Origin of the sequence: Sphingomonas sanguinis (assembly GCF_001476905.1) — a bacterium.
GTDB classification, from domain to species: domain Bacteria; phylum Pseudomonadota; class Alphaproteobacteria; order Sphingomonadales; family Sphingomonadaceae; genus Sphingomonas; species Sphingomonas sanguinis_B.
In genome coordinates this window covers 1-42,112 of record NZ_LDTE01000012.1, presented here as the reverse complement: position 1 = coordinate 42,112, position 42,112 = coordinate 1, and the positions used below count along the sequence as shown (strand labels likewise).

Annotated in this window: 35 protein-coding genes; 8 read left to right on the top strand and 27 right to left on the bottom strand. The window is 65.9% G+C overall.

Annotated elements, in window-relative coordinates:
• Both SB4_RS03480 and SB4_RS03475 read left to right on the top strand, forming a co-directional pair.
• A partial coding sequence (locus tag SB4_RS03480) for an MFS transporter (protein ID WP_478212451.1) occupies positions 1–756 on the top strand: 756 nt, incomplete at its 5' end.
• A gap of 32 nt (positions 757–788) precedes the next feature.
• Positions 789–1,904 (top strand): glycoside hydrolase family 68 protein, encoded by a 1,116-nt coding sequence (locus tag SB4_RS03475; protein ID WP_058751429.1) that lies wholly within the window; start codon positions 789–791, stop codon positions 1,902–1,904.
• An 87-nt stretch (positions 1,905–1,991) separates the two neighbouring features.
• On the opposite strand, the gene SB4_RS03470 is transcribed toward SB4_RS03475, so the two are convergent.
• The 10 genes from SB4_RS03470 to SB4_RS03425 form a co-directional block, all read right to left on the bottom strand.
• The gene (locus SB4_RS03470; RefSeq protein WP_275044975.1) at positions 1,992–2,690 is read right to left on the bottom strand and encodes an OmpW/AlkL family protein; all 699 of its coding nucleotides are present in this window, start codon (positions 2,688–2,690) and stop codon (positions 1,992–1,994) included.
• Between the two features lie 129 nt (positions 2,691–2,819).
• Positions 2,820–3,884, bottom strand: coding sequence for a LacI family DNA-binding transcriptional regulator (locus SB4_RS03465; protein ID WP_058751427.1), 1,065 nt, complete (start codon positions 3,882–3,884; stop codon positions 2,820–2,822).
• 73 nt (positions 3,885–3,957) lie between these two features.
• Entirely contained in the window at positions 3,958–4,413 is a 456-nt protein-coding gene (locus tag SB4_RS03460) for a hypothetical protein (RefSeq protein ID WP_058751435.1), read from the bottom strand.
• A gap of 111 nt (positions 4,414–4,524) precedes the next feature.
• A complete protein-coding gene (locus tag SB4_RS03455; RefSeq protein WP_058751426.1) occupies positions 4,525–5,454 on the bottom strand; it encodes an electron transfer flavoprotein subunit alpha/FixB family protein in 930 nt (309 codons plus the stop codon).
• Complete coding sequence (locus tag SB4_RS03450; protein ID WP_058751425.1) at positions 5,451–6,200, bottom strand: electron transfer flavoprotein subunit beta/FixA family protein; 750 nt, start codon at positions 6,198–6,200, stop codon at positions 5,451–5,453. The genes SB4_RS03455 and SB4_RS03450 overlap by 4 nt, the downstream gene beginning before the upstream one ends.
• A 14-nt stretch (positions 6,201–6,214) precedes the next feature.
• Positions 6,215–7,519 (bottom strand): OmpP1/FadL family transporter, encoded by a 1,305-nt coding sequence (locus tag SB4_RS03445; RefSeq protein ID WP_058751434.1) that lies wholly within the window; start codon positions 7,517–7,519, stop codon positions 6,215–6,217.
• A gap of 40 nt (positions 7,520–7,559) precedes the next feature.
• A complete protein-coding gene (locus SB4_RS03440) occupies positions 7,560–7,967 on the bottom strand; it encodes a DUF2147 domain-containing protein (RefSeq protein WP_058716495.1) in 408 nt (135 codons plus the stop codon).
• Positions 7,968–8,142: 175 nt separating this feature from the next.
• Complete coding sequence (locus tag SB4_RS03435; protein ID WP_058751424.1) at positions 8,143–9,939, bottom strand: acyl-CoA dehydrogenase C-terminal domain-containing protein; 1,797 nt, start codon at positions 9,937–9,939, stop codon at positions 8,143–8,145.
• Positions 9,940–9,957: 18 nt separating this feature from the next.
• Entirely contained in the window at positions 9,958–12,285 is a 2,328-nt protein-coding gene (locus SB4_RS03430) for a 3-hydroxyacyl-CoA dehydrogenase/enoyl-CoA hydratase family protein (protein WP_058751433.1), read from the bottom strand.
• Positions 12,285–13,421 carry a thiolase family protein gene (locus SB4_RS03425; RefSeq protein ID WP_058751423.1) on the bottom strand — a complete coding sequence of 379 codons (1,137 nt, stop codon included), beginning with the start codon at positions 13,419–13,421 and terminating at the stop codon, positions 12,285–12,287. Before SB4_RS03425 ends, SB4_RS03430 begins: the two co-directional genes overlap by 1 nt.
• Before the next feature lie 131 nt (positions 13,422–13,552).
• Here SB4_RS03425 and SB4_RS03420 point away from each other — a divergent pair, with 131 nt between their 5' ends.
• Positions 13,553–15,268 carry a long-chain-fatty-acid--CoA ligase gene (locus SB4_RS03420; protein WP_058751422.1) on the top strand — a complete coding sequence of 572 codons (1,716 nt, stop codon included), beginning with the start codon at positions 13,553–13,555 and terminating at the stop codon, positions 15,266–15,268.
• A gap of 3 nt (positions 15,269–15,271) precedes the next feature.
• Complete coding sequence (locus SB4_RS03415) at positions 15,272–15,661, top strand: MerR family transcriptional regulator (RefSeq protein WP_058716491.1); 390 nt, start codon at positions 15,272–15,274, stop codon at positions 15,659–15,661.
• 137 nt (positions 15,662–15,798) lie between these two features.
• Here SB4_RS03415 and SB4_RS03410 read toward each other — a convergent pair whose 3' ends face one another.
• The 3 genes from SB4_RS03410 to SB4_RS03400 are packed head-to-tail and all read right to left on the bottom strand — an operon-like array spanning position 15,799 to position 20,065.
• Positions 15,799–17,277: an efflux transporter outer membrane subunit gene (locus SB4_RS03410; RefSeq protein WP_058751432.1), complete on the bottom strand. Its 1,479-nt coding sequence runs from the start codon at positions 17,275–17,277 to the stop codon at positions 15,799–15,801.
• A gap of 8 nt (positions 17,278–17,285) precedes the next feature.
• Entirely contained in the window at positions 17,286–18,872 is a 1,587-nt protein-coding gene (locus tag SB4_RS03405) for an MDR family MFS transporter (RefSeq protein WP_420893873.1), read from the bottom strand.
• Positions 18,869–20,065 (bottom strand): HlyD family secretion protein, encoded by a 1,197-nt coding sequence (locus tag SB4_RS03400; RefSeq protein WP_058751421.1) that lies wholly within the window; start codon positions 20,063–20,065, stop codon positions 18,869–18,871. The genes SB4_RS03405 and SB4_RS03400 overlap by 4 nt, the downstream gene beginning before the upstream one ends.
• 96 nt (positions 20,066–20,161) lie before the next feature.
• On the opposite strand from SB4_RS03400, the gene SB4_RS03395 reads away from it, so the two are divergent.
• Positions 20,162–20,602, top strand: coding sequence for a MarR family winged helix-turn-helix transcriptional regulator (locus SB4_RS03395; protein ID WP_058751420.1), 441 nt, complete (start codon positions 20,162–20,164; stop codon positions 20,600–20,602).
• Between the two features lie 82 nt (positions 20,603–20,684).
• Here the strand turns inward: SB4_RS03395 and SB4_RS03390 are convergent, their stop codons facing one another.
• From SB4_RS03390 to SB4_RS03380, 3 genes are all read right to left on the bottom strand, one after another.
• Positions 20,685–21,152 (bottom strand): response regulator, encoded by a 468-nt coding sequence (locus SB4_RS03390; protein ID WP_082669930.1) that lies wholly within the window; start codon positions 21,150–21,152, stop codon positions 20,685–20,687.
• A complete protein-coding gene (locus SB4_RS03385) occupies positions 21,127–22,242 on the bottom strand; it encodes a GAF domain-containing protein (protein WP_153006042.1) in 1,116 nt (371 codons plus the stop codon). The genes SB4_RS03390 and SB4_RS03385 overlap by 26 nt, the downstream gene beginning before the upstream one ends.
• A 152-nt stretch (positions 22,243–22,394) precedes the next feature.
• The gene (locus SB4_RS03380) at positions 22,395–24,359 is read right to left on the bottom strand and encodes a CocE/NonD family hydrolase (protein ID WP_058751417.1); all 1,965 of its coding nucleotides are present in this window, start codon (positions 24,357–24,359) and stop codon (positions 22,395–22,397) included.
• A 214-nt stretch (positions 24,360–24,573) separates the two neighbouring features.
• Here SB4_RS03380 and SB4_RS03375 point away from each other — a divergent pair, with 214 nt between their 5' ends.
• Entirely contained in the window at positions 24,574–25,281 is a 708-nt protein-coding gene (locus SB4_RS03375) for a FadR/GntR family transcriptional regulator (protein WP_058716484.1), read from the top strand.
• Between the two features lie 19 nt (positions 25,282–25,300).
• Here SB4_RS03375 and SB4_RS03370 read toward each other — a convergent pair whose 3' ends face one another.
• The 6 genes from SB4_RS03370 to SB4_RS03345 all read right to left on the bottom strand — a co-directional run bounded on the left by SB4_RS03370 (position 25,301) and on the right by SB4_RS03345 (position 34,550).
• Positions 25,301–27,148, bottom strand: coding sequence for an FUSC family protein (locus SB4_RS03370; protein WP_058751416.1), 1,848 nt, complete (start codon positions 27,146–27,148; stop codon positions 25,301–25,303).
• 397 nt (positions 27,149–27,545) lie between these two features.
• The gene (locus SB4_RS03365; protein ID WP_193753725.1) at positions 27,546–28,412 is read right to left on the bottom strand and encodes a DUF4349 domain-containing protein; all 867 of its coding nucleotides are present in this window, start codon (positions 28,410–28,412) and stop codon (positions 27,546–27,548) included.
• A 66-nt stretch (positions 28,413–28,478) separates the two neighbouring features.
• Entirely contained in the window at positions 28,479–28,796 is a 318-nt protein-coding gene (locus SB4_RS03360; protein ID WP_058751414.1) for a hypothetical protein, read from the bottom strand.
• An 18-nt stretch (positions 28,797–28,814) separates the two neighbouring features.
• Positions 28,815–31,055, bottom strand: coding sequence for an alpha-galactosidase (locus SB4_RS03355; RefSeq protein ID WP_082669931.1), 2,241 nt, complete (start codon positions 31,053–31,055; stop codon positions 28,815–28,817).
• A 66-nt stretch (positions 31,056–31,121) separates the two neighbouring features.
• Positions 31,122–33,236: a TonB-dependent siderophore receptor gene (locus SB4_RS03350; RefSeq protein ID WP_058751413.1), complete on the bottom strand. Its 2,115-nt coding sequence runs from the start codon at positions 33,234–33,236 to the stop codon at positions 31,122–31,124.
• Between the two features lie 69 nt (positions 33,237–33,305).
• Positions 33,306–34,550: an NAD(P)/FAD-dependent oxidoreductase gene (locus tag SB4_RS03345; RefSeq protein ID WP_058751412.1), complete on the bottom strand. Its 1,245-nt coding sequence runs from the start codon at positions 34,548–34,550 to the stop codon at positions 33,306–33,308.
• 142 nt (positions 34,551–34,692) lie between these two features.
• On the opposite strand from SB4_RS03345, the gene SB4_RS03340 reads away from it, so the two are divergent.
• A complete protein-coding gene (locus SB4_RS03340; protein ID WP_058716478.1) occupies positions 34,693–34,908 on the top strand; it encodes a DUF4170 domain-containing protein in 216 nt (71 codons plus the stop codon).
• A gap of 76 nt (positions 34,909–34,984) precedes the next feature.
• On the opposite strand, the gene SB4_RS03335 is transcribed toward SB4_RS03340, so the two are convergent.
• The 5 genes from SB4_RS03335 to carA form a co-directional block, all read right to left on the bottom strand.
• Positions 34,985–35,623, bottom strand: a complete 639-nt coding sequence (locus tag SB4_RS03335; protein WP_058733520.1) for a rhomboid family intramembrane serine protease — start codon at positions 35,621–35,623, stop codon at positions 34,985–34,987.
• A gap of 4 nt (positions 35,624–35,627) precedes the next feature.
• Complete coding sequence (greA, locus tag SB4_RS03330) at positions 35,628–36,104, bottom strand: transcription elongation factor GreA (RefSeq protein WP_042483476.1); 477 nt, start codon at positions 36,102–36,104, stop codon at positions 35,628–35,630.
• Positions 36,105–36,198: 94 nt separating this feature from the next.
• Positions 36,199–39,531, bottom strand: coding sequence for a carbamoyl-phosphate synthase large subunit (gene carB / locus SB4_RS03325; protein WP_058751411.1), 3,333 nt, complete (start codon positions 39,529–39,531; stop codon positions 36,199–36,201).
• Positions 39,531–40,262, bottom strand: coding sequence for a hypothetical protein (locus SB4_RS19430; protein WP_153006041.1), 732 nt, complete (start codon positions 40,260–40,262; stop codon positions 39,531–39,533). Before SB4_RS19430 ends, carB begins: the two co-directional genes overlap by 1 nt.
• A gap of 5 nt (positions 40,263–40,267) precedes the next feature.
• Positions 40,268–41,449, bottom strand: coding sequence for a glutamine-hydrolyzing carbamoyl-phosphate synthase small subunit (gene carA / locus SB4_RS03310; protein ID WP_058751408.1), 1,182 nt, complete (start codon positions 41,447–41,449; stop codon positions 40,268–40,270).
• A 140-nt stretch (positions 41,450–41,589) separates the two neighbouring features.
• On the opposite strand from carA, the gene SB4_RS03305 reads away from it, so the two are divergent.
• Positions 41,590–42,042: a GatB/YqeY domain-containing protein gene (locus SB4_RS03305; protein WP_058751407.1), complete on the top strand. Its 453-nt coding sequence runs from the start codon at positions 41,590–41,592 to the stop codon at positions 42,040–42,042.
• Positions 42,043–42,112: the final 70 nt, after the last annotated feature.

The following is a 42,112-nucleotide window of genomic DNA, read 5'->3' as shown; positions in this document are numbered from 1 at the left end:
TCGTCGGCAGCGTCAAATGTGTATAAGGGGCAGCATGGGAACAGGCTCATCAGTGCCAGCTTGCGCATCGCCGCGGCACCCAAGGGCATCGGCGCGACGCTGAAGGAGATCGGCGGCGCGATCCGTGACATGCCGCTGCCGATGCGCAAGCTGGCACTGATGAGCCTGTTCCAATGGTATGCCATGATGGCCTATTGGAATTACGTCATCTACGCGATCGGGCGGTCGGTATACGGCACGGCGGACGCGACGTCTTCGGGCTTCCATGCCGCGGTGCTGACCAATGGCGAGGTCGCCGCCTTTTATAACGGCGTCGCCTTTGTCGCGGCCTTTGCGATGGTGCCCCTCGCCAAGCGGATTGGGGCCGCGCCGCTCCATGCGCTATGCCTGATCATCACCGGCATCGGCATGATGGTGATGCCGCACATGACCAGCAAGGCGATGCTGTTCCTGCCCGCGATCGGCATCGGCCTGGGCTGGGCCAGCATGATGGGCAATCCCTATGTCATCCTGGCAGGATCGATCCCGCCCGAGCGAACCGGCGTCTATATGGGCATCTTCAACATGATGATCGTCATCCCGATGCTAATCTTCGGCGTGACGCTGCCGCTCTTCTATCAAAGCTGGCTGGGCGGCGATCCGCGCAACGTGCTGACGCTATGCGGCGTGCTGATGATGCTGGCCGCCGTCTCCGTCTATTCGGTGCGTGCCCGCAATGCCCGAGGGCTGCCGCTCGGCGCGGCCCCGCAAGCCTGATCCCCTTTCCCCTCCTGTTTTCCCGAGGTTTCATGACGATCACTCCCGCCCATTGGTCGGCCGACGCGCTGGCCGGGATCGCCGCGCAGGACGACGCGCGCATGCCCATCTTCGGCCCCGCCGACGTGGTGCCGATCCTGCCGACCCACGACCTATGGGACATGTGGCAGATCGCCTATGCCGATGGCCGAACCGCCTTTTTCGGCGGACGGAGCTGGTGGTTCTTCCTGGCGACGCCGCGCTTCGACGATCCCGAGTTGCGGCATGACGCCGCGCGCATCCGCCTGACCAGCCACGGCGCGGACGGCTGGCGCGATCATGGGGAGACCTTTGCCGACGGCTTCACGCCGGGTAGCCGCGAATGGTCGGGCTCGGCGGTGTTGGGGGAGGACAACACGACCCTGACCATGTACTTCACCGCCTCCGGGCGGCGCGGACAGCCCCGCACCTTCGAGCAGCGCTTGTTCGAGACGGTCGGCCGCTTCCTGCCCGATGAAGCGCGCACCGAAGGGTGGAGCGAACCGGTCGAAAGCGTCGCGGCGGACGGGCACCACTATATCGTCGCCAACCAGGCCGAGCCGGAAAATGGCGGCATCAAGGGCTTTCGCGATCCCGGCTATTTCCGCGATCCGGCGGACGGGGCGGAATATCTGCTGTTCGTCGGCTCGGCGGGCTGGGTCGCCCAAGATATCGACGGCGTCGTCGGCGTGGCCAAGCGCGAAGGCTATGGCTGGGCCATCCAGCCGCCGCTGATCGAGGCGCTGGGCGTCAACAGCGAGCTGGAGCGCCCGCATATCGTCATGCAGGACGGCCGCTATTATTGCTTCTGGTCGACGCAAGGGAAGCGCTTCGCCCCCGGCCTGGGCGCGCCGACCGGGCTTTACGCCATGGTCGCCGACCGCTTTGCCGGGCCGTGGCGACCGGTCAATGGCACCGGCCTGGTCGCGGGCAACCCGGTCGCCGAGCCCACCCAGGCCTATTGCTGGTGGGTGACGGGCGAAGGCGATGTGATCAGCTTCGTCGACTATTGGGGCATGAGCGGCCGCGACGCGAGCGACGATGTGCCGCTGCGCCGCGAACGCTTCGGCGGCACCGCCGCGCCCTGGTTCCGCCTGAACTTCGACGGCGACCGGGTGACGATCGCGTAAACTCCGCGCGGTCAGGCTGGGCGGGACATTTCCAATAGGCCGGGAGCGGTAGGGCATGGCGGCGCATCACGCCCTACCGTCGCGCTTTCAGAGCCGCAGGCCCATACCGACCCCGAAGACCAGGGGATTGAGGTTCAGCTTCACCTGCTGCGTACCCGCCGCCGCCGTATCCAGGCGGACCATGGTGCCCATATCGATATATTTGACGTCCAGGTTCAGGAACAGCGGGGGCGTGATGTCGACATCCACCCCGGCCTGCGCCGCCCATCCGACGCTGTCCTTCATCCCGACATGGGTCCGCCCGACGGCCGCCTGCAGCCCGTCCGAGGCTTTTTCGTTCCAGAAGACCGTGTAGTTGATCCCCGCGCCGAGATAGGGGCGGACATGGGCGGTCGGGGTGAAATGATATTGGGCGGTCAGCGTCGGCGGCAGCACCCAGGTCGTCGCCAGCGTGCCGATGCCGCCGGTGGTCCCGCTGGTGCCCTTGGCGCTATGTTTGGTCGTGGAGGCGATCAGCTCGAAGCCGAAATGGTCCGTCGCCATATAGGTGGCATCGACTTCCGGCATTACGGCATTGCCGACCGCCAGACGCTCGTTCGGAAAGGCGGGCGTGATGCCCCCCGAATCCTCATTGGGCACGACGGTGATGGCCCGGACGCGCAGCAACACGTCGCCCGCTCGAATGCCGACGCGGGTCGTATCAGCGCTCTGCGCCAAGGCGGGCGTGGCCATCACAGACCCCGCCAGCACGGCCAGCACCATCGCGACCTTCATGGGGGTGTTCATCGCTCAGTCTCCTTGTCCGAATGGGATGGAGACAGGCTAGGTCGATGGCGGGAAGCGACCTTTGACGAAGGACAAGCGCCGATTTGACCGTGGTCAAAACCGGTCGGATATGGCCTCCGCCGGTACTGCTCAGGCGGTTTCGCGCGGGATCAGTTCCGGGTCGAGCACCACGGACCCCGCCTCGCGCCCGGCGATGCGCGCGAACAGCGCCTCGACCATCGCCTGGGCACCTGCGGCGATATCCTGGCGGATGGTGGTGATGCGCGGCACCGCCTGCGCGGCGAGGGGAAGGTCGTCATAGCCGATGACAGGGAGCATGTCGGGCACCGGGATGGACCGGTCGGCCAGCACCCGCACCGCTGTCATCGCGATCATGTCGGACGCCGCGACGATGCCGTCGATCGAAAGGCGGCGGCTTCCCTCATCCGGCGCTCCCTCTTCCAACAAGGTGTCGATATGCGCCCCGATCTCCTGCTCCATCACATCGGAGGCCAGATGGGTGGGAAGCTGGACCGGGCCGCCCTCCAACCCGGCCTCCGCCATAGCCCGCGCCACGCCGTCATGCCGTTGGCGGATTTCGGGCGCGCCGATATCGCCGAGAAAGGCAATGCGGCGGCAACCACGCTCGATCAGCCGCCGACCCGCCAGATAGCCGCCCAGCGCATTGTCGGTGCCGACCGCCGCATGAACCTGATCGGGCAGCGTCACGCCCCAGGCGACCAGCGGGCGATAGCGGCGCGCGACACGCTCGATCGCGTCATATTGGTCGGACTGGCCGATCAGCAGCACGCCGTCGACCATGCCGCTGTCCACTACTCGATCCAGCCAGTCGGCCGCCTCCGGGATCACGCGCGACAGCATCACGTCGTACCCATTTTCGGTCAACGCATCGGCGAGATGGCCGAGCATGGTCATGAAGAATGGGTCGGACAAATGCTGACGCCGGTCATGGCCCAGGGGCACGACGATGCCGATCACCCCGGTACGGCGGGTGCGCAGCCGGCTGGCCATCTGGTTGGGGCGAAAGCCATGTTCGTCCGCCAGCGCTTGAATCCGCGCCCGCGTTTCGGGATTGACCAGCGCCTTGCCCGCCAACGCGCGCGACACCGTGCCGGGCGACACGCCCGCCATCTGCGCCAGATCCGCGATCGTTCGCACGCGACGATCGCCGCCGCCCGTGATATTGTCTGTCATGAGCGAGTGCTAACCGGACCTTTTGCCGCCGGACAAGCAGCCAACGGCAAATCCGGCCCTTTCCTTACATGGATCAACGATATTCGGCGGTGACGTCGATCTTCCAACCCTGCAACGCGACCACCCGCTTGTTCTCGCAGACGGGCACGCCGATCACGCGCATCCAGCGCTGGTTACCCGCCATGCGCAGACCCGCATCGATCGTAAACCCGCGCCGGTGGCGGATCGCATAGGACCTCAGCCGCTCGACGGCGGAAAGCGACTCGCTTTGATAGAGAGGCAGGACGGCCAAACGCTCGGGCATCTGATCCCGGTGCCAGTCGAAGATATTAAACACGCCGGTCGACCAGCTCAGTCGCAGCGTCGACAGATCGCAATGCCAGCGCCCGATCCCCCGCGCGGCCAGCCATTCGTCATCCGCCGCGGCATAGTTGACATCCGGCGCATCGAGTCGGCCCAAATCGAAACGCTGCCCACGCTCGAATAAAGGCCAGCTATGATTCAGCGCGAGTGGTTCGGCGGGTTTCATCGGACACTCCTCGAAGCCTGTGATCATAGGCTCGCAGAAGTTAATCCTGATTTAAATCAATTTCTGAATCGAAAGCCGCCCCCGGGTCTCCGTCCCCGGGGGCAACGCCGATCAGACCTTGTCGGTCAGTTCCGGCACGACGGTGAAGAGGTCGCCGACCAGGCCGATATCGGCGACCTGGAAGATGGGGGCGTCCTCGTCCTTGTTGATCGCGACGATGACCTTGGAGTCCTTCATCCCCGCCAGATGCTGGATCGCGCCCGAGATACCGACCGCGACATAGACTTCCGGGGCCACGATCTTGCCGGTCTGGCCGACCTGATAGTCGTTGGGGGCATAGCCCGCATCGACCGCCGCGCGGGATGCGCCAACGGCGGCGCCCAGCTTGTCGGCGAGCGGGTCGATCAGCGCGTGGAACTGCTCCTCCGAGCCCAGCGCGCGACCGCCCGAGACGATGATCTTGGCGCTGGTCAGCTCGGGGCGCGCGTTCTCGGCCTTCTCCGCACCGACGAAGCGCGATTTGGCCGCGTCGCCGGTGGAGGCGACCGCCTCGATCGTGCCCGAACCGCCCTCGGCCGCCGCCTTCTCGAAGGCGGTGGTGCGGACGGTCAGGACCAGCTTCTTGTCGCTGGTCTTCACCGTCGCGATGGCGTTGCCCGCATAGATCGGCCGGGTGAAGCTGTCCGGCCCCTCGACCGACAGGATGTCGCTGATCTGCATCACGTCGATCAGCGCGGCGACACGCGGCGCGATGTTCTTGCCGGTCGTCGTCGACGGCGCCAGGAACGCGTCGTGATGGCCCATCAGCTCGGCGATCAGCGGCGCGACATTCTCGGCCAGCGCGTTGGCATAGGCTGCGTCGTCGGCGACATGGACCTTGCCCACGCCCGCGATCTTGGCGGCCGCCTGTGCGACACCGTCCACGCCTTGGCCCGCGACGATCAGGTGCACCTCGCCCAGCTTCGACGCCGCCGTGACGGTCGCCAGCGTGGCATCCTTGACGGTCCCGCCGTCATGCTCGACCCATACCAGCGTCTTCACTTGGCCACTCCCAGTGCTTTCAGTTTCTCGACCAGTTCATCGACCGAGCCGACCTTGACGCCCGCCTGCCGCTTGCCGGGCTCGGCAACGTGCGTGATCGTCAGGCGCGGCGCGACATCGACGCCATAGTCGGCGGCGGTCTTGGTCGCCATCGGCTTGGACTTGGCCTTCATGATGTTAGGCAGCGACGCATAGCGCGGCTCGTTGAGGCGCAGGTCGGTGGTGACGATCGCGGGCAGCGTGAGGGCCACCGTCTCCAGCCCGCCATCGACCTCACGGGTCACGTTGGCGGTCTCACCGTCGATCTCGACCTTCGAGGCGAACGTGCCCTGCCCCCAGCCGAGCAGACCGGCCAGCATCTGGCCGGTCTGGTTGTTGTCGCCATCGATCGCCTGCTTACCCAGGATGACTAGGCCCGGCTGTTCCTCCTCGACCACCTTGGCCAGCAGCTTGGCGACGCCCAGCGGTTCCACCGGCTGGTCGGCGGTGATGAGGATCGCCCGGTCCGCACCCATGGCGACCGCGGTGCGCAGCGTGTCGGCCGCCTTGGGCTCGCCGATCGAGACGACGACCACTTCGGTCGCCGCCCCCTTCTCCTTCAGCCGGATCGCCTCTTCCACCGCGATCTCGTCGAACGGGTTCATCGACATCTTCACGTTCGCCAGATCGACGCCCGTCCCGTCCGCCTTCACACGCGGCTTCACGTTATAATCCAACACCCGCTTCACGGGCACGACGATCTTCATAACCAGTCTCTCAATCAGAAGCTGAAGCGGCCGCCGATCGACGCCACGAATGCCCGCGCATTCTGCACCTGGCCGTTGGTCAGGATCGGCGTCTGTACCGCAGTTCCCGCATAGGCCGCGGTCCGGCGGTCGATGCTGGCATTGGCGAAGTCGATATAGCTGCCCGCCGCGTCCAGCGTGAAGCGCGGGGTCACCTTGTACGAGCCGCCGATCGAATAATTCCAGCGATTGGCATCCGGCACGCGCGCATCGCGATTGCCATTCTGGGTCGGCGTAATACCGCGCTGCGCACCGGCGCGCAGCGTCAGGCGATCCGTGGCCGCGTAATCGAAACCACCGGCCAGCGAGAAGCTGTTCTTGTAATTCTCCGGGATTGCCTGATTGATCGGCGCACCCAGGCGGATCGCGTCGAAATCGGCCCAGGTGAAGCGTACCGCCTGTGCGTTCAGGGTCAGCTTGTCGGTGGCGCGGAAGCGACCGGCGACGATGATCTGCGCGGGCGTGTAGAAGGTCGCGGTCGCACCATCAATCGTCCGGTTCTGTGCCGCGAGCGGGCCGAGGAGACCACCGACTTCGAGGCTGCCCTTCAGATTGTGCTTGATCCGCGACTTGTAGCTGATGCCGACGGTGGCCCAGTCATTGTGCAACTGAACACCCGCGGTCCACCCCAGATCCCAGCCATCGCCCTTCAGCCGCTGGAAACCATCGGGCAGCGCCGAGGACAGGTTGGGCAGCGCGTTGCCCAGCTCGGCCTTGGTATATTGGACGTTCAACGCGCCACCGACGCGCAGCCAGTCGAGCAGCGCCACGCCGACCGAAGGCTGGATGTCGATCGTGCGCAATTCGGTCTTCAGTGCGCTGTACCGCGCCCAGCTGGTCGCGTCATACTCGGTGGTGAAGCTGTAGGGCGAGGTGACCGCCAGGCCGACGGCAACCCGGTCGCCCAGCGGAACGGCGACCGCCCCCGAGGGCACGACACCGCGATTGATCGGATCGCTCGACACGCGGTCGCCGCCGACCGGCTGGAAGGTGCCGCCCGGACGACGGATCAGCGTGCCATTGTCGACGACATCGCCCTTGGGAATGATCGCCGAGGCGCCGATCACGGCCTCGCCGCGCTCCATGCCAGCGATCGAGGCGGGGTTCCACCACAGCGACGACGCACCGGTATCGGCACCCTCACCCGAAAAGGCGCGGCCCTGTCCGCGAGTCGACTGTTCCTGAAGATAGAAGGCCTGGCCATAGGCGGCCCCGGCGAAGGCGAAGGAGGACGAGACGATGGCCGTCGCGAGCAGCGGCGCCTTGAAGGACTTGGTCATGAGCATACTCCCCGGAGTTATTCTATGATTGGACGAAGGGTCAGCGGATACGGGTCCAGGTCTGCGTCTTGCAGAGCGGAACGAAGACGCAGCCGCGCACCTTCAGCGTGTCCGGCCCCTCGGGCGTCAGCTTGGCGCTATAGGTCTTGCCGTCCTCGGCATTGTAGATGGTGCCACCGTTCCACGCCGCGCCATCAACCGAAAAGCCCTGCAGGATGAGCAGGTTCTTGATCGGGCGGCTGCGCAGCTTGGGATCGCGATTATTCTGGTCGGTCAGGTTCGGATTGGAGCGCAGCCCTTCGGACGAAAGGATACGACCGCAGACCGAATTGCCGCACTTCTGGATTTCTACAACACCGCCGCGCGTCTGGGTCTGCCACCGGCCCAACACCGAATCCGCATTCGCACCAGCTCCGGCAAGGGTCATGGCCATCAGGGTCATCAACATGCCTATTCTCCTCTCCATGCCCGTGGTCCGGGCCAGAGCGCCGGTTCTGGCCGGTCGCCCCAAATTCTTTGGCCTTAATTACCGTATACGTTCACCTTGTGACGCATAGGGCAACGACACATCATGCGTACGATGCCGGTAGCGCGCAATCAAGCGCAACCGGCATCGCTTCGTTTCAAAATGCTTCCAGCTCCAGCGCCATGGTCGAGCGCTTGCCCGACTTGATCGCCAGGAACGCCGCCGTCGCCTGGGGCAGGATACGGTCGAAGAAGAACCCGGCGGTGGCGAGCTTGGCCTTGTAGAAGCCCGCCTCGTCGGTGCCTTCGGCCAGCCGCTCGGTGGCGATCCGCGCCGACTTCAGGAAGCAATGCCCGATGCCGACCAGGCCCAGCAGGCGCAGATAGTCGGTCGCCGCCGCGCCCGCTTCCTCGGGGTCCTTCATCCCCTTTTGCGCAATCATGCCGGTGCTGAGCTGCAAGGCGCCGAAGGCCTGCTGCATGCCCGCCGCCCAGCCGGTGATCGCCTTATCGTCATGCTTGACCAGCGCCTCGACCTGCTCGGACACGGCATGGAAGAAGGGACGCATATAGCGGCCCATATGCGCTGGCATCTTGCGGCCCACGAGGTCGAGCGCCTGGACGCCGTTGGTGCCCTCATAGATCTGGGCGATGCGGGCGTCGCGGACGAACTGCTCGATGCCGTGGTCGCGGATATAGCCGTGGCCGCCATGGACCTGCACCGCCATGTTCGCCGCGTCGAAGGCGAGATCGGTGAACAGCGCCTTCACGACCGGGGTCAGCAGCGCGACGAAATCCGCCGCCCGCGACTGGTCGGCCGGATCGATCGCATGGGCTTCGGCATCCAGACCGCGCGCCGCCCACTGACCCAGTGCACGGCAGCCTTCGGCATAAGCGCGCATGGTCATCAGCATCCGGCGCACGTCCGGGTGGACGATGATCGGGTCGGCGGGCAGGTCGGGACGCGCCGCCCCGCCCAGCGCCCGGCCCTGCAAGCGGTCCTTGGCATAGGCGACGGCCGACTGATACGCCACCTCATTGATGCCCAGGCCCTGGATGCCGACCGAAACGCGCTCGGTGTTCATCATGGTGAACATCGCCGCCAGCCCCTTGTTCAGCTCGCCCACGACCCAGCCCTTGGAGTCGTTGAACTCCAGCTGGCAGGTGGCCGAGGCCTTCAGGCCCATCTTGTGCTCGATCGCCGCGACGCTGACACCATTGGCGGGGCCGACCGAGCCGTCGTCCTTGGGCAGGTACTTGGGCACCAGGAACAGGCTGATCCCCTTCACTCCCTTGGGCGCATCGGGCGTGCGCGCGAGGACGAGGTGGATGACATTGTCTGTCAGGTCATGGTCGCCCGCCGAGATGAAGATCTTGCCGCCGGTCAGCCGATACGAGCCATCCTCCTGCGGCTCGGCGCGGGTGCGCAGCAGGCCCAGATCGGTGCCGCAATGCGCCTCGGTCAGGCACATGGTGCCGGACCATTCGCCCGAAATCATCTTGGGCAGATAGAAGCTCTTCAGGTCTTCAGAGCCATGACCCATCAGCGCGGTGGTCGCGCCGTGCGTCAGGCCGGGATAGAGGCTGAACGACAGGTTGGTCGCGCAGATCATCTCCTCGACCAGCTTGTTCACTGCCTCGGGCAGCCCCTGCCCGCCATATTCGACCGGCGAGGCGAGCGCGGCCCAGCCGCCTTCGCAGAACTGGCTATAGGCTTCCTTGAACCCGGCGGGCGTGCGGACGACGCCGTTTTCGAGCTTGCACCCTTCGATATCGCCCGTGGCGTTGAGCGGCAGCAGGACCTCCTGCGTGACGCGCGCCGCCTCTTCGAGGATCGCGTCGTACAGTTCGGGACCGAATTCGTCCTGGCCCGCGACGGGGCCGAACTCGTCCTCCTTGAACAGTTCGTGGAGGACGAAACGCATGTCGCGCAGCGGTGCGTTATAGACTTGCATGGGATTATCCTCTCCCGATCAATTGCGCAGCGGCTTGCCGGTTTCGAGCATATGCTCGACCCGCGCCTGGGTCCGCGCGTCCTTGACGCTTTCCATGAAGGCGGCGCGTTCCAGCTTGAGCAGCTGATCCTCGCTCACCTCGTCGATGATGTCGGCCTCGCCGCCGGTGACGATGTTCGCCAGACGGCCCGCCACCACCACGTCGTACGGCGTGGCGACGCCCTTCTTCGCGAAGTCGGCGACAGCGCCGTTGAAGGCGACCCGTCCGGCCGCACCCGGCAGGCGGAAGACCGGCTTTTCGGGCGGCTGATAGCCCTCGACCAGCGATAGCGCCTTCTGCTTGGCATCGGCCAACAGCCGGTCGCGGTTCATGGTGATGCCGTCGTCCTTGCGGAGGTAGCCGAGGTCCTTGGCCAACGCCGCCGAGCGCGACACCTGCGCGGTCGAGATGGTCTCGAACGCCTTCATCGCGGCGGGCATCGGGCCTTTCGGCATCTTGGGCGACTTGGCGAGGCGGTCGATCAGCTCGCCATTGCCGCCCCAGCCGGGGACCAGACCGACGCCGGTCTCGACCAGCCCGATATAGCTTTCCGCATGGGCCTGGATCGCATCGGCATGGAGCAGAATCTCGCATCCGCCGCCCAGCGCCATGCCCGCAGGCGCGGCGACCACCGGGAAGGGCGCGTATTTCAGCGCCTTGTACGCCTGCTGCCCCGCGACGACCAGCTTGTCGACCTCGCCCCAGGCCGCGATGTTCACCGCGAACATGGCGAGACCGAGGTTCGCGCCGGCCGAGAAGTTGCTGCCCTCATTATAGATGACCAGCGCCTTATACTGGCTCTTCACCAGCGCGATGGTCTTCTGCAGGAGCGACAACACCTGCTCATCGAGCGCATTCATCTTGCCGGTGAACTCGAACGCCACCACACCGTCACCGACATCCCAGGCAGACGCCGAACCGTTCTTGAGCAAAGGTTCGGAGCGCAGCTTGATGTCCTCAAGCAGCAGCACGCCCTCGGCGCGGACGACATCGGCATAGTCACCGCCCAGCGTCAGATACTGACGCTTGCCATCGACCACGCGGTAGAAGGGGCGGTCGCCCGCCGTCTCCAGCAGCGCCGGAACGGGTTTGCCCTCGGCGCGCAGCCGCTCGGCCAGCTTGCCCGGACCCATGCGGTCGATCAGCTCGAACGGGCCGAACTTCCAGTTATAGCCCAGCTTCATCGCGTCATCGATCGCGACAATATCGTCGGCCGCCTCGCCGACCAGCCCGGCGGCATAGGACAGGACCGGGCCCAGGATCGCCCAGGCGTAGTCGCCGACCTTGCCCGGCGTCGCGACGAGCGCGGCCAGATCCTTCTCGGCGCGCCCCGGCAAACGCTCCGGCTTTTTCTCGGCGCGATATTCGCCGGTCTTCAGGTCGATCGCCTGCTTGGCCTTGGTGCCGTCGGGCTTGCGGTCGAGGCGGTAGAAGCCGCCCTTGCCCTTGCGGCCCGTAAAGCCTTCCGCGATCATCTTGTCGACCAGCGGCAGCGGACGGATCGTGTCGAAATAGGCATCGCCCTCCGGCAGCGTCGAGGACAGCGACTTGGCGAGCAGCGGCATCAGGTCGATGCCGACCAGGTCGATCAGCCCAAAAATGCCGGTCTTTGGCACGCCCATCGGACGGCCACCGATTTGGTCGGCCTCCTCGAGGGTCAGACCCTGGTCCATCGCCGCGTTGATCGCGACCGCCAGCCAATAGGTGCCGATACGGTTGGCGATGAAGCCCGGCGTGTCCTTGGCGCGGACGATCCGCTTGCCCATGCGGTGATCGACGAACTGCGCAACCTTGGCAGCGACACCGGCATCGGTGTGCTCCGACGTCACGATCTCGATCAACCGCATATAGCGCGGCGGATTGAAGAAATGGGTGATGAGGAAGTCGTTTTTGAACTGCTCCGACCGCCCCTCGACCAGATGGCCGAGCGGGATGGTCGAGGTGTTGGACGACACCGCCGTGCCGGGACGCTTCAGCGTCTCCAGCTTGGCATAGAGCGCCTGCTTGATGTCCAGCCGCTCGACCACCGCCTCGACGATCCAGTCGCATTCGGCGACACGGTCGAGGTGATCCTCGATATTGCCCGTTTCCACCAGCTTGGCGGCGGCGGGCGACATGAAGGGCGCGGGCTCGGTCTTGAGCATCTTCGCGACGGCCCCCTTGGCCACCGCGTCGCGATCGGCGCCGTCCTTGGGCACGATGTCGAGCAGCAGGACGGGCACACCGGCATTGGCGACCTGCGCCGCAATGCCAGCCCCCATCACGCCTGCACCGATCACGCAAACCTTGTTGATCGTCTCAGCCATCATGCACGCTCCAGAACCGTGGCGATGCCCTGCCCGCCGCCGATGCACTGGGTCGCCAGCGCATACTGACCGCCGTCACGCGCCAGCAGCGCCGCCGCCTTGCCGACGATGCGCGCCCCGGTCGCGCCCAGCGGATGGCCGATCGCGATCGCGCCGCCGTCCTTGTTGATCGTCTCGTCCTTCAGGCCCAGGTCGCGGATGCAGGCGATGGCCTGGCTGGCAAAGGCTTCGTTGATCTCGACCACGTCGAGATCGCCCGCAGAGATACCGGCGCGCTCCAGCGCCTTCTTGGACGAGCCGATCGGGCCGAGGCCCATCGTCTCGGGCTCGCAACCCGAAATGCCGACCGCCTTGATGCGGGCAAGGATCTTCAGGCCATGCTTCTTGGCGAACTCTTCCGAGGTGACCAGCACGGCCGCCGCGCCATCGGTTAGCGGCGAGGCGGTGCCCGCCGTCACCGTGCCGTCCTTGTCGAAAGCGGGCTTCAGGCCGGACAACACTTCCTCGGTCGTGTCGGGACGGATCAGCCCGTCTTCGGTGACATCGCCCGCCTTGGTGTGGATCGGCACGATCTCGTCGGCCAGACGACCGGCTGAACGCGCCTCGGCGGCCTTCTTCTGGCTAGCGACCGCGAACTTTTCCTGCTCGGCGCGGGTGATCTGGTACTTGGTCGCGACGTTCTCGGCGGTCTGGCCCATGCCCATATAGGCACCGGGCCGGGCAGCTGCGAGTTCGGGATTGGGCAGCGGGTTATAGCCGCCCATCGGCACCCGGCTCATCGACTCGATACCGGCGCAGATGAACGCCTCGCCCGCGCCGATCTGGATCTGGCCCATGGCGATATGGATGGCCGACATGGACGATCCGCAGAAGCGGTTCACCGTCATGCCGCCGACCGACAGCGGCAGATCCGCCAGCAGGCCGATCAGGCGCGCGACGTTCATGCCCTGCTCGCCCTCAGGGAATGCGCAGCCCAGGATGATGTCCTCGATCTGCGACGCATCGACGCCGGTGCGGTCGATCAGGCCGCGAATCACCTGCGCGGTCAGGTCATCGGGACGAACCCGTGCGAGCGCGCCCTTGCCAGCCTGGGTGAAGGGAGAGCGGGCATAGCCTGCGATCACGATGTTGGTCATCCAATCCTCTCTTTATGGGCTTGCGGCCTAACGTTAAGGTGCGTTACCTACCCTATACGTCAACACAATAAGCAACTCGACCCTAATCGACAACAGGGTATGGTCGAAAAAAGATACAGGAGAGCGACGCGATGACGGCAGAAGCCATCGGAGGAGCCACGACAGGCGGTGTACCGGGTCAGGCAACGGGACGCCCGCTGGTCGCGGAGCCGCGATTGCTGACCGACATGTTCGAGACCACGGTACGGCGGCATGGCGCGCGTCCGGCGATCGACTTCATGGGGCGGATCACCCGCTATGACGAACTGGGCGCGATGGTCGACAAGGCCGCCGCCGGGCTTCAGGCGTTGGGGGTAAGGAAGGGCACGCGCGTCGCGCTGTGCCTGCCCAACATCATCTATTACCCCGTCCTCTACTTCGCGACGCTGAAGGCCGGGGGTATCGTCGTCAACGTCAACCCGCTCTATGTCGACCGCGAGCTGTGCCACTTGCTGGAGGATTCGGGCGCGGAGATCATCGCCACCTGCGACATCCCCGATATCTATGCCCGGGTCAGCAAGGCGGCCGAGAAGCTGTCGGTCCGCCACGTCATCTCCTGCCCGGTCGCGGACGCTTTGCCGACCATCAAGGGGCTGGCCTATCGCCTGTTCAAGCGGTCGATGATCGCCGCCCCCGGCCCCGCCCCGCGCCACCTGAGCTTTGCGCAAATGATGAAGGGCGGACGCGGCCTGACCCCGATTGCCGCCAAGCCCGACGACGTGGCCGTGCTGCAATATACCGGCGGCACGACCGGTAGCCCCAAGGCGGCCATGCTGTCGCACTGGAACCTGATCGCCAATGCCGATGCCATGGTCGTGCACACCGGCGGCGAGGAGATGATCGGCGAGGAGCGCATCTTGGGCGTCCTTCCCCTCTTCCATGTCTTTGCGCTGACCACAGTGCTCAGCTTTGCGATCCGGGTCGGTGCGGAGATGATTCTCCTCCCCCGGTTCGAGCTGGATCAGGTGCTCAAGACCATCGCGCGCAGTCGACCGACCTATTTCCCCGCCGTCCCGACCATCTACAACGCGATCGCGGGCGTGGCGGAGGCGCGCAAGGTCGACCTGTCCGCAATCAAGGCCTGCATCTCGGGCGGCGCCCCCCTGCCCGCCGAAGTCCGTATCGCGTTCGAGAACACCACTGGCGGCAAGCTGGTCGAGGGCTACGGCCTGTCCGAGGCGTCGCCGATCATCACCTGCAATCCGATCATCGGCGAGAACAAGGGCGGCTCGGCGGGCCAGCCCTTCCCCGGCACGATCATCGAGATTCGCGACCGCGACAATCCCGACCGGCTAATGCCGCCGGGCGAGGTCGGCGAAATCTGTGCGCGGGGCCCGCAGGTCATGTCGGGCTATTGGAACAAGCCGGCCGAGACCGAGCAGGTCTTCATCCATGGCGCGCTGCGCACCGGCGATGTCGGCTATCTGGACGAGGACGGCTATCTGTTCATAGTCGACCGGATCAAGGACGTGATCCTGTGCGGCGGTTATAACGTCTATCCGCGCATGATCGAGGAGGCCCTGTACGAGCATCCCGCCGTCGCCGAGGCCGTCGTCATCGGCATCCCCGACGCCTATCGCGGCCAGTCGCCCAAGGCCTTCGTTAAACTCGCCCCCGATCACCACGCCACGCCGGAGGAACTGCGTGTGTTCCTTCAGGACAAGGTCAGCAAGATCGAACTTCCCCGCGAGGTCGAAATCCGCGAAAGCCTGCCCAAGACCCTGATCGGCAAATTGTCGAAGAAGGAACTGGTTGAGGAAGAATTGGCCAAGGCCGCTGCGGCGGCGGTGCGGCCCGTGGGGGAATAGACGGTGGGGGAAAATGAGGAGCTTCGCGGCATCCAGGATGTCGCGAACAGCCTGGGCGTGACGACGCGCACGCTACGTTTCTATGAGGATCGCGGGCTGATCGAACCGCGCCGCGTCGGCACCGCGCGCGTCTATTCCAAGCGCGAGACGGGCCGGATGCAGTTGATCCTGCGCGGGAAGAGACTGGGCTTTTCCCTGCGCGAGATCGAGGAATTCCTGCGGCTGTACGACGCTGACCCACAGCATGTCGAACAGATGCGCGTGCTGGCGGAACGATGCCGCGAACGGGTCGATGAACTCCGCCAGCAGATGACCGCGCTGGTCCAGACCGTCGCGGAGCTGGAGACGATCGAGCGCGAAGCGCGGGAGCGGATCGCGAAAGCGGGGGCGTGATCCAATCCTCCCCGGTACGGGGAGGTGGCAGTCCGCAGGACTGACGGAGGGGGTTGTCGCCAAAGGATGTCCCTTGCGGCAATCCCCCTCCACCATGCTTCGCATGGTCCCCCTCCCCGTGGCGGGGAGGATCGAACTTAAGCCCCCGTCGGCGCGCGCCAACCCAGGCCGAGCGCCTTTTGCAGCGCGACGTAATCGTTGGTCAGCCCGGCGACCGCCTGCGACAGCGACTGCTGCGCCGCCACCCGCTGGCGTTCGGCATCCAGCGTATCGATCAGCGTCGCCGCACCCGCGCGATAACGCTGCTGCATCAGCACCGCCGAGCGATCCGCCGACGCCTTGGCCCGCGCCAGCGTCGCCACCGTGTTCCGCCGCGCCCGGAAGCGCGACAGCGAGTCCTCCGCATCGCGCAACGCCGACAGGACCGCGCCGCGATACCGCGCCTCCGCCTCGTCGCGCGCGCCTTCGGCTTGGCCGACCCGCGCATTGGCGCGACCGAAGTTCAGCACATTCCACTGGAGCATCGGCGCGCCCAGCGTCACCAGATTGTCGAGGTCGGTCAGCGCATCGAGCGAGGTGCCGCCGATGCCGATGATCCCCATCAGGTTGAGGCGCGGGAACTTGGCCGCCTCCGCAACCCCGATCTTGGCGGTTTGCGCCGCCAGATTGCGTTCGGCCGCGCGGATGTCGGGCCGACGCTGGAGCAGCGCGGTGGGATCGCCGACCGCCACCTGCGCGGGCGGCAAGGGCACCTGCCCCGGCTGGCTCAACCGCTGATCGAGCGTGCCCGGCGCCTCCCCGATCAGGATGGCGAGCGCGTTCAGATAGGTCTCGACCGACGAGGACAGCGGCAGGATCTGCGCATCGGTGCTCTCCACCTGGTTGCGCAGCCGCTCCACCTCCAGCTGCGAGGCGGTGCCGTTGTTGAACCGCTGGAGCGTCAGGTTCAGCGTGTCGCGCTGCATCCGCGACGCGTCACGCGCCAGGATCAACCGCTGTTGCGCGTCGCGGAGCCCCACATAGGCTTGGGCGACATCGGCGCTGAGCGAAACCTGTGCGTCGGCGACATTGGCCTCCGCCGCCTCGGCACTGGCGCGCGCGGCCTCGACGGTGCGGCGACGCCCGCCGAACAGGTCGATCTCCCAGCTGGCATCAAAGCCCAGGTTGAAGAAGTCGACATTGGTGCCGCCGCCGGACCCGCCCGACGCACCGCCATTGGCACCACCCTGCCCGCCGCCCTGCTCATTGCCGCCGCCCAGATTGAGCGCGGGCAGATCGGCATGGAGATAGGTGGCGCTGGCATTGGCGTTCGGCGCCTGGTTGGCGCGCTCCAGTCGCAGCGCCGACCGCGCCTGCTTCAGCCGGGCCTGCGCCACCGCGACGTTCGGGTTGGACTCGAGCGCCCGCTCTTCCAGCCAAGTCAGCATGGGATCGTTCAGCGTCGTCCACCAGTCGGCGACCGCGGGGGCAGTCGTCGCCAGCGTATTGTCGGCGCGCGCGAACCCGGCGGGCGGGGTCGCGGCCGAGCCGATGGCCTTGGGCGGCCCGGCATAGTTGGGCCCGACGGTGCAGGCCCCCAGGAGGAGAAGCGGGATGAGGGAAAGCTGCTTGCGCATCATGGTTCTCAATGCATCGCCACGGGGCCGCCCTTGGGCAGCGGGCGGAGGAACAGGACAAGCGGCATCACCATGATGATGCCGACGCACAGGATGAAGAACAGGTCGTTATAGGTCATGACCAGCGCCTGTTGCTTGATCGTATTGCCGATCATGCGCAGCGCCGCGTCGCTGCTGCCGAACTGCTGGGTCAGCGCGTCGACCCAGCCCTGGGTCGACCCCGAATTGGCGGTCAGCGTTTCCTCCAGACGACGTTCGTGCAGGAAGCTGCGCTGATCCTGCACGGTGGCGATGCCCGCCAGGGCGAACGAGCCGCCCAGGTTGCGCGCCGCGCTGAACAGCCCGGCGGCATCGCCCGCCTGCGACGGCGGGACGGACGAGATCGCCGCCTGGTTCAGGAACAACATGCCCAGGATCGTGCCGACGCCGCGCAGCAGCTGCGAGTCGGTGAACGAGCCGCCGGTGGAGTCCGCGGTCAGCACCGTGTCGATCCCGGCACTCAACGCCATGATGCCCAGCCCCAGGCCGACCGCGATACGGATATCGACCTTCTTGATGAGGATCGGGGTGAAGGGCATCATGATCAGGCTGGGAATGCCGCTCAGCAGCACGACCTTGCCCGCCTGGAATGCGTTATACCCGGCGATCGAAGCGAGGAACTGCGGGATCACGTAGGAGGTGCCGTAGAGCACCATGCCCAGCACGATGCCCATGATGACCACGCTGCCGAACTGGCGGTCGAGCAACAGTTTCAGGCGGATGACCGGGCGCGAGGCGACGAACTGGCCCGCGAACAACAGGCCGAAGCCGAAGATCGACAGGATGGTCAGCTCGATGATCTCGCGCGACTCGAACCACTGCTCGCGCTGCCCCTCTTCCAGCACGACGGTCAGGCCGCCCAGTCCCAGCGCCAGCCCGGCAATGCCCAGCCAGTCGGCCTTCATCAGCTCCGACAGATGCGGCTTCTGGTGCGGCAGGCCGACCAGCAGCAGCGTGACGAGCAGCGCACCGACGGGCAGGTTCAGGAAGAAGGCATAGTGCCAGCTGATATTCTCGGTCAGCCAGCCGCCGATCAGCGGCCCCATGACGGGACCCAGAATGGCCGTGACGCCGAAAAACGCCGTGCCGATCGGCTGCTGCTCGCGTGGCAACCGGGTCGCGATAATGGTCAGCGCGGTCGGGATCAGCGCGCCGCCGGTAATGCCCTGCCCCGCGCGTCCGATGATCATCATCGTCAGGTTCGTCGACAGGCCGCAGACCACCGAGAAACCGGTGAACAGGATCGACGCGATCAGCAGGAAGGTGCGCAGGCCCAGCAACCGCTCCAGCCATGCCGACAGCGGGATGATGATGATCTCGGCGACCAGGTAGGAGGTTGCGATCCACGTCCCCTCGGTCCCGCTGGCACCGATCTCACCCTGGATGGTCGGCAGCGCGGAGTTGACGATCGAGATGTCGAGCGTCGCCATCAGCGCACCGATGCTGCCCGCCGCGACGGCGAGCCAGGCGGTCAGGTCGGCTTTTGCCGGCGCGCCGCCCCCCTGGGCGGCCGAACCGGCCTTATTGCCCCGAATGGGGGCGGCGGCGGCGCTCACCGGCCCTGCGCCCCCTGCCGCGCTTCGTTATGCTGGTCCTGCTGCTCGGCGATGCGCTTCAGCGCGCCCTTGGCCGAGCGGGTATCGACCGTCACGTCGACCGACATGCCGGGCACCATCAGCGCGCGGGTCTGCGCATCGGCGTCGACCGCGATGCGGACGGGCACGCGCTGCACGATCTTGGTGAAGTTGCCGGTCGCGTTCTGCGGCGGCAGCAGCGAGAATTGCGCACCGGTGCCCGGCGCCACGCTCTCGACATGGCCCTTGATCTCGACACCCGGCAGCGCATCGACCTCGATCTTCACGGGCTGGCCGGGGCGCATCAGGCCCAGCTGCGTTTCCTTGAAGTTCGCATTGATATACAGCTGGTTGACCGGCACGATCGACATGGTGCGCGTGCCCGCCTGCAGGAACTGGCCGATGCGCACCGTCTTGTTGCCGACCCGGCCCGCGATCGACGCGCGGATCGTGGTCGAGCCCAGATTGACCTCGGCGGCATCCAGCTGCGCCTTGGCCGCCTGGCCCTGCGAGCGGGCCTGATCGACCTGCGCGTTCAGCGTACCGATCCGGCGACGCGACGCGGACAGCGCGGCATTGGCCGCCGCGACCTTGGCATTGGCCTGACGCGCCTGGTTCTGCAGCTGGGACAGGCGTTCGCGGCTTTCCGCACCCGATGCGGCAAGCGGCGTGTAGCGCGCAACCTCGGCCTGGGCGAAGGCGGCGTCGCTCTGCGCGGCGCGAAGATCGGCTTCGGAGCGGTCGATCGCGGCCTGCTGTTCCTTGATCTGGGCCTGCACGCCCTCGGCATTGGCGCGGGCGACGCCGATCTGCGCCTGGATCTGCGCGGTCTGCGCGCGGTAATCGCGGGTATCGATCTGGAGCAGCGGCTGGCCCACCTGGACGTTCTGGTTTTCCGCCACGAACACCTTGTCGACATAGCCCGAGACCTTGGGCGCGACGGTCACCGCATCGGCCTGGATGAAGGCGTCGTTGGTCGCCTGCATATACTGGCCGACGCTCTTGTAGTTCGCGTACCAGAAGACGCCGCCGACGATCGCGACGGCCGCCACGACCAGCAAGATGATACGGATACGCCGCTTCTTGCCAGGCGAGACGGGAGTGCTGTCCTCCGCCTCGGCGGCGTCGTGCGTGCCCTCGTCCTGCCCCTCATTCACTTGGTGTGCGTCGGCCATCCCGGCCTCCCTGTCGATGGAATCAATAGAACTCGATGGTGCATTTGCTCGCACTTGCACAATAAGGCAAGACCATTTATTGAGCTACCTCATATTATGCATGATCTTCAAACCCTGGCCCTCCGCTACAGTCAGATTTACCTGCGCTTCCATCGGCTGCTCGACCGGCAAATGGCGGCTCAGGGCGCGTCGCTGGCGCGGACCAAGATGCTGCATTTCATCGCCAACAATGCGCCGGTGCGCGCCGCCGATGTGGCCGAATGGTTCGATCTGGCGCCCCGCACGGTAACCCAGGCGGTCGACACGATGGAGCGCGACGGGCTGGTCGTGCGGGTGCCCGACCCGGCGGACCGGCGGGCCAAGCGGCTGGACATTACGGACCACGGCGAACATGTGCTCCGTCAGACCGAGCCACTCCGTCGCTCGCTGATATCTCAGGCCTTCGGGCTGCTGACCGATGCGGAAATCGCGCAGTTCGCGCGGATTCTCGACAAGATGGAACAGGCGATCGAGGAGCCGGTTGCGGCGGAAGCCTAGGGCGGGTGATCGTCCTCCGTCGCTCAACCCTGCCCCCATCACTGCCCTGCCCTTTGGAGAATGACGGGATCGGCCGTCCCGCTCAGCATCCCTCCCGATAGAATTTCAGCGCCGCAGGCGGGTCGGCCGGTCGGTCGCCTTGTGCGGCGCAATAGGCGGCGCGGACCGCCACCCCCAGCGTTCCGGCGCGGAACGGCTTGGCGATGCAGCCGATGACCAGCGGATGCCCCCCGCGCTCCGGACAATTGCCGCTCAGGAAAATGCAGGGAATGCCGCGATCGGCCAGCAACTGCGCGGCGGTAAGACCGCTGTCGCCGTCAGCCAGCTTCACATCGCACAGCGCCAGATCGGGCCGTTCCGCCTCCGCCAGGCTCATGGCTGCGGCGACCGTGTCGGCGATGCCGATCACCCGGTGGCCATGAAGCGTCAAGGCATCCTCGACCAGCATGGCGACCAATGCCTCGTCCTCGATGATCAGCAGATTGAGCGGATCGTCGGCGGCGGTGTCCGCGTTACCCGTCGTGTCAGTGCCCGCGTTCGCCGCCATCATGCGGCATGACCAAGATCAGGCACCCGTCATCCTCACTCGTCACGGTCGCACGCATTTGGTGGCAAAGCCGCGCCACCAGTCGATCCTGTTCGACCAGACCCGCGATCCGTCCCCATCCGACGCCCTGAAACGTGATATGCAGCATTTCGTTCCCGCCCTGCATGACAGCGGCAAAGGTGATGGCGGGCGTCCCTACGGGCTGCGCCATCATCGCGTCGAGGAGCAGTGCGGCGGCGACCGCGCGTTCCACGGGCACGGCGACCGAGCCGTCCGCCGCGATGGGCGCGTCCGGCCCCTCGCTCCGCACCTGGGCGATGACGTCGCCGAACAGCGCGGGCAGGTCGACCAGGCCCGGATCGGCGGTGGCATAGAGCGGGCGGTGTGCGCTCGCCAGCACCTGCAACCGCTCCGCCGCGCGGCGCAAGGCCGACCGCGTGTCGGGATCGGCGGCTTGTCGCCCCTCATGGGAGACCAGACCGATTGCGATCTGCAGAGCGTTGCGCACCCGGTGGTTCAACTCCGCCAGCAACCGTGCCTGCGTGTCGAGTCCGTGGCGCAGCGCCTCCTCGATGCGCAGCCGGTGCTGGGCCAGTGCCGCATAATGGCACAGCAGCGACAGGAGCCGCTGCTCCTCCTCGTCAAAGGGGCGCGCCGTGCGTCGCCCGAAACCCAGCGTGCCTAGCATCTCGTCACCATGCAGCAGCGGCATGCACAAATAGACTTGGATGCCCAGCGTACGCACGAAATCGGTCAGCGACTCGTCCACCTGCTGGATATCGGTCAGGTGCAGCGGCCGCCGGTCCCGCATGACCAAACCGCTGATCGACATGTCGACGTCCAGCATCCCCATCGCCTGTCGCTGCGCGCGGGTCAGGCCACCCGACGTATCGAGCCGCACGACATCCCCGTCGCGCCGGAAGTGGAAGAACACATCGAGGCGCAGTTCGTCACGGATCAGCGCGAACAGCGAGTCGATCATCGCAGCCGGATCGTCGGCCGCCATCAACCGCTCGGTCGCGGCGGTCACCAGCGACAGATAGCGGCGCGCATCGGCGGGATCGATGGCCGCCACCGCACCATCGGCGTTCACCGGCAAGGCAGAAGCCGAAATTGGGGAGGAAGGGGGAGACACAGATCGCAGGATAACGAGACCGGTTTGTCGGACCAAGGGCCTTCGGCCCCCGATGCGGCGAACCGCACCATGCCGATGGCGGGAAGGGAAAACCCCTCCCGCAAAAGGGCTTAGCGGGTGATCACCGCCGACTGGTCGACCGGCACCACCGGCAACCAGACACGGCTGGCATTGGCACCGCCGCGCTCCAGCGTGATCGTCGCCTTCTTGTAATCGCTGGCCTTGGCCGTGAAGATATTGGGCACGAAGGTCTGCGGATTGCGGTCATAGAGCGGGAACAGGCTCGACTGGACCTGGATCATGATCCGGTGCCCAGGCTGGAACACATGGTTCACGGTCGGCAGGCGGAACTTATATTCCTGCACCTTGCCCGCCGGGATCGCGGTGGGGTTGGCGAAGCTGTTGCGATAGCGGCCCCGGAAGATGTCGAGGCTGATCGGCAGCTCGTATCCGCCCATCTTGGGATCGATCGCATTTTCGGGCGGAAGCACGTCGATGATCTTCACCACGAAATCGCCGTCGGTGCCGGTCGTGCGCGCGAACAGGTCGGCGATCGGCGCACCCGATACGCGCACCGCCTTGGTCAGGACCGGCGTCGTATAAGTCACGACATCGGTGCGGCCATCGGCATGTCGTTGGTCGCTGACCAGCCAGTCGCCCCAGCGGCCGTCGTCGAAATTGACGGGCCGCGACAGATGCGGGACCGGGTTGGCGGGATCGGAGACATAGGCGTCCGCCCCCGTACCCGGCTTGTCGAAGCTCAGCCCCTTGTCATCCGCCAGATAGAGCGGGGTCAGCGGCGTCGCGCAGCCGCTCTGGCAGGCGAGCGGCCACTGGGTCAGCTTGTCCCAGTGGTTCTCGCCGGTGTTGTAGATGGCGGCGCTGGGCAGGTTGGCGGCGGGGCCGTCCTTCAGATACTGATTGAACAGCGGCAGGACCATGTCCTCGCGGAACTGCTTGGCGGTGTCGCCATTCCACTGGAACGGCCCGAGATTGGTGCCGGTGCGATTGATCTGGCTGTGCCGCCACGGGCCCATCACCAGGAAGTTGTTGCCCAGCTTGCCCTTGGCCTTCAGCGCCTCCCACGAGGTGATCGCGCCGTACATGTCCTCCTGGTCCCACAGGCCCTGTTCCCAGATGGTCGGCACGTTGGAGGGGTTGGCCGCCAGCAGCTTATCGAGCGCCTGGCCCTGCCAGTAGAAATCGTACGAAGGATGCTGGACGATGCGCTGCCAGAAGGGCAACTGGTCATAACCCGACTTCTTCGCCCAGTCGTTCGCCGAGCCATATCGGAAATTCTCGTAATCGTCATAGCCGCCGCTGGATGGCGCCTTGCCCTCGCCCTTGTAGCCGGTCTGCGCGCCGATCCAGCCGATATTGGCGAGGCGGAACGCGCCGTAATGGAACCAGTCGTCGCCCATCCAGCCGTCGATCATCGGGCTTTCGGGCGCGGCGACCTTCAGCGCGGGGTGCGGGTGGAGCAGCGCCATGACGACGGTAAAGCCCTCATAGGACGATCCGATCATGCCGACCCTGCCGTTGGATTCCGGCACATTGGCCTTGTTCACCAGCCAGTCGATCGTGTCGTAGGCATCGGTTGTGTGGTCGACCTTGGTCGCGTTCAGCGGTCCGATGACCGGACGCGTCACGACATATTCGCCCTCCGAGCCGTATTTGCCGCGAATGTCCTGATAGACGCGGATATAGCCCGCCTTCACGAACTCCTCGTCCGCCAGCGGCAGTGCCTCGATCATCTTGGTGCTGTCCGACCGCTTGGCGCGACCGGCGGCGTTATAGGGCGTGCGGGTCAGCACGATCGGCGCGTTCACCGCGCCCTTGGGCGCGACGATCACGGTGTACAGCTTCACCCCGTCGCGCATCGGGATCATCACCTCGCGCTTCACATAGTCGCGCTCGGCCACATTGGTCGGCGGCGTGAATTTGGCGGGAATGTCGCTGACCGTGGAATCGGTGACCACCTTGACCGGTTCGCTCGTGGTCGGCGCCTGCTGCGCGGTGGCCGGTGTCAGGATGGCGAGCGTGCTCACCGCAAGCATCAGGTTACGGACGTTCATGAAAACGGACCCCCTCTTGGACCGGTTGATATGCCATGGTGCCGCGACATCGGGCCCAGGGCAACTGGCAGATTGCCCATGATACATAGTATCATTATGGGTGCAAGCGGGTGGTCCGGTATCGCTACACTTTCCTTTCTGCGCGAGCGTCCATAGAAAGGTCTGACAAACAGGATGGGGCAACTGCCCCGGCCATCGGGGAGGAACCCACCGAGTGACGACCTTGCAGCGACGCGGACCCGCTCATAGCGCTTTGGCGCGGGACATCGGTGTCGCCATCGTGACCGGACGGATACCCACCGGCTCGACCCTGCCGGGCGAGGTCGATATCGCCGAACAGCGCGGCCTGTCCCGCTCGGTCGTGCGCGAGGCGCTTCGGATGCTGTCGGCCAAGGGGCTGGTGGTCAGCAAGCCGAAGGCGGGCACGCGGGTGCGTGAACGGCATGAATGGAATTTGCTCGACCCCGAACTGCTCGCCTGGATGTTCGAGGGGGAGCCGCCCGCCGGTTTCGTCCAGAGCCTGTTCCAGTTGCGCCTGATCGTCGAGCCCGCCGCCGCCGAGCTGGCTGCGGTCAAGCGCGACACGCGCCAGCTGTCGCGCATGGGGGCCGCGCTGGAGGCGATGGCCGACCATGGCCTGCATACCGAGCAGGGCCGCGCCGCCGACCAGCTGTTCCACAACATCATCCTGGAGGCGACGGGCAACGAACTGCTGGTCAGCCTGTCGGGCAGCATCGGCGCGGCGGTCCACTGGACCACGCTCTACAAGCATCGCAGCACCAAGCTGCCCCGCGACTCCATGCCCGAGCATCGCCAACTGTTCGCCGCCATTGCGGACTCGGACGCCGCCGCCGCACGTGCCGCGACGATCGTGCTGGTCGACCAGGCCCGCGAAGACACCGAACGCGCGCTGGCGCGGTGATCTCCGTGGCCTATCGGACCTAAGCGGCCGAACGCCCCTCGCCCAATTTACCGTGCCACATCATGGCGGCGCGTCCGGCCAGATGACGCATCTCCTGTAACCCCGCGAAATCGGCGCGGCGGTGGGTCAGGCGGTGCAGCCAGCCGCCCAGGTCGTGCGAGGCGATCTCCGCATCCACGCTGGCGCGTCCGGCGGCGCGGCGCGCGGCTTCGATGACGTCGATCGACTGTCCGCTTTCCACCGCCTCGCCGTAATGGCGATGGGCCGCGATCCCCGCCTCGATCCGCTTGGGCAAGGGCGGACCGAAATCGGGGCGAAAGGCAAAGACCGCCAGCAACGCCGCGACACTGCCCGCCACATTGTCGACGATCCGCGCCGATGCGATGCCAAGGCCGGGGTGGAGCATGTCGGTCACGAGCACGAACAGCATCGTCAGGAACATGACGAAGATGGTGTAATTGACCGATCGCAGCGCCATGGTAAGCGCTGCCAGCGCCACTGCCCCCAGCGCAGGCACGATCGGCCCGCCGCCCAGCAGCGGGAACGCCAGCGCCATGGCCCCGCCCAGCAGGCTGCCCAGGATACGCTCCAGCCCGCGCGACCAGGTGACGCGCACGTCCCCCTGTAACACGACGATCACCGCCATCGCCGCCCAATAGGGATAACCGAGCCCGAACACCGCCACCACATAATAGACCGCGACCAGCCCCCCGGCTTGGCGCAACCCCTGCTGGATCATCGCCAGCGAAGACGCGCGGGGCGACCAAGCGTCCTCGGAAAGCGCGACGACCGGCGGCTCGCGGCGACCGGCTAGGATATCGAGCGCATTTCCGAATGCGGCCGCACATCCCCGGAACAGCGGTTGCGGCATATCCGCGCAGAGCCGCTGCAGGACAGTCCGCGCCTCCGCCATCGCCGCCGTCTCCTGCCCTCCGGCCACGAACCAGCTCGCCACTGCCAAGCGACAAGCCTCCGCCACCGCCGATCGATCCTCGACCGATCCCCAGCGATCGATGCACGCCTGGTCGAGCGCCAGCAGCGCGCCGAACATCGTCTCCGCCGCTACCAGTTCGCGCCGCGCCGTCCGCTCGGGACCCGTCTCTCCGTCATAGCGGGTCAGGACATCGCGAAACCGTTCGATCGCCAGGCGGACGGCGCGGCGATGCTCAGCGTGATCGCTATGCCACTGCGCGTCGCGGTGTGCGGCCTCGCGCAGGGCGGCCAGTTCATCGGCCATGTCGAGCAGCCGCGCGCTCACCGCCCGGCTGGCGCGACGCAGCGGATCGAAGGCGTCGATCCGCCACAGGAACGTGATGAGCAGATAGCTCCACACTGCCCCTGCGAAAAAGGCGCTGGCCAGCAGTGACGCTTGGTCAAGGTCGTGCGGAAAACCCACTGCCACGACCGCGACGACCGCCGACAGGGTGCCGACCAGCCCCCCGAACTTCAACCGCCCGGCCAGCGCGGTCACGACGAAGACCAGCAACGGGCCGATCACCATCGCGCCATGCGGCACGAACGACGCCAGCCACGATCCGACCAAGGCGACGAGCGCGCCACCGACCACGAACACGGCCAGCAGGCGGCGACGCAGCCGGTTCGGCCCCGGCGCATCGCACAGGCATGTCCAGAAGGCGGCATAGACCGCCCACCCCCAAAGGCTCTGGCCCGTCACGATCGCCAGGACCAGCGGCAGCCCCACGGCCAGCGCCGCACGCAGCCCCTCCGCATAGTTCCAATGCTCGGGCAGCAGGCTGAACGACCGCAGCTCCAGACGCCGCCCCAGCCACCGGATCGCCCGCTGCACCCCATGTCGATCGACCGGCCGCCCTTCGACATAGGCCTGCTTGGTCACACGCGTCTCCACCGTCCTGCCCTGCCGCTATTCGCCGCTTTTCCGGCCGGGCCCGAACTCGGTCCTCAGTCCGAAGCCGCCGCCCCTCTGAAAACCGAAGGAAATACCTGGGGCAAGCTGGAAACGGAGCGGACGGGACAGCAATCTGTCGGCAGGCGGCGGGTCGGGCATCGGGCCTAACCTCAACGACCGATCGTCCTTCCGTCCGCAGACGACGACTTCACCGGTCGTCGTCGGGGCGGGGCATGACCGGGGAAGCACCATCACGGGACCCGCAATCGGTGCGGGCAGCGACGAGGTGGCGACTTCGGCCTGCTGAACGTCGAACATGAACCCTCCCGGCGAACGGGCGGATCGTAACCGACAACGAATCCGCCTTCAATCTCGCGGGTCGAGCATCATGCCTGGGTCATTCGTCCGGGTCCGTAACCTTCCTTCGCCATGGCCGACGCCAGCCCCGCCTGCGCGCGACCCAGCGCAGGCCCGCCAACACGCCGCCCCCCAGGATCAGCCAGGGAAACGCCGCGACCACCGCCGTGATCAGCGCCGCCAGACTGTTGCTCAGCGTCTCGCCAGCCGAGCGCAGGCTCGCGCCGATCGCCGACTGGTCGTCCGCCCGGTCCTTATAGACATAGCTGATCGTCACCGACGACATGGCGACCCGCTGGGCGAGCCCCGCGCGTTCCTGGCGCGCCGCATCCAGTTCCTCCTGCGTGGTGGCATAGGCGCGCTCGGCCTGGACCAGTTCGCCGACATTGCCCTTGCCGGACCCGATGATCGCCAGCAACCGTTCGGCCAGCGCCTGCTTGGCGCGGACCTTGGCGTCCGCGTCGATCACGCGGCGGGTGACATCCTCTGCCGTCGAGGCGCGCTCGGAAAGGCGCGCGCCACCTTCGCTCGCCAGCGCGTCGAGGCGCTGGTTGATCCCGGTGGCCAGCCGCGCATCGACCAGCAGCAGCGCCTCGTCGCTGGAGACATGCTCCTCGGGTCCCGGCGTATGAAGGGTCGACCGAACGACCATACAGCGCGCGGCCCCCAGCTTGCGGCACAAGGCGAGTTGCGCGCCCTGCACCTGCGCCACGACGGGCCGATCAAAGGCATAGGTGACGGTATAATCATAGGCGATCTGCCGTCCGGCGGGGGACGGTGGCGCGGCTTCCGCCGGCGGCTCCTGCACGTCGAAGGTGCTGAGCTTTTCGGTCGTACGATGGACAGTCGGCTGCCCACACGCCGCCAGCAGCATCGCTGCCCCTATTACCTTCTTACCGCCCATCATCGACACTCTCCCCCTCGGTCGCCGATGGTCGTCGTCCGCCACCCCTTTCGTCAAGGGCATGGCATATTATCGCGCGGGGCGGGCGGCGGGTTCGTGTTCGACCTGGCCCAGATAATCCCGGCGATACCCCTTCAGCGCAGCGAACATACAGGTCGTGCTGGGGCGCGCGTCGGGTCCGTCGGCGTCGATTTCCGATGCCGGGATCAAATAGTCGCCATAGGGCAGCTTGCCCGTCCGCGAATAATGCACGCCCAGCGACTTCACATGGCATTTCGCCGCCGCCCGGGCGAGCGCGCGGTTGGTGAGGAGCGGCTTCTCTTTGGGTGTGGTGGCGCATCCGGCCAGAATCACGCCCAGCGCCACGCCATATCCCGCAACCTTCATATCCAGCCGCCCCGCCGTTCAGTTCGTCGCCTCGAAAACGAACGCGGCCCCGACATAATCGCCTTTCAACGGCGCGCGCAGCCCCCGGTTCATCCAATAGGCGCCGGACGCTTGGGCAGGCACGCCCGCAGGCCGCGCCGATCCGTCGAGCATCCTGACCGCATAGGTCCGCGCGGGGTCCAGCCCCTGGGCGTGGATGGCTGCGGGATTGTCGCGCCACATCGAGGAATGCAGCATCTGGAACAGCACCGCCTGCCTCTTGTCCTGCCCGACATACATGGTCGCCGCGGTGGCATTGTCGCCCGTCGGCGACTCCAGCCGATAGAGCGCACCGCGCTGCACCGTCTCGCGGATCGTCTTATAGGCCGCCACCCATTTGCGCGCGGTGGCGAAGTCGGCATCGCCCCATTTGTCAAGGTTGGCACCAATCCCCAGACCGCCCTGCATCGACGACAGGAAACGATAGTCCAGGCTGGTTACGCGGGTGTTCGCCCAATTGGGACTGTCGGTGACCCAGGCCATCATGACGGCGACCGGATAGGCGCGGGTAAAGCCGTCCTGGATGGTCAGCCGGTCGGCGGGGTCGGTATTGTCCGACGGCCAGACCTCGTCGGTCAGCCCGATGATCCCCAAGTCGACGCGACCGCCGCCGCCCGAGCACCCCTCGATCTCCAGCTTCGGATGACGCCGCCGCAGCTCGGAAAGGATATGATAGAGGTTACGGACATAATCGACATAGACGCGCTGCTGGTCGGCGACCGGCTGCTCGGGCCAGCCCGCCTCGGTCCAGTTGCGGTTATAGTCCCATTTGAGGAAGGCGATGTCGTTCTCGCTGACCAGCTTGTCAAGCACGCTCAGCAGGTGGTCGCGCACGTCAGTGCGGGCGAGGTTCAGGACCAGCTGGTTGCGCCCCTCGGTCCGCGGGCGTCCGGGGAAGTTCAGCACCCAGTCGGGATGCGCGCGGTACAGGTCGCTGTCGACATTGACCATCTCGGGCTCGACCCACAGGCCGAAGTCCATGCCCAACCCCTTCACCCGATCGATCAGGGGTTTGAGGCCGTTCGGGAATTTGGTCGGGTTGACCGTCCAGTCGCCCAGACCCGCCTTGTCACTGTTGCGCGCGCCGAACCAGCCGTCATCGACCACGAAGCGCTCGACGCCGATCTTCGCGGCCTTTTCCGCCAGCGCCATCTGCCCCGCCTCGGTCACGTCGAAAGCGGTCGCCTCCCAGCTGTTATAAAGGACCGGTCGCAGCCGCGCCTTGGTTCCATGCGGCAGGATATGCGCGACCTCGAACTGGTGGAAGGTCCGCGACGCGCCGCCCAGCCCGTCGCCCGAATAGCCCGCATAGAAGACCGGCGTGTCCAGCGTTTCGCCCGGCTTCAGCGTCCAGGAAAAGTCGTAAGGGTTATAGCCGCCCGCGATCCGCACCCGGCCCAGATTGTCCGACGCCACGCTGATGCGGAACGACCCTGACCAGGCGAGCGCGCCATACCAGACGGGTCCGTGGACTTCGCTGGTCAGCCCTTCGCGGCCGATCGCGAACCAGGGGTTGTTGCCATGGCCGGTCGATCCCCGACGGCTCTCCAGCACGGTTTCCGCCGCCTCGACGGGTACGACCTTTTGCGTCCATTCGGCGGCGTGGCGGCCGGTCAGATAGTGGAGCCGGTAATCATCCCCGACCGGCAGCGAGAAGACCGCCGCCGCCAGCTGGTCCAACCGCACCGGCTTCGTATCGCCGTTACGTACCTTGGCCGAACGCGCGACGATGCCGGTCTCGGGATCGATGGTATAGGTCAGGGTGACGAACAGCGGGCGGCGGATATCGGCCAGCTCGACGGTCAGCGTCTCGCCGCTCGCCCGGTGGCTGCGATATTTGAGGACCAGATCGCGATTGCCGTCGGCAAACAGCGCCTTCACGCCCGGTTCGCTGACCAGCCCCTCGCCCTGCCCCGGAAATTCCTGCGGCGTGACCGACCCGGCGGGATCGAAGCCCGACAGTTCGCCGGGTCCCTTCAGGACGATGGGATCGCCCGTCTTGACGGGATCGCCGGAGACCAGCGGATCGCCCTCGGCCAGCGCCGATCCCCAATAGAGCGGCTGGAGATAGCCTTTCTCATCCACGCCCATCGCATAGGTAACGCCGCCGCCATCGAGGCGGAACACCCTGGCCCCGGACGGCGCCGTCACCTTTGCCATGACCGGCGTGGCGAGGGCAGCCACCGCCACCCCCGCCCATATTGCGTCGCGCCAGCGCATCAGACTCTCCTGCAAACCTTTGCATTAAGTCTGACATAGTGCGGCGGCGCGATGCAAGCGGTTGTTTCAGAAAGCGACGCGCGCCGACACCCGAACGGTGCGCGGCGCACCGGGATAGGTCCAGACCTGGCTGTACGAGCTCATCGCATAATGAACGTCGAACAGATTGTCGGCTTCGGCCCGCACGGTCAGCGCGGGTGTCACGCCGATCTCGCCCGCGATCTTGGCCTTGGTATAGGCGGGCAAGCGCAGGCCGCTGGCATCGAGCGCCCCTGCCCGGTCGCCGACATAGGTCGCCCCCGCCGAAACCGACCATTCGGTGCCCCAGCCGGTCGGATAGCGACCGACAGCGAACAGCGTACCCGAATGCTTGGCGACGTTCAGCACGTCGGGCGTCAGGAAGGTACGGTCGTCCGCGCGCGCATCGATATAGGCGTAATTGCCCACGATCTGCCACCGCTTGGCAAGGTCGAACGAGGCATCGAGCTCGACGCCGCGGCTCTTCAACGATCCGACCGGCGCATTGTAGTTGGCGTTGACCGGATCGGTGGTCAGGATGCCGCGCTTGTCGATGTTGAAATAGGTCGCCGCGACATTGACGCCCGGCCAGCGCCCGGCGACGCCCAGTTCATAGCCTCGCGCCTCTTCGGGGCCGAACGCCGCGCCTTCGGGATCGCTGGCGGTCGGTCGCCCGCTGCCCGAGTTGAGCAGGAAGGACTCGCCCCAATTGGCGTGGACCGCCACCGTGTCGGTCACCCGGTAGCGCGCGCCGACCCGGAACTTGACCGGATCGCCCGTGGCCCGGGTGGTCAGACCCGTCAGGTTGCGACGCAGCTGCTGGCGATACAGGTCATACCGCACGCCCCCGGTCAGGGTCAGCCGGTCGGTGACGTCCCACATATCCTGCGCATAGATCGCGCCCGACGCCCGCGTCTCCGTCTGGTTCAGGAAGGGCAGCAGGGTCGGCTGCGGCCCGCCATAGACGGGATCGAACACATCGATGGCATAAGGGTTCGCCGCACTGGGATTGCGACGGCGCAGCAGCTCCAGATACCGCAGCGTATAGCCCTTCAAGCCGATGCTGGGATGATGCACGCCCCATGCATCGAAGCGCCCGGCCAGCTCGATCCGTGCCGCCAGATCCTCGGACTCGTAACCCCGCTCGCGCCGTTGCCGCCACAGGGTGCGGTTGTCGACCAGCCGCGACTGGTCGCTCGACAGGCCGCGCAGCGTGGCATAGCGCCAGACCACACCGCCGTTCAGCGACCATTCGCCGCCCAGCGCCTGCTCGCCGGTCAGCTGCAACCGGGTGTTGCGCGCCCGCGTGATCCCGTCACGGGGCTCGCCATAATAACGGTTGCTCGGCACCGCGAGCGCATCGCCGCGGATTGCGGGTACGCCCCGGTCGAAGGCAGAGTCGAAAGTCGTATATTCGGCCAGCGCGGTCAGCTTCGTGCCGACACGCGGCTGCCAGGTCAGCGACGGCGACACCACCCGACGCGACGGGTTGGTGAAGTCACGGTAACCATCCGAGTCCTCGGCCGCGACGACGATCCGCCCCGCCAGCGTCGAGGATAGCGGGCCGGTCACGTCCAACTCGCCACGCCGCGTGTTGAACGATCCGTACAGCACGGTCGCGTTGACCGCCGAGGTGAAGCGCGGCGTCTTCGACACGATATTGACCCGGCCCGCCGGATCGATGTCACCGAACACCGCGCCGGCCGGGCCCTTCAACACCTCGATCCGCTCGGTCGTCGCCGGGTCGCGCGGCGGGGCGAGGCCGCGATTGGCGAGAAAGCCGTCGATATAATATTCCGCCCCGCCATCGGGCGTGCCCAGGAAACCCCGGATCGCGAAATTGTCGAGGAAGCCCCCGCGATTATTCTGCTGGCTGATCCCGCTGAACAGCTCCAGCGCATCCGACAGGCGATAGGTGCCGTTGGCGACCAGCAGGTCGCGCTCCAGCGAACGGCTCGACTGCGACATGCGCCGGGTCAGAAGATCGGACCCCAGGCTGGTATCGCGATCCGACCGGGTGCCGAGCACGACGATATCGCCGTGATCGTCCGGCACCGGATCGCTGCCCTGCGCCTGCTGGGCCAGGGCCGGCGTGGCGGCCAGCACCAGCGCCAGGCATGAGGACGTCAGCCGAAACCCCCTCGGCTTGAAATGAATGGACATGCAATTCTCCCGTGGGAGGCGCGCATATCCGGCGACCAGGTATGTTACAACATCTCTTTAACAAAAATTTCAGGTCAGCGGCCACAACGTCTTAAGCGGCCGGTCGGTATCGGCCAGCGCGTCTTCGGCAATCGTCGCGCCATCGGCGACCAGCGCCTTACCCTGCACGAAATCGCGCATCGCATTGACGCAATCGAGCGAGATCACCCGCCCCTTTCGCAGATACACGACCGAGAAACTCCGCGTCGCCGGGTCGCCGCGCAGCACGGTCCGGTCATGGCCGATCGACAAGCCGACCGTCTGTAGCTTCAGGTCATATTGATTGGACCAGAACCACGGCACCGCATGATAGGCCACGTCGCGGCCCATGATCGTGCGCGCGACGACGGTCGCCTGGTCGTTGGCGTTCTGCACCGACTCCAGCCGGATCACCGCTTCGTCGGCAAAGGCGTTGGCGTGGGCGGCACAGTCGCCGATCGCAAAGACATGGGCCAGACTGGTCCGCCCCTGGGCATCGACCGTCACGCCATTCTCGCCCGCCGCCCCGGCGGCGACCAGCGGCGCGACCGCGGGCACGATCCCGATACCGACGATCACCAATTGCGCAGGCAGGACCACACCATCGGCCAGCCGCACACCGGTGACGGCCCCCTCCCCCTCGATACAGGTCACGCCGTCGTTCAGGCGGACGGTGACGCCATGCTGGCGGTGCTCGTCCTCATAGAAGCGCGACAGCGGCTCGCCCGCGACCCGCGCCAGTACCCGGTCCTGCGCCTCGACGATGGTGACGGCCTTGCCGAACTTGGTCAGCACGGCGGCCGCCTCCAGCCCGATATAGCCGCCGCCGATCACCACCACCTGCTCGACCGAGGGTAGTTCAGCGATCAGCCGGTCGACATCCGCGCGGGTCCGCACGGAATGGACGCCGCGCAGATCATGGCCGTCGCAGTTCAACCGCCGCGCATGGCCGCCCGCCGCCCAGATTAGCGTGCCATAGGCGATCAGCGTGCCGCTCGCGCTGGTCAGGCACCGCGCCTCCGCATCGACCGCGACGATCCGCTCGCCCAGCCGCAGCGTCACGCTGCGCTCCGCCCAGAAACGCTCGGGCCGGATCAGGATACGCTCGAACGGCTTGTCTCCGGCCAGATACTCCTTGGACAAAGGCGGCCGCTCATAGGGCGGGAAATCCTCTTCGCCGATCAGCGCGATCGTGCCGTCGAACCCCTCCTGTCGCAGGGCGATGGCCGCCTGCGCCCCGGCATGGCCGGTGCCGACGATAACGATGTCGTAAGAGGGATGGTGCATATCGGTCATGGCGCTATCCCTAGGATGGATGGACGGCGTCTGCCAATCACCATGCCCCTGTCCCTATGACAAAGCGTTGCGATAGCGAAAGAGCGTCTTCAATCGCGCCGCTGTTGTCGCTAGGGGAAAGCGCAAATCCTCAGGAGATACCATGAGCAAGCTGCACCTCGTGTTCGGCGGCCGCGTCAGCGATCCGCAGACTCTCGATTTCGTCGACCCCTCCGCCCTCGAAGTGGTCGGCATCTTCCCCGACTATGCCAGCGCCGAAAAGGCCTGGCGCGCCGCGGCACAGCGGACCGTCGACGATGCCGAGATGCGGTTCGTGGTGGTGCACCTGCACCGCCTGCTGGAGCCGACGCTGGGCTGAGCCGGATACTGGGCGAGGTCGGGATATAGCCTTCGACCTCGCCCGGATCGAACGAAGCTCGGGCATTACGCCCCCCTTAAGCGTTACGATAACGCCACAGGAGAAGCGGGCGGGCAAAGACCAGCCCGGCGATGAAGCCGCCGATATGCGCGGCGACGGCAATCGCGCCCATGCCCATCCCGGCATAGCCGATCAGCAGCTGGATACCGATCCAGCCCGCCGCCAGCCACAGGACATGGGTGAACTCGGCCGACAGCCCGGCGACGCCCTTGGTCGCCCGCCGCCGCCCGAAGAGCAGCGCATAGGCCCCGACGATCGCGGAAATCGCGCCGCTCGCGCCGATCATCGGCATGGGCGAGGCAGGATCGGGAAAATATTGCGCCAGCGCGGCGGCATAGGCGCCCACCACGTACAGGATCGCGATCCCGCGCGGCCCCAGCGCCCGCTCGGTCTGCGCGCCGCAATAGACCAGCATCACCAGGTTGAACGCGATATGCGCAAAGCCGCCATGGATCAGCGTCGCGGTCAGCGGCGTCAGGATGGTTGGCACCGCAAAGCCGAAATCGGGGGGCAAGGCCGCCCCCTCGAAGCGCAGCGGGATGAAACCGCCCGCAACCGCTGCATCCGGCACCATGCCGGTGACGATCAGGGCCAGCGACACGGCCGCCGTGACGGCCGCGATGGCCGTGGTCGCCCGTGCCGCTGTCCAGTCCATCGGATCAGATGAACTCGATCTTGCTGACGACGTAATAGCGGTCGCCCGACGGCACCGTCACCTCGACCTCTTCGTCCAGCTTGCGCCCGATCAGCGCACGGCCGAGCGGCGAGTTGTAGCTGATGCGACCGGTCTTGGCGTCTGCCTCGGTCTGGCCGACGATCTGATACTTGACCGGCTTGTCATCCTCGTCGAGCAGCGTGACGGTCGCACCGAACACGATCTTGTCGCCCGACAGATCCTTCGGGTCGATGATCTGCGCACGGCTCAGCTTGTCCTCGATGTCGGCGATCGTCGCCTCGACCTGGCCCTGCCGTTCCTTGGCCGCATGATATTCGGCGTTTTCGGACAGGTCGCCATGAGCGCGCGCTTCCTCGATCGCGTCGACGATCAGCGGCCGCTCTTCTTTCAGACGCCGCAGGTCCTGGGTGAGCTTGTCATAGCCCTCCTGGAGCATCGGCATCTTTTCGACGGTCGCCATATTCCTAGTCCCCAATTCTTACGCATTCCCGGTACGGACCGCCCTCCCCAAAGGGACGAGCGGCCCGCCAGCACATCATGTTCTCATGTCGGGATCAGTTGTGCGAACGCGAATAGTAGGATTGCAGGGGACGTACTTCAAGACCACGGCTGCCAGCGGCCGCAATCGCCTTCGCCGCCTCGACGCTGGCGGGCGCCGTGGTGAAGTAGGGAATCTTCTGACCGAGCGCGGCTTCGCGGATCGGCTTGGAGTCCTTCAGGCTCTGCCACCCCTCGGTCGTGTTGAAGATCAGGGTGATGCCGCCGTCCTTGATCCGGTCGACGATATGGGGCCGTCCCTGCGCCACCTTGTTGATCTTCTCGACCGTCACACCGGCCCGATCGAGATAATCGGCGGTGCCGCCGGTCGCGACGATGGCGAAGCCTGCCTCCGACAGCATCCGGGCGGCGGGAACGATCTGTTCCTTGTCGCCGTCCTTCACGCTGATGAAGACCGCGCCTTCGGTCGGCAGGACGGTGCCCGCCCCCAGCTGCGACTTGGCGAAGGCGGTGGTGAAGTCGGGGTCGATGCCCATGACTTCGCCGGTCGACTTCATCTCCGGCGATAGCACCGGATCGACGCCGGGGAAGCGCGCGAAGGGGAAGACCGCTTCCTTGACCGCGTAATAATCGATGTGGCGATCGATGGGCGGCAGATCAGCGAGCTTCTCGCCCGCCATGACACGCGCGGCGATCTTGGCGATGGGCGTGCCGATCGCCTTGGCGACGAAGGGCACGGTGCGGCTGGCGCGGGGGTTGACCTCGATGAGGTAGACCGTGCCGTCCTTCACCGCGAACTGGATGTTCATCAGGCCGCGGACGTTGAGGCCGCGCGCGAGCGCTTCCGCCTGACGCTCGATCTCGGCGATGATCTCGGCCGACAGGCTGTAGGGCGGCAGCGAGCAGGCGGAGTCGCCCGAATGGACGCCCGCTTCCTCGATATGCTGGAGCACACCCGCCACGACGACCTGGTCGCCGTCGCAGATCGCGTCCACGTCCACCTCGATCGCGTCCCGCAGATACTGGTCGATCAGGACCGGGGCGTCGCCCGACACCTGCACCGCCGTCTGGATATAATCCTCCAGCTGCTGCGGGCCGTCGACGATCTCCATCGCGCGACCGCCCAGGACGAAGCTGGGGCGCATCAGCACCGGATAGCCGACGCGCTCGGCAACGATCAGCGCTTCCTCACGGCTGCGCGCGATGCCGTTCTTGGGCTGGTGCAGCTTCAGCTTGTCGACGAGTGCGGCGAACTGCTCGCGGTCCTCGGCCAGGTCGATCGCATCGGGGCTGGTACCCAGGATCGGGATACCGGCCGATTCCAGCGCTCGGGCGAGGTTCAGCGGGGTCTGGCCGCCGAACTGCACGATCACGCCGACCAGCTCGCCCTTCGACTTCTCGACGTCGAGAATGGCGAGAACGTCCTCGGCGGTCAGCGGCTCGAAATACAGCCGGTCCGAGGTGTCATAGTCAGTGCTGACCGTTTCCGGGTTGCAGTTGACCATGATCGTCTCATAGCCCGCATCCGCCAGCGCGAAGCAGGCGTGGCAGCAGCAATAGTCGAACTCGATGCCCTGCCCGATCCGGTTCGGACCGCCGCCCAGGATCACGATCTTCTTGCGGTCGCTGGGGACCGCCTCGTCCTCGGGCTCGCCGAAGGTCGGGGCTTCATAGGTCGAGTACATGTACGGCGTCTTGGCGTCGAACTCGGCCGCGCAGGTGTCGATCCGCTTGAACACCGGACGCACGCCCAGCTTCTGGCGATGCTCGCGCACCTCCTGCTCGGTGACGCCGCCGGTCATCATCTTGACGACCTCGTGGATCAGGCCCGAGCCGCGTGCGATGCCGCGATCCATGCCACGCAGATTGGCCGACTGGAGCGCCAGATAGGCCAGCCGCTTGTCGGAGAAGCCCATCGCCTTCAGGCGGCGCATACCGGCCGCATCCTGCGGCAGGCCGTTTTCCATGACTTCCGCCTCGGCCGCGACGATCTCGGCGATCCGCTCCAGGAACCAGGGATCGTACTTCGCGATCGCATGGACTTCGGCGACGGTGAAGCCCTCGCGCAGCGCCTGCGCCGCGACCAGCAGCCGGTCCGGGGTCGCCTTGGCCAGCGCCGCCTCGATCTCGGCACGGGGCGCGCCGACCAGATGCTCGACATCGTTGAAGCCGCTGAGACCCGTCTCCAGGCCGCGCAGCGCCTTCTGCATGGACTCGTGGATGTTGCGGCCGATCGCCATGACCTCGCCGACCGACTTCATCGCGGTCGACAGGACGGGTTCAGAGCCCTTGAACTTCTCGAAGGCGAAGCGCGGGATCTTGGTGACGACATAGTCGATCGTCGGCTCGAACGAGGCCGGGGTCGCGCCGGTGATGTCGTTCTCGATCTCATCCAGCGTATAGCCGACCGCCAGCTTGGCCGCGACCTTGGCGATCGGGAAGCCGGTCGCCTTCGACGCCAGCGCGGAGGAGCGCGACACGCGCGGGTTCATCTCGATGACGATCAGGCGGCCGTCCTTGGGATTGACCGCGAACTGCACGTTCGAGCCGCCCGTCTCCACGCCGATCTCACGCAGCACCGCCAGGCTGGCGTTGCGCATGATCTGATATTCCTTGTCGGTCAGGGTTAGCGCGGGCGCGACGGTGATCGAGTCGCCGGTGTGGACGCCCATCGGATCGATATTCTCGATCGAGCAGATGATGATGGAATTGTCGTTGCGATCGCGCACGACCTCCATCTCATATTCCTTCCAACCGAGGAGCGATTCCTCGATCAGCACCTCGGTCGTCGGCGAGGCGTCGAGTCCGGCGCGGACGATCGCGATGAACTCCTCGCGATTATACGCGACGCCGCCGCCGGTGCCGCCCAGCGTGAAGCTGGGACGGATGATCGCGGGCAGGCCGACCTTCTCCAGGCCCTCCAGCGCTTCCTTCTCGGAATGGGCGATCGCGGAGCGGGCCGATTCCAGCCCGATCTTCTCCATCGCCGCCTTGAACTTCTGACGGTCCTCGGCCTTGTCGATCGCCTCGGCATCGGCGCCGATCATCTGGACGCCGAACTTTTCCAGCGTGCCGTCATGGAATAGCGCCAGCGCGGTGTTCAGCGCGGTCTGGCCGCCCATGGTCGGCAGGACCGCGTCGGGGCGCTCCTTCTCGATGATCTTGGCGACGACGGCGGGCGTGATCGGCTCGACATAGGTCGCGTCGGCCAACTCAGGGTCCGTCATGATCGTCGCCGGGTTCGAATTGACCAGGACGATGCGATAGCCCTCTTCCTTCAAGGCCTTGATTGCCTGCGTGCCCGAATAGTCGAACTCGCACGCCTGGCCGATGACGATGGGCCCCGCGCCGATGACGAGGATGGAGGAGATGTCAGTGCGTTTTGGCATTACAATTTATCCAAATCGGCGTGAAAATGGGTTTTAACGAATGCCTTTATGGCGTCGATCAGCAGAGACACGGCTACTTGTTTGGCAGTTTCAGCCAGAAGACGCGATGCATCTTCGACCGCCATTAAGACGCCGACTTTCACCTGCAGTAACTTTAGATTGCCGGTTGACCAAAGCGTCTCAGCGACGTCGAGAGCACTTAGCACACGATGGCGTTCTTGCTCATCGACGCCCGGAAGATTCACCCCCCTTACGTACTCTTTGACATCGGCAAATTTATCGGCAATCTCCGCCGCTTCTGGAGAATTATGGTCAAATTGGACAACTCTGTCGGAAGCGGGCGCCACCTGATTCTTGAGAAGATACGATACATCAGGATAGGAATTTTTTATATTGGCAAGAACTTCTGCCATCCAAGGCTTACCGAGTTTGTCAGCCTTGGAATAAGGGCCTTTTACATCACCCATCAAATTTACGAAAAGGTGATGAGCCTGAGATCTATTCCAATGAAAATAATCTGAAGCGAATGGATCGCTTATTATCGAAATTACGTTATTTGCGATGAGATACTCAATCACCTCATCCATATAGGCAGCACTCGGAACTTGCTTATATGCACGACTAAATGCAATCCGAAATTCACCGGGCTTCCTCACCGAAATAAACGGCGATTCATCATCCGCCCGAATGTCGCGCAAGATTGCCGCCAGAATGTAATCAGATCCATTCATCCGGCTTACTTCAGCGCCCCCACGAACCGCTCGAACAGATAGAAGCTGTCCTGCGGCCCCGGCGAGGCTTCGGGGTGGTACTGGACCGAGAAGGCCGGGCGGTCGGTCAGTTCCAGACCCGCATTCGACCCGTCGAACAGCGACACATGCGTCTCGCGCGCGTTCGCGGGCAGCGTCTCGCGCTCGACCGCGAAGCCGTGGTTCATGCTGGTGATCTCGACCAGACCGTCCGACAGGCGCTTGACCGGGTGGTTCGCGCCGCGGTGGCCTTGGTGCATCTTGGTGGTCTTGGCGCCGACAGCCAGACCGAGCAGCTGGTGGCCCAGGCAGATGCCGAACAGCGGCTTGCCGGTGTCGAGCAGCTGGCGGATCACCGGCACCGCATATTCGCCCGTCGCCGCCGGATCGCCGGGACCGTTGGACAGGAAGATGCCGTCCGGGTTCAGCGCCATCACGTCCTCATAGGACGCGGTGGCGGGGACCACCGACACCTTCGCACCGGCCTGAACCAGGTTGCGGAAGATGTTGTGCTTGCTGCCATAATCGATCGCGACGACGTGCGGGCGATCCTGCCCCTCGGCCCCGGCATAGCCGAAGCCCAGCCGCCACAACCCGCCTTCGCGCGTCTCGCCCCAGCCATAATGCAGCTCGGTCGACACGTCCTTGGCGAGGTCCATGCCCTCCAGCCCCGGCCAGGCGCGCGCCTTTTCCAGCAGTGCGGCGATGTCGAACTCGCCGGCGGCCGAATGCGCGATCACGCCGTTGGGCGCTCCGGCGGCGCGGATACGGCGGGTCAGCGCGCGGGTGTCGATGCCCGCCAGGCCGATGCGGTTGTGCCGCGCCATCCATCCGGCCAGGTTCTCCATCGCGCGGAAATTGGACGGGGCAGTCGGGTCCTCGCGGACGATCATGCCCAGCGCGTGCGGCGCGTCCGCCTCGATATCGTCGGGGTTCGCCCCCACATTGCCGATATGCGGGAAGGTGAAGGTGATGATCTGGCCCGCGAAGGACGGATCGGTCATGATCTCCTGATAGCCGGTCATCGCGGTGTGGAAGCACACCTCTCCGACGGCATCACCCTCGACGCCGAAACCGCGCCCCCATAACACGTCTCCGTTCGCCAGAACGAGAACGCCCGTGGCGCCTTCAGGCTTTTCGGGCATGGCGAATGGCTTGGCGTCGGCCATGATCGGCGGGCACTCCTGCTAAAATGTCTGCAATGTCGCTAAGTGGCGTCCGCTAGGCCCATCGGGCGTTCGCGTCAACCGGTTCACGGAATTGGTTCCATCGGCTATCGTCCCCGCCTTTCAGACAAGACGGAAAAAACATGATTCGCGACGACATCAAGGCCGCGCAGGTGGCCGCCATGAAAGCGGGCGACAAGGAAAGCCGCGCGGCGATCAGCCTGATCCAGGCCGCCATCAAGAACCGCGACATCGAACTCCGCACCGGCGACGCACCCGCCGATGACGACATGGTCGTGATCGAAGTGCTGCAAAAGATGGTCAAGCAGCGCCGCGAGTCGATCGCCATGTACGAACAGGGCGGCCGCCAGGAACTGGCCGACGTCGAAAAGGCCGAGGTCGCGGTGATCGAGCGCTTCCTGCCGCAGACGCTGACCGAGGACGAAACGAAGGCTGCGATCGAAGCGATCAAGGCGGAGATCGGGGCGAGCGGCATGAAGGACATGGGGCGCGTCATGGCCGAGCTGAAGGCGCGGCATGCGGCGGTGCTGGATATGAGCAAGGCCAGCGGGTTGGTGAAGGCGGCTTTGGTGTAGTTTGCGGTTGGGGAGTGGGTCTAGTGCGGGGTTTCGATCGCGAGCGCGGCCCCCTCCCCCAACCCCTCCC

Coding starts and splice junctions, on each gene's coding strand:
- SB4_RS03475 (WP_058751429.1), top strand. CDS start 789: ATGACGATCACTCCCGCCCATTGGTCGGCCGACGCGCTGGCCGGGATC.
- SB4_RS03470 (WP_275044975.1), bottom strand. CDS start 2,690: ATGAACACCCCCATGAAGGTCGCGATGGTGCTGGCCGTGCTGGCGGGG.
- SB4_RS03465 (WP_058751427.1), bottom strand. CDS start 3,884: ATGACAGACAATATCACGGGCGGCGGCGATCGTCGCGTGCGAACGATC.
- SB4_RS03460 (WP_058751435.1), bottom strand. CDS start 4,413: ATGAAACCCGCCGAACCACTCGCGCTGAATCATAGCTGGCCTTTATTC.
- SB4_RS03450 (WP_058751425.1), bottom strand. CDS start 6,200: ATGAAGATCGTCGTGCCCGTGAAGCGGGTGTTGGATTATAACGTGAAG.
- SB4_RS03445 (WP_058751434.1), bottom strand. CDS start 7,519: ATGACCAAGTCCTTCAAGGCGCCGCTGCTCGCGACGGCCATCGTCTCG.
- SB4_RS03440 (WP_058716495.1), bottom strand. CDS start 7,967: ATGTTGATGACCCTGATGGCCATGACCCTTGCCGGAGCTGGTGCGAAT.
- SB4_RS03435 (WP_058751424.1), bottom strand. CDS start 9,939: ATGCAAGTCTATAACGCACCGCTGCGCGACATGCGTTTCGTCCTCCAC.
- SB4_RS03430 (WP_058751433.1), bottom strand. CDS start 12,285: ATGGCTGAGACGATCAACAAGGTTTGCGTGATCGGTGCAGGCGTGATG.
- SB4_RS03425 (WP_058751423.1), bottom strand. CDS start 13,421: ATGACCAACATCGTGATCGCAGGCTATGCCCGCTCTCCCTTCACCCAG.
- SB4_RS03420 (WP_058751422.1), top strand. CDS start 13,553: ATGACGGCAGAAGCCATCGGAGGAGCCACGACAGGCGGTGTACCGGGT.
- SB4_RS03410 (WP_058751432.1), bottom strand. CDS start 17,277: ATGCGCAAGCAGCTTTCCCTCATCCCGCTTCTCCTCCTGGGGGCCTGC.
- SB4_RS03400 (WP_058751421.1), bottom strand. CDS start 20,065: ATGGCCGACGCACACCAAGTGAATGAGGGGCAGGACGAGGGCACGCAC.
- SB4_RS03395 (WP_058751420.1), top strand. CDS start 20,162: ATGCATGATCTTCAAACCCTGGCCCTCCGCTACAGTCAGATTTACCTG.
- SB4_RS03390 (WP_082669930.1), bottom strand. CDS start 21,152: ATGATGGCGGCGAACGCGGGCACTGACACGACGGGTAACGCGGACACC.
- SB4_RS03380 (WP_058751417.1), bottom strand. CDS start 24,359: ATGAACGTCCGTAACCTGATGCTTGCGGTGAGCACGCTCGCCATCCTG.
- SB4_RS03365 (WP_193753725.1), bottom strand. CDS start 28,412: ATGATGGGCGGTAAGAAGGTAATAGGGGCAGCGATGCTGCTGGCGGCG.
- SB4_RS03360 (WP_058751414.1), bottom strand. CDS start 28,796: ATGAAGGTTGCGGGATATGGCGTGGCGCTGGGCGTGATTCTGGCCGGA.
- SB4_RS03355 (WP_082669931.1), bottom strand. CDS start 31,055: ATGCGCTGGCGCGACGCAATATGGGCGGGGGTGGCGGTGGCTGCCCTC.
- SB4_RS03350 (WP_058751413.1), bottom strand. CDS start 33,236: ATGTCCATTCATTTCAAGCCGAGGGGGTTTCGGCTGACGTCCTCATGC.
- SB4_RS03345 (WP_058751412.1), bottom strand. CDS start 34,550: ATGACCGATATGCACCATCCCTCTTACGACATCGTTATCGTCGGCACC.
- SB4_RS03340 (WP_058716478.1), top strand. CDS start 34,693: ATGAGCAAGCTGCACCTCGTGTTCGGCGGCCGCGTCAGCGATCCGCAG.
- SB4_RS03335 (WP_058733520.1), bottom strand. CDS start 35,623: ATGGACTGGACAGCGGCACGGGCGACCACGGCCATCGCGGCCGTCACG.
- greA (WP_042483476.1), bottom strand. CDS start 36,104: ATGGCGACCGTCGAAAAGATGCCGATGCTCCAGGAGGGCTATGACAAG.
- carB (WP_058751411.1), bottom strand. CDS start 39,531: ATGCCAAAACGCACTGACATCTCCTCCATCCTCGTCATCGGCGCGGGG.
- SB4_RS19430 (WP_153006041.1), bottom strand. CDS start 40,262: ATGAATGGATCTGATTACATTCTGGCGGCAATCTTGCGCGACATTCGG.
- carA (WP_058751408.1), bottom strand. CDS start 41,449: ATGGCCGACGCCAAGCCATTCGCCATGCCCGAAAAGCCTGAAGGCGCC.
- SB4_RS03305 (WP_058751407.1), top strand. CDS start 41,590: ATGATTCGCGACGACATCAAGGCCGCGCAGGTGGCCGCCATGAAAGCG.